The following is a 47,987-nucleotide window of genomic DNA, read 5'->3' on the forward strand; positions in this document are numbered from 1 at the left end:
AACTTTTCGACGAATCTGTATTTTATTCCAGCTTACAGCCCTGAGTTAAATCGAATCGAGATGGTATGGAAGCAGATGAAATATTATTGGCGAGATTTTCAAGTCATGGCAGCTGACAAAATAGAGCGATGGGTTGAGAAAGTATCAAACCTATTCGGAAAAGAATACATGTTTACTTTTTAATGGAGACTTAGAAATATCCCTATTAAAATAAAAGAGACATTTCTTTAAAAAAGAAATGTCTCTTTTAAAATTAAGTTACTTTTCTAGTGAAAAAAACTCCCCCAAAAATACCAGATAGTATTGCACTTGGAAAACTCCACCAGAAGGTCGCAAATACAAAAATAAATATACCACAACCAGTTATAATAGAACCAAAAACGATATCTTTATTAAATGGGATATGTATTAAACTTTGATAATACCAAGATGATAAAAAACTAAATAATACAGCTAATGAAAAGTAGAAAACCTTTTCAAAGTTTGTACTATTAATCATATCGACCCATAATTCCATATTATGCTCCTGCTACACGGCAGCCTTTTGCAGCTGAAGGTACAATACTGGTCCAAATCCATGCTGAAATTCCCCCTGAACCGTACCAAAAGAATACATGTTTACTTTTTAATGACAGCTTAATAAATTTGGCATCATCAGGTTGTGGTTGTCGTCCATTGTCTTTTAGCCATTTCATTAATTTTCTATATGGGGAACGTCTTTTCTCTATTTTTACAAGTGTACCAAACACGTCAAAAATAATGACTGAAGGCTCAATATGGCCTGCTTTTATAAATGATTCCATATTTTTACAACCAATTAAATTGAATTTCACTTTTTATTGAGATTACCATAAGAGCATTGCTATAAAAATTAAGGGAGATATTTGATATCTCCCTTTGATTATTTTATTCACTGAAATTTGCAAACATAATTTTAGGAAAATTTTTCATAAAGTGGCGCCTAACATGATTGAAGTCACTGAGATCATGTTGATTTTTTTCAAAATAATTCACCCAGGCTAAAGTGGCATCTTGGTCATTTAAATTGGGGTTAACATTCAGAAACAAAGCTAAATCAAACGTACGGTCAATATTAAACTCTTTGATTAGTGCAACAGCAGTTGAACGAACTTCCTCTGAAACAGAGAATTTTGGAGAAAAGTAGTTATTCATAGCTGAACTTCCTTAAAAAACTATATAATGAAATTTAGAACGGCTAATTTGGTTTTTAACAAAACAATATAACCTACTGCAGGTTAAATTAGCACGATGATAGTTGTTTATCAAGTTAAATTAACCTGCAGTAGGTTAATTTTTTAATTTAAAGGTTGTTATGATTAGATGTAGGTTGTCAAATTTAATGGGTGAGCGAAAAATTTTAAAGTTAAGTGAGGTAGCTCAAGCGACTGGTATTAATCGTAATACGCTAACAAGTCTTTACTATGATCGTGCAGTACGAATTGAACTTTCAGTCGCAAATACCTTATGTGAATATTTTAATTGTAATATGCAAGATTTATTTGAATACAGTGAAGACTCGTAAAGCAGGGAACCAAGTGATTCATAATTTATTGATAAATTTAAAAATAATATAGAGTCAGTAAAGTTTTATGTTAGTGATAGCTTAAATTTTGATTGATATATTTTTTTGCTAAAAATATAGCATAAACTCTACCTAGACAAAAAATTACAAGACATAAAATTAATGTTGACATTAATGGGATCAAAGGCTCCATTAAATTATGTTTCTGAAACATAATACCCGCAAAATTTGGTAAACGTCCCATAATGAAATAAAATCCACCAATTACTAAGGCAAAGATTACCCAACAAATCGCGATAGCATGTTTTTGATAGCGAAAAAATGTCTGATTACGGAATGATGAGATACATTGATTACAATAAGGAAACCTCTGATAGTCTTCATAAGAAAGCATCCCATCACCATTTTTACATGGTAATGAGTGATTAATTGTTAAATTGCCGCCACATACGTTGCCTGTATTTGAATGACCGACAGAAACAGAATTATTTGCCATAAGAATCCTAGCTATTTATTTAAGAGTTATATCTCTTCCTGCAACATTCCCAGTATTTGAGTCACCGACCGTAACAATATTACCCTTAGGTGGTTCTGGAGTATTTTGAGTTAATAACCCAGCCAAGATATGTCTTTGTACAGTTTCTGGTGCTTGCCGAAATAATTCAATCAGCACTTTTTCTTGTGTTGCCAGACTTAAAGACTCTCTTTTTCCTGTTAAAACGTAATTAATATCAAAGCCTAATTCCGTAAGTTTAGCAAGATACTCTGCATCTGGAGAGCGTTTGCCATTTTCATAATTAGACTGTGTAGGAATTGCTACACCAACAAATTCAGCTACATCTTTTGCTTTTAAATTCAACCTATTACGTTCTTCTGTTAAAAAAATCTTATTCATTTGAATAAATCCTGTTGATTTTAGTTAATCGAACGATTAATATTAATTTGTTAGCGATACTAACATAGTGTAACACGCTCGAGAAAATCATGAACTAACACGCAAGGGTAAACGATATGAAAGGAAAGCCATTCTTGGTTCGGCTACCGAATCCTGAAATTCGTGAGGCTTATCAACGATATTGTTCAGATCATTTAAGAAGTCTTGATGCACAGTCTTCAGTACTGATTATGAGAGAACTTAAAATCCAAGGCTATTTGAATGATTTGTCAAGTATAAATCAAAAAACGCTACAAAAGAGATAGATGCTGTGGGCTAAATTTTAAAAGTAATTATTTTCATTCGGCAAAAAGTATAAAAGCCCATGCGGGAACATGAGCTTTTATGAATGTCTTGATTGGCGTCCAGACACTTCGATTTTGATAGATAGGGGTATTTTTGTCAATCCTATATCAAGGTCACTTTTTGCCTGTTTTTTAATAAACAGAAGGCTCAAAATGAGCACTAAACTTAAAAATGGTCAGTCACGCTACCAATCGAAAGCCAAAGTTGTGAGCATCAAAAAATTTCAGTTATTGGCGTTGGTTAATGCAACCCGTTGTTTAAATGATGCAGCGTTTGAAAAACATGGTGATGCTTACCTTGAATTCCCTGTAATTGTTCAGGGAGATGGTAGCCCTTCTGACGTTTTTAATCTGTATTTGCTGAAAAAACTTGAGCAAACAATACAGTATGATTTTAAAACATTTGCATCTATTGCCAATCAGCTTGTTGATTTTCAGCGTTTTTTAGAAGATGAGCAACTGGACTGTTTGAAGTTTCACAAACTAAAACAGTCAAATGCGATTTTTAAATATCGTACTCGTTTGATTGAGCAGGCAAATGCAGGTCTAATTTCAGCTCGCTCTGCAAGTAATCGAATTAATGCAGTGGTGAACTTTTACCGATTTCTCGTTACAGAAGACTTAGTTGATCATCAGCGCTACGGTATACCGTTTAAAGACGTCTACAAATACATTGCGGTGGATAATGAGTTTGGTGCACGTCGAAAAATGGCAATTAAGTCACATGATCTTGCAATTCATGTTCCAGCCAAAGCGCCAAATTCTGAAGCAATTGTGGATGGTGGTGAGTTAAGTCCACTTACTGTTGAAGATCAAGCAGTTATATTAAAAGCATTACGGAAGTCATCACGTGAATATCAGTTGATGTTTTATCTTGCATTGTTTACAGGTGCTCGTTTACAAACGATTTGTACTTTACGAATCAAAAACTTAATTGGTTGTGAGCTTGATAGTCATGGCTTTATTCGTCTGCCAGTTGGGGCAGGTACAGGTGTGGACACTAAATTTCAAAAGCCAATGACATTGTTAATTCCAAATTGGTTAGCACAAGATCTTAAAATCTATATCAATAGTGAGAAAGCGCGTCTGCGTAGACAGAAATCAAATTATGGCGACTCGGATGAAAACTATGTGTTTCTCACCAAGCTTGGTACACCTTTCTACACCAGCAAAGCTGAACAGCAAGAACTGACTGAGCAGATCAAAGCATCTGACTCCTTTGAGACTCGACTGAAAATCTATGAAGGTGAAGCAGTACGCAGTTATTTAAAAATGGTGTTATTGCCTGAAATTCGTCTAATTGATCCACAATTTAAAAGTTTCAAATTCCATGACTTACGTGCCAGTTTTGGGATGAATCTGCTGGAAAGTCAGTTACAGCATCTACCTGAAGGGCATTCTGCTATGACTGCGGTTGAGTATGTGCAAGCTCGGATGGGACATCGCAACATCAGCACGACTTTACAGTATTTGAATTATAAATCCCGATTGCAATGGCGCAGTAAAATTCAGCATGAGTATGAATCAAGCTTAATGAAATACGTGATGTCTTCTGTCAATTTAGCAGGAGAATTGTCATGAATTTTAGACGCTCTCCGATTTTGGTGCATATCTCAGATATCAACAAACAAATTAATGAGCATGAGCGACTTGTTCTTGTCTGCAAAGATAAGACAGCTTCTTTTGCTTTTAAGACATTTGACATTGGAACTTTGTTTTATCGGAAAAGAGTATCTGGCGAGGCTTTGTCAGAACAACAGTTATCTGCATCTTTTGATGAAAAAAGACGTTATTTTTTGCAGTGTTTAACGGACTATTTGTTGCAAATGAGCGGATCAGATTTGTCAAAAGGACTATTTTATTACACCAGTAAACTTTTTTTAGATTGGGTGGATAGCCAAAAGAAAAATTTTGATTTATCAAATCAAGACAGTGTAATAGATGCGTATCGTCGTTACAGCAAATATTTAGTTGATCGCACTTTGCTTGCAGATACTGATGAAGAAAACCTAGCTGCACATACAGCAAAGCAATATCAGCGTAATGCTGCGAAGTTGATCGCATATGTATTTGACTGTCATGAAATTGATATTGTTAGTCAAGCGATGCAAGTACAGTCTCAGCGTTATGATGTGCCTGTTTTGCCAATCGCTAAAGAAGATCATCAAAAAACTTATGCAACTTTGTTGAATGTCTTTCTTGAAATTCATCGTATTGTTGTACAAGAAAATGACTTTCCTGCGCATTTTCAATCTATAGATGAAGAAGATTTTTATTTTTATTCAGGTTTTCATCATCAAACTGATAAACAACATATTCAGTTTGATGTACAGAGTTACTTAGCCAAATATAGCTCAATTCCGACATTGTCAAAAATGCTAGCTGATTTTGAGTTAGAAGAAGATAGTGAGCATCGAAAACGTGTACGTGAAAATCGCAATCAAGCGATTCGTAAACTTGAAGAACGTAATAAAGACAAGCGACACATAGAGCGTGAAAGACTTGCTTCATATGGTCTTTGCATCGGTATGTTGCTCTTTATCGCACAAACGGGGGCAAATTTAGACACGGCTCAACAGTTGCAACTGGATACGATGGAAATTCTACCAAGTACCCAAGGGCGCAGGTTTTCAGGAACAAAAAGCCGTGCAGGTGGCAAGACAGTCTACCCAGAATTTGGGGTTCAATTTGAACCTATTTTTAGGAAAATTCTGGAACTGCGTGAATGGTATATTCAAGATGAAGCATGTGATTTCGTCTTCCCATTACGCAATGAAATTCAACAGTTGGGACCTGTCAGCTACGGCAGATTACAATTAATGAAAAAGCTTTTTCAGCGCATTTTCCCAAGAATGCTCTGGCTTACGCCGCAACAGTGGCGTAAGCATAAAAGCAGTCAAACTGTTGAATTTAGCGCTGGTGATCTACTGCTTGAAGCTGAAGTCATGGGCCACTCACTAGATACCGCAAGAAATAATTATGCACGTACTTCATTTAAAGATGCAGCCCAACAAATTTCACAGTTTTTTAATGAGCTGCGAGAGGTTGCAGTCGCAAAAGCGCGAACAGTTGAACGTATTACAGTGCAAATGCTAGATGCAACTGTTGAAGCTCAAGCCTCACCTGTCGGTGCATGTGCCTCTATCCATCCACAGCCTGAAAAGGCTATTGGGTTTACTGAACAAGCCCCTACACCCAATTGTCAGCAATTTGAACACTGCCTTTTTTGTCAGCATTATGCAGTTCATGCCGATGATGAAGATGTACGTAAACTTTTGTCCTTAAAAAGTTTATTGGGCTACATCAAGCAAAAAGCCACAGATTTGATTAAATGGGAGTCGCAGTTTGGGGTGGTTCTACATCGGATTGATGAAGTACTCACAGAGTTATCAAATGCGTATGTCGATCTGCGTGAGCGTATTGTCGCTATCCAAGATGAGGTGGAAAGTGGTGATTTAGATGCCTATTGGCTAAATCATTTTGAGCTGTTAATTGATTTGGGGTGGGTCGCATGAGTTCATTCAATTTATATTTATATGCGCATGGTGTTGCTGAGAAGTTCTTACCTGACGAATACCGTCTTGAGAATCATCAGCTGTCTGTTCCCACAAGCTTTATTTTATCCCGTATGTCAAATGGTACAACACTGTCTCAATTTGGTGATGATGTTTGGGACTTTTCACCCTATTTACCAAAGTGTTACTGTAAATTAAATTTTAAGACATGGCTAGAGAATGCACGAGAGGATGATTTTCTATTTGCTCAAATACGTGCAGAAATGAAAAAAATCATCTTTGCGTTATTGTACGTTAAAACAGGCAATTCAATTATTAAAAGTATTGAGCAGCGCCATCTTGTGTTACGACAGTTTGCCGCTATTGCCTACAGCAATGGCTGTACATTGCAGCAGCTATTTAGCGATGTTGCTTATATGCCAAAAGTGAATGATGCCTATGTTGCTGTGAGCTATCAAAAGGCACTTCACATCAAGGCATTTTTAACCGATTGTTTTGCCATACAGCAGCAACATCCCCTCGTGATTCCTGCGTTTAGTACATATCAACCGATTGAGCATTTAACAAAAATTGCTGCTCAATTACGCTTGCGGTCGGGCAAAGTAGGCCCACAAACCAAAGTGGTTCCTTTACGGCTTTATATGGCCCTCATTAATGCTTTAACGGATAAATTGAACGAGTTTAATCAAAATGCAGCTGCTTTGCTGCAATGGTTCCAACGTATTCAGCAAGATAAAGCTTTTGCGCGTATGCCACGTGAGTTTAAAGATTATAAAAATGCAGTGAGTTTTGTTGATGCTCGTGATTTACTTGGTTTAACTCAATTGTTTGAAAATAATCAGATTCAAAAACATGCCAATCTCACTCGCTATATGACGTTGATTCAAGGCATGGCCAAGCTTTGGATTCACTTATTTACAGGGATGCGGGACAATGAAGTAAATCATCTGTCTTATGACTGTTACCAAACCGTTCAGAGCCATGAACATCTTGTGCATGTGGTTATGGGCTACACTTCCAAGTTGCATGGTGGCGGTAATAAATCCACCTATTGGATCACGTTTGAAGATATTCAAATTGGGGTACGTGCAGCGCAAAGTATCGGTGAAATTTATGCCCTGCTCAATCCACATTATGATTTGTCGAACCCTGCTGAATATCCACTTTTTCCAACGCTGTACTCGCAAAAGCATCGGCATAAAAATAATCAAAATATTAAAAACGAAACGGATTTTGTGTCACATTTTTCAGGTGCTCCGACCCGAACACAAGCCAATTTTAACCAGTATCTAGGCCGTATTTCCGTATCACTGGGTGATGGACTGAGAATCATTGAAAGTGATTTAGCTGAACTAGAAGCTTTCGATGCTTTTCGCAACTGGCGGGACGAAAAAGACTGTCAGATTGGCAAATATTGGAATATCTGTACTCATCAATTTCGGCGTTCTTTAGCGGTATATGGTGCACGTTCAGGTGTGATCGGTTTGGGAGCTTTGTCAGTTCAATATAAGCATTTAACTGAAGCGATGACGTTGTATTACCGTAGTAATGCGGTATTTGCACCGAATATTTTAGTGAGTGACAGTCAAAAAGAGTTTCTTCAAGAGTTGGAATATCAACGTTTGGTGCATTCTTATGCACAATTTGAAGATGGTGTAATTAATAGTGCTAGTCGTTTGCTCGGTGGTGCAGGAACCTATTTGCAGCTGCAAAAAGACCGCGAGCAATTACTCACAGTATTTTCGAATCGTGATGAAACCATCAAGCGTATGAAAAAAGGGGAAATTGCTTGCAAGACTAGCCTGTTTGGTGCTTGTACTAATCCTGATTCTTGCGAAAAAATTTCATTTACTGCGATTACGAGCTGTTTGAGTTGTGCCCATGCAGTATTTGATGCTGAGAGTGCGGAAAAGATGCAAAAAGCAGTCCAACGACTGCAACGAGCACGAGATACACAAGCACAAGGCAGTTTGCTATACGGGCAAATGGACAGCGACATTATGGCTTTAAATAAAACTATTCAAAAAATTAAAACAATCAATATTGAGGTTTAAAACATGAGTGCACACAATGAATATTATGCCGCTTTAGAGCGTCTAAAGGCTAATAAGCCAACAATTTTACCCAAAGGGTCTGCAATTAATAACGACACCGTAGCATTAGAAGCAGGACGTAAGCGTGGCTCGATTAAAAAGAGTCGCCATGCTGCATTGATTAAAGCAATTGAGCAAGCTGCGCAAGAAGCAGGGCAAAATGTGCTTTCGCCGACACAGCAAATTGAGCAGGCTAAAAGTAAGACCAAGGCGGTGAAAAGTGATTATGAGCAGCTTGAGGAAGATTATGAAAAACTGCTGGAAAAGTGCAATTCGCTGTTGTTGGAAAATTTTGAGTTAAAACAAAAAACGCATCTTTAAAGATGCGTTTTTAAAAATTTAATGATTATGATTAATCATCACCATCAGCACCATCAGCACCACCAGCAGTACCAGTTAAACCACATTTACCTGTAGCAACTGTACAAGATACACCTGTAGAATTACCTTTTTCGATACTTGCTGTGATTGTTTCAGCACCTGCTTCTGCTTCAGTAATTGTACATTTTCCAGCAATATTAAAGTTGGTTGCTAAAGGTTTTTCTGTTACTTCATCAGGATCATTTTCCCAAAGAATAAATTGACTTGTGTAATTTTTAGCAGATGTTAAACAAGACTGATCAACAGCACGTTTAGTATAGTTTTGGTAAGCAGGAATCGCGATAGCAGCCAAAATACCGATAATAGCGACCACAATCATGAGCTCGATCAGGGTGAAGCCCTGTTGATTTGATTTCATAACATTCTCCACAAATGTTTTGTTAATTTATTTATAAGCTTTGTAAGCTAATTTATAGTTTGCACAAAGTGTGCCAAAGCATAGTACCCAATAATTCTAAGTGAAATCAATAGATTGTTTAATGGATTCTGATAAGTGAAAAATCTCAAGGTAATTTTATGTAACTAATTGACAAATAGTGTCAGTTTTGTTGGTTTTACGAGAGGCCATGTTGTAAATGGTTTGTCGCTATAAACGCTAAATTATTAGCAGCTAAACAAGTAGACAACTATATTAGTTTAATCATGATTACTCGTGTGGGGATGAAAGCAATCTAAAATTGAAAAGTGCTGTTCTATGCGGAACGCTTCATACATGGGGGAGTGATAGAATGAAACGGCTAAAAGACTTCAAAGTAAACGAACGAATACCTCGTCCAGCTGTAAAAGTTTTGTCTATGCAATCTGGTGATGATGCAGCAATTCGACGTATTGCTTTGCACCATGCAAAACGTGTGATTCGTCAACATAAAGAAGAAATACAAAAGTTGGCTTATAAATGAGTCTGGATTTTTTTATTCCGTTTTTAGCTTATCAAAATTTTAAAATATCTCACGACCAGTCTGCTTTTATAAAATTCATCCTATCTCACTAAGTAAAAGCCATTTTCTGATATGGACAATTTGAAAAGTTTTGTCCTTTTAAAAGCATGTCCATATGGACAAGGTAGATAATTAGATAAAACAATATAATTCAATGGCTTGATATGTGTCCATATAAAGTGACTTATGGAATGTCAGCGATTAATGATCGTTGTTGCAATTATCGGTATTCTTGCTGCGATTGCAATTCCTGCTTATCAAACTTATACAGAGAAAGCAAATGATGCATCATGTCTTTCTGAAATGAAATCAATTGCTAGTTTGGTTATGGCAGAAAAAATTGCTGAAACTCCAGATATAAGTAACATCCCAACTACAGCTAAACATTGTGGAGCGATCACTGGTATTCCAACAACTGCTGAGACAGCTGTTTCAGTTGAAGAAATTTCTGCAACGCCACTTAAAGGTACTAGCAAAGTAGTTAAGTGTGATGTAAAAGACGACGCTTCTTGTGGTTTAGAATAAGTTTTCAAAAAACGCACCTTTAAAGGTGCGTTTTTTAAACTTAAAATTTTTCAACAACAGCAAACTTACTTTTTTCATTAATTTTTCATAATTCTCTTTTAACTGCTTATAAATACTTTTCACCGTCTTTATCTTATTTTTAGCCTGCTCAACTAGCTGTGTCTGCGAAAAAACATAAGGTCGTTGTTAATTGTGGAGTGCTGAGTAAAATTAAGAATGCTGTTTTATATGGAATGTTTTATATATGATGAAATTAGAAAGTAAAACGACTCAAAGATTTCAAAATAACTGAACGAATACCTCGCCCAACTGTAAAAGTTTTGCCTATGCAGTTTGGCGATGATGAAGCGATTCACCGTATTGTTCTGCATCATGCAAAACGTGTAATTCTTCAGCATAAAGAAGAAATACAGAAGTTAGCTTATAAGTAGTCAGGTTTTTTGTTCTGTCTGTATAGTTGTTAAAATGTGTCACAACCTTTCTGCTTTCATAAGCTTTATCTTGCATTGAGTAAAAGTCATTTTTTGAGATGGGCAGCATTCAAATGTTTTGAACATTAAAAGGTATGTCCATATAAAGTGGCTTATGGAGTAGGTCTATGTCCGTAGAAGTAAGCTATAAAAGTAAAAAAAACCCGCGCTTGCGGGTTTTTTTAAGATAACAATATTAAATCTGACTTTGGATATAATTTTCAGTACCAACAGACTCAACAAGGTCTAGCTGAGTCGTCGTCCAATCCAACCATTCTTCTTCTTTTTCTAAAATCTCTTGAACTAGATCTCGAGTGACATAATCTAACTGTTCTTCTGCCAGTTTAACCGCTACTTGAATGGCTTCGATGTTCTCTTTGACTTTACGTACATCGCAGTTTAAAACTTCAACGGTATGCTGACCGATATAGAGTTTACCGAGGTGCTGTAAATTTGGTAAACCTTCTAAAAATAGAATGCGTTCAATAATTTTATCAGCATGCTTCATTTGACGAATTGATTCTTTATATTCTGCAGAACCGAGTTGCTCAATGCCCCAATCGTTAAACATGCGTGAATGAAGAAAATATTGGTTAATTGCAGTTAAATGATGATAAAGCACCTGATTTAACTGATTAATTACATCACGATTGCCTTTCATGTCTGACTCCTTAACTGCAATAAAGCTCGAACTAAGCAATATAAATTCGATATGAGAATAGAAATATCTTAAACAACAAAGTACAAATTAGCGAGTATTTTATAGAACAGCAAATGAAAATCACAATCAAAACAAGGCGCTAATTTTCAGGGCTTTAATAAATAAAAACCCGCTTAGAGTCAGAAGCGGGGGAGGAGGAATGGTCGAAGACCATTGGTTTTATAATTATGATTGTTGAGGAAACTTTAAAGTTTAGTTTATGCAGCAATTGCGATCCGAGCTGCAATTTGCGCAACTTCATCACTGATGATCATACGTGCTTCAGGAGCACAGCGACCACAACAGGTGCCTAAATCAAGCATATCGCGAACTTCACGATAGCTTTCTGCACCATTGGCAATTGCATCTTTAATGTCTTGATCAGTAATACCACGGCACAAACAAACGTACATGAAATCAAACCAAGTGAATAAATGGGATAAGTAATATTATTGATAATTATTATCGTTTGTCAATAAAAATCATTTAAAAATGCTTTTAAGGTGATTGATTTTTTAAATAAAAAAATGTACTTAAGCGGAAATCCGAGTGATGCTCAGATTTCCTTATGAGGCTTCTGTTCTTTTAGTATGAGATATTTCGTGAAAGGCTTAATCGGTGTTTTTAACTTATTGATTAATAATAACCACGCCATCCATTTCAACTAGTGCACCTTTTGGTAGGCTAGCTACACCGAGTGCTGCGCGTGCAGGGTAGGGTTGAGCAAAGTATTCACCCATAATTTGGTTGACCAATTGGAAGTTAGAGAGGTCAGTGAGGAAAATATTCAGCTTAGCGATATCAGCTAGCGTACCACCTGCAGCTTCACATACCGCTTTTAAATTGTCAAATACACGGCGAATTTGAGCTTCAATGCCTTCTACCAGCTCCATGCTATATGGATCTAAGCCAATTTGACCTGATAAATACAAAGTGTCGCCTACTAAAATGGCTTGTGAATAAGTACCAATTGCAGCGGGTGCATTTTCAGTATGGATTACCTGGCGGGACATCTATTTCTCCTATTATCATCACAGACACATCACATGTAAATATGCGGTGTCAGGTTAGCTGGCAACTTTCGCAGGCTCAGCAATGGCAACAGGTTGTGCCAAACGACTGATGCGTGGGAAGCCAAAATGCATTCTTAAATTACGGATAATTTCGGCAATTTGTTTACGGTTATGTACAACAATATTCACATAGGTTTTTTCTTCATGTGAGCGGACAGTCTCTACCCCCACTTTCTCTTTACGGCATAGATAGATCAGTTCTGAAATTTGCTCATCATTTAACAGCATGTTTAAGCATAAATAGGCTGTAAAACTAATGTCTTCACTGTCTTCTGTAGTCCAGTGTAAAGGCATGATATTTTCAGGATGTAAATGTTGTTCATGCAATAAATTATGACAACGTGAACGGTGCACAATCAAACCACGACGTGATAAATGCCCTTGTATTGGATCACCTAAAACCGGGTTACAGCAGTGCGCATATTTGACGTCGACACCATCAGTGCCCAAGATTAAGCGTGCAGAGTTTGAAGTCTGAATGGTATCTTGAGCATATAAATGATTAGCAACCAATTGCGGTAATAAGTCACCCACGGCAATCTGTTCAAATAATTGTTCTTTATCATTTAAATGACGCCAATTCAGCACATTTTCCCAATCGGCTAATGTTAAATCACTCACAGAACGGTTAAAGAGCTTTAATGCACGATTTAAAGCTTGCTGACCAACTAAGCGTTGTTCGTCTTGGTCTTGGTCACGTAGGATGTTTTGTAATGCACGACGGGCTTTTTGGGTATTAATAAAGCTAAGCCAGTCAGGATTCGGTGTTGCAAGAACATCGGTGATGATTTCTACTACTTGACCACTCAGTAATGGTGTTGATAGGGGTTTGGTCTCACCATTAATTTTCGCACCAACGGCATGGTTGCCCAAAAATAAGCTTGCTGAATAAGCGAAATCAACCGCTGTGGCACCCTGAGGGAGTTCATGCAAATGACCATGTGGGGTATAAACCCAAATTTTCTCTTGATGTAGATAATCGAGTAATTCACTAAATGTGGTCTTGGCACATGCGCCATCGACTAACACGTTTAAATTTTGCATGGAGGCTTGGATCGCTGAGCGACAAGCTTGTGGTGCATTTTCACCGAGAACCACACCAAAGCGCGCCGCTTTGCGCATCAGCTCCGTTTGGATGGTCAGCGATAAAATGGTTTTTTCACCTTTTAAGCGCATCATCAGTGACTGGTTACCACCAGGGAGTGGGCGACGGATATGATCGGCGTAATTTAGAACTTTAAAGCTTTCTTTGAGGATATCAGCAAGTCGGTCACAGTCTGCAATGCTTTGTAAAATAATTTCAAAGGCATGACTATGGGTGAGCTCTTGCAGATCAATATCGTTTTTTACAAAGTGACGAAGTAATTCAATATTATTATTCTTCTTTTTAATTCGACCTGAAATATGGTGTTGTTCTAGTAAGGCGGTGAGGTTGTTTTCCCACTTGGTCTGGTATTCGCAGCGTTTCGGTTTGGTTTGTAATAAAGCTTCTTGAACATTGTTATACATATCTAAGTCGAGATTTTGATAACACAAATGTTCAAGGTTGTCGGCCATTTCATTCATACCGACAAGACGTGCCATAGGCACAAAAATTTCAAAGGTTTCTTGGGCAATACGAGCACGTTTGTCAGGGCGTAAAGCACCCAGTGTGGTCATATTGTGATAACGATCCGCCAGTTTAATAATAATGACACGTGGGTCTTGTAGGGTGGCTTGCAGAATTTTACGGAAGGATGCGGCTTTATTATATTCTTTATCACTAGAATGGCTGAGTTTGGTGACACCGTCGACGAGTTCAGCAACCGTCAGACCAAATTTTTCAGTAATATCTTGTTTGGTAAATTCGGTATCTTCGATGACATCATGCAGTAAAGCGGCCATTAAAGTTTCCGCATCAAGACGCATATGCGCCAAAATACAGCTCACCGCAATTGGGTGAAGGATGTAGGGTTCGCCACTTTTACGTGTAATACCATCATGGGCAATATCCGCATAGTCGCAAGCTTCAAGCACGCGTTCGACATCACTTACTGAAAGGTAAGCGTCGATTATCACATTTAACTGTTGCTTGGCTTGGCTGACCATTGGGCCTGGCATAGAACACCCTTTTACTACTGATTTACAAATGAAACGGTTAATACTTTAATGAAATGCATATTGCATGACTTGTCAATTTTTTAGTTTAAAAAAATGAAAATCTTTTTTGCTTGCTTTGCACTTCTTAAGCTTATGTTATAACTGTTCTGAGTAAAATATTAAAGAGAATCCATAAAAAAAGCCTAGTTAAAAACTAGGCTTTTAAGGTCAGGTTGATCTTATTGGAAAGAAAAACCGTCTAAGTTTAGGTTATTTGCAGAAAGTGCAAGGTCTAAACTTGAAGTTTGGTAGTCTTGTTCACGTTGTTTCAAAATGTCTTTAGAAACGTGACCCGCTGCGATTTCACGAAGAGCAACAACGGTTGGTTTGTCATTGTCCCACTCAACAGTAGGTTCGATACCTTGACGTGCCAATTGACGCGCGCGTTTGCTTGCCACTAGTACAAGCTCAAAGCGGTTGTCTACATGGTCTAAACAATCTTCAACGGTTACGCGTGCCATAAGAATTCTCGTTTGAATATAAAATTTTAACAGACTGTGCAGTATAAGGTGCTTTGTCTATAGACTCAAGTTTTAATCACTGTTCCGTAGGGGTGATTAATTTCTCAATCAGTTTTTCATGGCGCATAGCTTGTTGTTTTAAAACAAGACGATTGGCAATAATAACGGACTCTAAGTCATGCAGTGCTTTATTAAAGTCATCATTAATAATGATATAGTCAAAATTAACGTATTGCTGCATATCTTCTACGGCACAGCTAAGACGATGTTCAATGACTTCAACAGAGTCTGTGCCACGATTGGATAAACGTTGACGTAAATCGAACTGACTCGGAGGAAGAATAAAAATTTGTCTAGATTCAGGAAAAAGTTTACGAACCTGTTCAGCACCTTGCCAGTCAATTTCAAGTAAAACGTCATGACCTTTGGCCAATTGTTCTTTTACTGTGCGCTGTGCAGTACCGTAATAATTACCAAAAACTTCTGCATATTCAATGAAGCCGCCTTCATTTACCAAAGATAGAAAATCTTCTTTTTTAGCAAAATGGTAATGTACGCCGTCTAATTCGCCAGGACGCTGACCACGAGTGGTATGAGAAACAGAGACATGTAAATTGTTTACACGTTCAAGCAGGGCTTTAACGAGGGATGTTTTGCCCGTTCCCGAAGCAGCAGAAACGACAAACAAGAGACCCGACATGATATTTTTCCTGATATGATAAAATATCTTCTCTATTTTAGAGCAGACGCGCGCCAAACAAAATAGTCAGACGTCTATTGTTTACATTTATTTCAAGTGATACCCGTAAAATTGAGTGGGCATTGAGGATTCTATGGAAATTGTTTTAGCTAATCCACGCGGTTTCTGTGCAGGTGTTGATCGCGCCATCGCGATTGTGAACCGTGCACTGGAATGCTTTAACCCCCCAATATATGTGCGTCATGAAGTAGTACATAATAAATTTGTAGTGGACGACTTACGTCAACGCGGTGCGATATTTGTGGATGAACTGGATGAAGTACCTGATGACAATATTGTGATCTTCAGTGCGCATGGTGTATCTAAAGCGGTACAACAAGAAGCTGAACGCCGTGGGCTAAAAGTTTTTGATGCGACTTGCCCTTTGGTGACTAAGGTACATATAGAAGTGACCAAGTATGCCCGTGAAGGTGTGGAAGCAATTTTGATTGGTCATGAAGGTCACCCAGAAGTTGAAGGGACAATGGGTCAGTATGACACCAAAAATGGTGGTTCGATTTATTTGGTTGAAGATGAACAAGATGTTGCTGATCTAAAAGTGGTGCATCCTGAAAAAGTAGCGTTTGTAACTCAGACCACGCTTTCTATAGATGACACAGCAAAAGTGATTGATGCCCTACGTCAGAAGTTCCCTGAAATTCAGGGGCCGCGCAAAGATGATATTTGTTATGCCACTCAAAACCGCCAAGATGCCGTACGTGATCTGGCTGAGCAATGTGATGTTGTATTGGTTGTGGGTTCGCCGAACTCTTCGAATTCGAACCGATTACGTGAATTGGCAGAACGGATGGGTAAGCATGCGTATTTAGTGGACAATGCAGATCAGTTGCAGCAAGAATGGTTTAATGAGCACACAAAAATTGGTGTAACTGCAGGAGCATCGGCACCTGAAATTTTAATTAAACAAGTAATTCAACGCTTACAAGATTGGGGAGCAAAAGCGCCGCAAGAATTGGATGGTCGTGAAGAAAATATTACATTTAGTTTGCCAAAAGAGTTACGTATTCCTGTAACTCAGGCATAAAGTGTTAATGACTTAACATTCTGAATTTTTTTAAGAATTGACAGATAATTGCTTTTTGGCAATTATCTGTTTTTTTATGCCTTTTATCCTTATTTGTGTTTGTTTTGTAATTTAATTAGATATTATTTTTAATAGGGTAAAGTTTGGCGCGCCTTGGGGGGAGTATGCAGAAAAATAAAGGATTTACGTTAATTGAGCTGATTGTGACTTTAGCAATTGTTGCAATTGTTGCAATGATTGCTGCTCCTAATATGGCGGATTCAATAGATAGAAGACAGATAGAGCGAACGACAACTGATTTTGAAAAGGCGCTTACACAAGCAAGATCAGATGCAGTTTTAAGTCGTAAACAAATCACGATTCATCTTAATGCTTCAGGACAAGATACGCCAACAGATCGTTATTGGATGATTCCAGAAGACGTTGATTTAGCATTTAACGCAGGTAGTTGTGCTAGTGGAAATTGGAGCGTTTCAACCATTTCCCCATTAACAACAATTGTATTTTTACCACAAGGCAATGTAGCAACTTTACCAACGAATTTGGAAATAAAATTATCACGTGATCAAGTAGATCGTTTTATTTATTTAACAAGTTTTGGTCGTGTAGCGTCCAATAAAATATCAGCTTTTGCAGGGAGCTGTGAATAATGAAAAATATACATGAGAAAGGCATAGGTTTAGTTGAAGTCATTGTTGCACTATTACTTTTATCTATAGGTGTGCTTGGTTTTTCAATGCTGCAAATTAGGGCAATGGAAGCTTCATTAGATGCTTCAAAGCGGATCCAAGCAATGAATTTAGCACGTGATTTATCTGAGCGAATGAGAGCAAATAAGCAAGGATTAACTAAATTTACTGTGGGCGCAGATGATAGTGAAAAGATTGTGGATGCTTATACGAATGCATTGACAGGTAAATACTATATAACAAGTTATTCTCCACAATGTACAAATACATCGAAATGTAGTAGTGCTGAATTTGCTCAAGAAGATGTGAATCAAATTTTATTTAGAGCGAATACTTTAGGGATGAAGGTAGCTGTAAATGATTGTCCTGGTGATGAAAGTAATAGGAATTGTGTATTTGTCGCTTGGGGCGAGACTAATCCAGTAGATGGCTCTGCAGAAACTAGCTGTACACAGAATGGTAGCTTTTTGTCTAGTTCAAAATGTATCGTTTTGGAGGCTTATTAATGAAAAACTCTAAAGGTTTTACTTTAATTGAGTTAATGGTCTCCTTAGTTATAGGTTTAATAGTTGTTGGGGCAGCAATGCAGCTGTTTCTAACAGGAAGTATTAACTACAGTTTACAAAAAAACTTGGCTGAGCTCCAAGATAATGGAAACTTTGGCCTAAATTTTATTATTAAAGATATAAAGTTGGCGAATTTAGATGCTGATTTATCTGTCATAAATGACCGTAATAAATATAGCGGTATTGTTCTAACAAGTTTAAAAAGTTACTCCTCTTTGACACCTGAAGAATTAAAAGTTCAGTCAGCAAATCTACCTTTAACGTTAACGAATGCAACTGTAAATATCGCTAATTTATCTTTGGCTGATGTAGGGCCAAGCAATGTTGGTGATGGAAGTGATCAATTGGTAATACAGTATAAAGTCTTTGATCCTAATGGTTTTGATTGTGAAGGTGGTAGTTTTACTCAAGAAGAAATTGAGGAAGGAACGTTTGTAGTTCAGCGCTATTACTTGAGACCTGATGGAAAATCTTCTGATTTAGCTTTGGTCTGTGATGCGGGTCGTTATAAAACATTAGTGGCGACAGACAGTTTGCCTGCTGGAATTAGTGGTTTAGGGGAAAACAGCCAAATCATTATGCGACGTGTTGATTATTTTCATGTACTTCTTGGCGTGAAGCAAAATAATTCAGATGAGTTTAGTTACATGACAATTGACCAATATATGGGGGCGAATAATGTTTTAACTAAAGACGGATCCCCTCGACCACGGATCATGTCTATACAGTTAGGTGCTTTAGTGCGTGGTTTTGATTCAATTTCTGGCAATGATGCTCTACCTACAGCATTTCGAGTTTTAAATAAACAAGTGACATTAAATGATGCGAGTTCAAAAGAAAAATTTGCTCGAGAAGTTGTGAGTCAAACTGTAGCTTTAAGAAATGGCTATGGTCTCATGGAGGACCTATAAATGAAGCAATATCAAAAAGGGGCAACACTCATAGTTGTACTGTTCGTGCTTATTTTTATGGTTTTAATTGGGACGCTTGCTGTTAAACAAAGTTTGGTAGGATTGAATGTTGCAACAAATAGCCAAGTACAAAGTTTAATGCGTCAAACAGCCGATGCAGTTTTTTTCTCACTTGAACGTGATAATCAAAATTCAGCAATTTTTCAAAAAAACTTAAGTTCATTGGGGTTATTTGGAATGGTGAAGTCTGATGCTTTTTTAAATAAAGAATTGGTGTTTTGTTATCGCCCGAAGACTCAGAAACAAGTTTTTAATATTCAGAATGCCAGTATTGTTTATCCGACAGGGGCTGATGATATTAATAATTCTGAACTTGGTTCGAAAGGTTTTTGTAAATATACGTCTAATGACTACAGTAGTGGTCGAGACTTTATGATTTCGCAAGTGGCTGTGAAGAAAAGTAGTTTATCAACAGATGTTCCTTTTAAGTTTTACCCTCTAGGAACCGACGCATCTACAGTACAACTTGATCAAGTCCAACCGGTACAGATTATCGTAACAACGATTATTCCAGGGGCAGCGAGTGGTTCAGGATCAGGTTGGGCAAGTTTTGATACACAAATCAATAACTGTTTTAAAAATCATATTAATGACAAGTCGACTAAATATCCAGGTCAAACGACGGTAGCGGAGTGCTTTAGTGATCTTGGTGTGCCTTATAGCCAACAGGTCATGGATTATGCCGTCATTAGTTATGCGTCGAAAAATTAAGGAATTGGGAGATTGAAATGAATATGAAATATAAAAAACTGGTTATCGCTATCCAATCTGCAATGATGACATCGCTTATTTGTTCGGCGCTTCCAAGTCATGCAAGTGATATTGAGCTTTACAAAGGGCCGCAGGCATCACAGACCACATTAATGTTTATGATGGATGTGTCGGGAAGTATGGATACTAAAGATGATGGTGTAACAACTAGACTTGATCATTTAAAGAATGGAATGAAAGCTCTGTTGTTAGGTACTTCGACGACTGAAGCATTACCAGATCGCTTAGTTGTTGGTTTATCAGAATTTAGTTCGATTGATGCCACAGGGAAATTGGCGCGAATAAAACTAGAGGCACGTCCATTAAATGAAATGACAACAATTCCAAATGCACAAGTTTTTAGAGAGGTTCAGAAGCAGACAGGTAATTCAGAACAAAGTTATACAAAGGTGACTCGAAAAGGGGAGTATAGAGATAGAAATTCAGGAAATTGGTCTACTCTAGTTGAACAACAATTTTCTATTAGTGAGGGTAGTGTTTCGACATCAAATTTAATTGCTACCGGAACAAAGCAATTTGAAGAGTGTATAGATTGGAATACTAATAAGACTTGTAAGGATAATGGATGGGTTGCGACAACTAAACGCTTAAATGATTTTGGTACAGTTACTTCGAATACTGTGAATGGTAATACGTCATATTCATGGGCTTCATCCAATGATGGTGTAGGTACACCTATTTCGAATAACAGCACTACATACCCTCTTACATTTAGTGAATGTATCGAAACGGGGTGGTTTGGTCGTTGTAATAAAATCCGTTATTACCAAAAATTAGTTTACACATCCTACAGTGGGAAAAAATTAGGGACTGTTACTCAAACTGAATATAAAGTCTATTCAGGTACCGCTGAAGATACGCATCGTAAAAAAATGATTCGGGCTGTTAATGCACTGAGTTCGGGAGGAGGGACACCCACAGCTTATGCATTTGCTGAAGTTGCAGCTTATTTAATGGGGGAAACAACATTAGGGCAGAATGGTTCAGGTTTTGTGGCCAATGTTAATAATATTAGTGGTTCTAGTGCATACACAAAACCAACGGCACTTAATAGTCAAGGTATTCGTGAAAATACAATTGATAGAACTAAACAATGTAATACACAAGGTATTTACTTTTTAACAGATGGTTTGCCAACGTATTACGATTACACATATAATGATACTCAATATTTGCAAAGTACAATGCAATCATTTATGAAAAAATCATTAGGAACTAAGGGGGATAACTTCTTATGTACTAATGATAGTACTTTAGGTAAATACACTTCAGGTAGTTATAGTTATGACTCAAAAAGTAACGGCGGGTCAAGAATGCTCCATCCGAATGGATGGAATTGTATCGGTGCTTATACAAAAGCTTTGCTTAATCCAGATTTAAATCCTGTAGGTGCAAAAATCAAAACAGCGGTAGTGGGTTTTGGTAATGATTTTAGTAGTGGTAACGGTGGTGATATTAAAGATGCAAAAAATTGGGGAAATCTCGGGGAAGGGGGATGGTATAGTGGCACAAATGATGCTGCTGTAGTTGGTAGTGTCTTGGAATTTCTAAAAAAACTTCAAAAATACATCCCTCCAGTAACGACAGGTTCTGTCACAATTCCTGTAGATAACTTAGACACGCAAAATATTCAACCTTGGGGGTATTTCCCACAGTTTGATCCACAACCAGATTCGAAAGTAAATACTTGGATTGGTAACCTTAAAAAATACGAAGTAAAAAATAACGTATTGTTAGATCGTGATGGTAAAAATATTATTGACTCTACAACACAAATTAGTGTTGATGACCCTAATGATTTCTGGTCAGATAATTCAATTAAGAAAACCATTACCAAAATTAAAAGAGTGGGTACGGCGGATATCGAGGAAGATATTGAGGTTCGGGTTGGCGGTGCACTGAGTCAATTTAAATTAGGTGTGGTTGATAGTAACGAACGAAAAATTTTTACTGACCGCAAAATTGATGCTCAAGGTGTGGGTTCAACAATTGCTAATGGCGCTAATTTAGTTCAAGTGAAGACGGCTGATTTAAAAACGTTAAATGCTTCAAATAATTTTTCTAAAGATCCACAACGTGGCTATATCGCAGCGTTATTTGGTTACGATGTTGGTGCTACGATGGCAAAAACATTGGAAACTGATACGAGTACAGCAACTCAGACCAACTTTGCAAATTATTTAACTCAAAGTAATGCAACCTTACGTCAAATGGGTGCTGTCATGCATTCAAAACCTGTGCTGATTACTCAGTCGGGTACGACAACTTACAATGATGAAACTGGTGATTTAACCTATACAGATCGTGATGATTTAATTGTTTTTGGCACTACGCAAGGTCTACTACATATTGTTCGCGCAGGGAAAACCAGAACAGATTCTAATGCAGGTAAAGAAGTCTTTACATTTATGCCAAACGAGATGGTTGAAAACCAATCACAAGGTTTCTTAAATCAAACACAGCAAGGTACTACTTTAAATTACGGCATAGATGGTCAATGGACTGCCTATACAGAATATGTCACAAAAAGTACAAGTACGGCTTATGAACCTGAAGTTACTGTAAAAGGCGGTAAACAGTGGTTGTACGGTGGATTGAGAATGGGTGGTAGAAGTTATTATGCTCTCGATTTATCAGATGTTACATCGGGCGGTGGTACACCTAAATTAAAATTTAAAATTGAACCAGAAACATCAACTGATTCTGCAATACGATATATGGGACAAAGCTGGTCTAAGCCAACGTTAACATGGGTAAACTGGCAAGGTGAACGTAAACTTGTCATGCTCGTTGGTGGTGGTTATGACAAAGATATGTACGAAAGTAATATTAATTACAGCCCATCATCAAGTATTGATAAAGGTGCAGGCGTGTATATGTTTGACGCGGATGACGGTTCATTGCTTTGGTGGTCTAGCGCGAATGTGGGATCAAATTCTACACAAAATAATGCAACGTATGCCGAAAACATGAAACGTAGTGTTGTCAGTCAAATTAAAGCTATCGATCGCAATAATGATGGTTTAGCAGATCATCTTTATTTTGGTGATCTTGGTGGGCAAGTATGGCGTGTAGATTTGAATGCTTCTAGTAAGGCAGGCGATACAGAAAACTTTGCGAAGCGAGCAGTCCGTATTTTAGATATGTCAACAGCGGCTAAAGTTCCACGTTTTTATTCAACGCCAACATTTACAATTCACAATTCTGTTAATGGTTATTTTGGTGTCTTGACTATTGGGTCTGGTAACTTAAGTTTCCCTATGTCTGCTGAGAATCAAAATGATGCACTATATGTTGTTTACGACAAAGATGTGACTAAGCGTAATTTATCAGTTTTAAAAGCTAGTGAATTAAGCACAGTCGATGTATCAACAACGGGGCAAGGTGGAAAATTACTTGTCGCGAATGCAAACGGCAATACCGGAGTACCACTATCAAATGGTGGGTGGTATTACACTTTACCTTCAAAAAATCGTATTTTGAATGATAACGTTGCCATTGATAATGATCTCTACATTAGTGTTTTTAATTCGAATATTGATATTTCTGATGTAGATTGCGTTGGTGGTGTACGAGGAAAAAGTATTGCACAGCAATATTGTCTTCCATTTGGCCAGTGTTTGAAAAAAAATCCGTCAGGAAATAGTGAACCAGAAGATCGTCCAGATGATATTGAACTTGGTCGAGGTAATATTGGTATTAGTTTTGGTGGTATCGACAAAAAACGTGGATTAGTTCTAAATTTACCGACAGATAAAACATTAAAATCATATCAAGGTAAAACGAAGTTTATATCTCAACGTTGGTATGAGCGTTAAGAGGGTGTGTCTATGAAAGCAGAGAGTGGATTCACACTAATTGAACTTATGGTTGTGGTGGTAATCCTTGCGATTATTGCCGCAATCGCAATACCAAGTTATCAAAGCTATATTCGTAAAAGCACTGAAACTAAAGTTCAACAAGAAATTTTAAAAGTTTCTGAACAGCTTGAAAATTATCGGGCTCGAAATTTTAATTATCGAAATTTCACAGCGACATCAGTAGAGATGCCTGATGGATATATTTTAAATATATATGATATGGACGATACATCAAAAAGTTTAACTGCAGGAGTTCAAGGAAGGGGCTGGTATATTAAAGTTGTACCTCCTGTTGATCCGAAGAACTATTATTTCTTGATGGGGAGTAATGGGCTAAAGTGTAAATCACATTTAGCGAGTGATGTTGATTTTCAATGTGAGCCGTGGGATGAATCTAATAAAAGCGGTGGTCAATTATGGTAAATAATCATGGTTTTACGTTAATTGAATTATTAATTGTTGTTGCGATCATTGGTATATTGGCAGCTATAGCATATCCATCCTATACACAATACGTTGTAAAATCGAATCGGGTTGATGTGCAAACTGAAATGGTGCGAGTTGCGTCAGTTCTACAACGTTATAAGATGCTTAATTCGACGTATTTAAAAGCTGGACAACCGATAACTTTGACTGACTTAGGGGTTTCAGCAGATTATCCAAGTTCGGCAAAAAAGTTATATGAATTAGAGATTTCAAATGTGACAGCAGGTACATGGACTTTGAAGGCTGTTCCTGAAGGTTTGCAGGATGGCAATGGAGAAGTGGTACTCAATCATAATAGCCAAAAATGCTGGACTAAAGGCTCGTCGTGTATTCCATCCGCCACCTCTAACTGGGACGGCAAATAACCTCAAATTCAAAATTGTGGATAAACACTTTTTGATCTTTCATTCAGGGCAAATTTCACGTAAAATATTGCCCTCTATGAAAGGGGTTTGAAATGTATCGATGGTCGGTACAGGGATAATCCGTAAAAACTATAAGGTTCTATCATGGTTGTTATTCGTCTTGCACGCGGTGGTGCTAAAAAACGTCCGTTCTATCAAATCATTGTGACTGATAGCCGTAATGCACGTGACGGTCGTTTCATCGAACGTATCGGTTTCTTCAACCCTACAGCTCAAGGTAAAGCAGAAAAACTTCGTTTAGATGCTGACCGTTTTGCTCACTGGGTTTCACAAGGTGCTCAACCTTCAGAACGTGTTGCTTCTTTAGCTGCTGAAGCTAAGAAAGCTGCAGCTACTGCTTAATTAGTAGTAGGTTACCCATGACACCAACACAGAATGTTCCCGAAGATCGTATTCAGATTGGACAGCTACGTTCAGCATATGGATTAAATGGGTGGCTCTGGGTCTATTCCAATACAGAACCTATGAGCAATATTTTTGACTACCTTCCTTGGTACATTGAGACCAAAGCAGGTTGGCAAACAGTAGATGTAAAACGTTGGAAACCACATGGCAAAGGCTTAGTTGTTTCGCTAAAAGGTGTGAGTGATCGTACCGCGGCAGATAACTTGGTTGGCGCAAATATCTGGATCTCAAAATCGCAACTGCCTCAAGCAGGCGTGGACGAGTACTACTGGTCAGATTTGAAGGGCTTAACAGTGTTAGGTCTTGGAGAAGATGAGCAAGAAGTCAACCTCGGTCAAATCCACGAATTGTTTGAAACAGGTGCTAACGACGTGATGGTAGTTCGCGCTACTGCTGACAGCGTCGATAGCGAAGAGCGAATGATTCCATGGCATAAAGATGTGGTACAGCGTGTTGATCTCGAAGCTGGTCGTATCTACGTAAATTGGGGCGTAGATTATTAATCCTTTAAGGATTGACGCAGCAGGAAAATAGAGGAGTCTGCGATGTTTTTTGCAGTCATTACGCTTTTTCCTGAAATGTTTGAAGCGATTACAGCCTACGGTATTAGCGGGCGCGCAGCAAAACGTGACATTGTGCAAGTTCATTGTATCAATCCACGCGAATTTGCTGAGGGCAACTACAAAAGAGTGGATGAACGTCCATTTGGTGGTGGTCCAGGTATGGTGATGATGGCTGAGCCATTAGCGAAAGCAATTCATCGTGCCAAAGAGCTTGCCCAGCAAGCGGGTGCTGTTCATGTCCCTGTGGTGTATATGTCGCCGCAAGGAAAGACCTTAAATGAACATGCGGTACAAGATTTCGTCAAATATGATGGATTGATTGTATTGTGTGGTCGTTATGAAGGTGTGGATGAGCGTTTGATCCAACAATATGTTGATCAGGAATGGTCAATAGGCGATTACGTTTTATCTGGTGGTGAACTCCCTGCGATGGTTTTATTGGATAGTGTGATTCGGAGACTTCCGGGTGCAATGTCTGATGAACAATCACATGTGCAAGACTCATTTGTGGATGGTCTTTTAGATTGCCCACAATATACCAAGCCAGACCATTTTGAAGGTTTAGATGTTCCTGAAGTATTAAAATCAGGACATCATGCCAATATTGAGAAATGGCGGTTTTTGCAGCGATATCAACGCACTTTAGAACGCCGACCTGAGTTGGTTGAAAAAGTTGAATTGACCAAGCAGCAAAAGAAATGGCTAAAAGATTCCAAGGTTTAATTTTTTAAATCTTATATTAGGCTCTTTATGCATTGAAGCGGTCAAGCATAAAGGGAAAGTCAATCGGGTCTATGCGCTTTAGCCTCTAGCCCCAGCGATGATTAGACCTCTTCTAACTCGCATAATCGGAGATACCCCATGAGCGGTAAACATCCTTTAGTACAAGCTGTTGAAAATGCACAGTTGAAACAAGACATCCCTGCTTTTGCTCCTGGTGACACAGTAGTTGTTCAAGTTAAAGTAAAAGAAGGTGAGCGTGAACGTCTTCAGGCATTTGAAGGTGTTGTAATTGCTAAGAAAAATCGTGGTTTGAACTCTGCGTTCACAGTACGTAAAATTTCTAGCGGTTTCGGTGTTGAGCGTGTATTCCAAACTCACTCACCAATCGTTGCTGGTATCGAAGTGAAACGTCGAGGTGACGTTCGTCGTGCTAAACTTTACTACCTACGTGAATTGTCTGGTAAAGCTGCACGTATTCGTGAAAAATTACCAGCTCGTAAAGCAAAATAATTTGTTTTACAACGCTGTAAAAAAATGCGCCTTTAGGCGCATTTTTTTATGCGAGAAAGAAAATTATAAACCTTGAGATTTTAGGCGGTTTGCATGTTGACGATAGACATCGACAGGATCTGGTGCGAACAACGCTTTGAGACCAAGCACTTGGTTGACTTCATCTAAATGGTTCCAGTTGTAGTTGTCACGAATGGTTTTACCAAATTTGGCACTACAGCGTGATACGAGGCCATCATTGTCTTTTCCGCCATCGATCAGTAATGCGGTCACTTTTAGGGCTGAGTCTAAATCTAAAATATTGGTGATTTGGCCCACACCTGTAAATGAATAGTTATAAATGCCTTTTTCCACGCTATTGCCATCAGCACAATTGGATTTAGGCAAGCCCAGAGGGAATGCGGCATTGTACTTTGCAGAACCCGCTAGCGTTAAACTTGAACCACCTGCCAATGCATCATGAGGGTAAGTCTTTGGATCTAGACCTTGCGCCCAAACGATGGCTTTAGAGACAAAATTCACAGCTCCAACCAAGGGTGCTTCCACAGCGGTGCCTTCAGCTTTTAAAATTAAGTCTGCAACAGGGGAGCCTTGATGAGGTCCTGCAACACTGGTTAATGAAGCCACGACATCTGGGCGAACACCGGCAACATAACGAATCGTTGGTCCACCATGGCTATGTCCAATTAAATTCACTTTATCTGCACCAGTGAGTGCTCGGATTTCAAGAACTTGTTGTAGAAGCTGTTCGCCACGTACTTCGGTGGAGTTAAACGGCGATACGCGCGTTGCCCAGACATTTGCACCATTGCGGGCAAGATCAGGCAGGATTTGATACCAATAGTCGAGTCCAAATGAGTCCGTACCGACGGTAATGAAACCACCCATACCATGGTTAAATACGATTGGATATTTGGTCTTTGCATAGCTAGAACTAGCTTTGGCGGTGACTTGGGTTGCTTGCGATGCAGATACATTACCGATGAATGTAGCTGCAATTAAACCTGCTAAAAATGGTCCGTATTTCATGAGCGATCCTCAATGTATTATTGTTTTATGACAATATTTATTGTCACTTCTAATAAAGCAATAAAGATCACCTGTTGCAAATTGAAAAAGATTAACTGCGCCGCTAAATGTAACAAAATAAAAGATCAAGAACTTCAGATTGATAAAAGTAAATAAGAGGGCCGTAGCCCCCTTATTGCATTTAAACTTCAACGATAAGAATTAAAGTCCTTGCAGTTTTAAACGGTTTGCATGTTGACGGTACAGCGCCACAGGATCTTGTGCAAATAGACCTGTTAAGCCGAACATCATATTGGCTAAATCGGTATGGTTAAGTTTGTAACTGTCATTAATGACTTTACCGATATAAGCACTACAACGTGCAACCATACCGTCATTGTCTTTATTGCCGTAAGACAATGGTCCGAGTTGCATCAGGATCGTATCGATATCAAGTAGATTTGTGGTTTGTGCAACACCGGTCCATGAATAGTACTGAATGCCTTTGCTGTCGACTTGCTTTAAGTTTTTGCTGCAATTTTCTGAAGATGCCAAAACACCGTCAGCTACAGCAGATTTTGCAACCGTACTGTTAAATGCAGCAGAACCTGTTTGTGATAATGATTTCATAGAAGCATCGAAATCAATTTCAAGCTCAGGTTTTGCCTGACCTAAAGCAATCAGTGGGCCGACAATATAGTCACCTAAAATATTGAAGGCAGTGCGAGAAAGTGAGTTGCCTTGAATATCATCCGCTACTTTAGAGCCGTGATAGGTTCCTGCAACACCTGTAATAGACGCAATGTACTGTGGTTTTGTTTGAGCAACATACAATACAGTTGGGCCGCCATGAGAGTGACCGATTAAGTTAAGTTTTGGCTTCCCTGTAATAGCCAAAACATCTTCAACTTGTGCAATTAACTGCTCACCACGATGTGCTGTGGTATTTGCAGGAGATAATTGCGCTGCGAATACGGTTGAGCCATTTCGTGCCATATCTGGCAAGATTTGGTACCAATAATCCAGTCCAATGGTGTCGGTACCGATACGTGACCAACCGAGCCAACCATGCACCATTAAAATTGGATATTTGGTTTTTGCGTAGTCAGATTTTGCTGTTTCCTTCATCTGGAGGACGCTAGGCGCAGCTTGAGTGCTTGCCGATATACTCATCGCTAAGCCTGCAACTGCAGCTACAGAGGCCATCTTGGCCGTGTTTACTAAAGATCGCATAAATGTTCCTTGATCTGATGTTGTTTTTATTACTTTTTAATCATGAAAATACTCTCTGTTTTTAAGCAACATCTTTGTGACTGGCTAGGCCATATCTTTGATTTTAGAGAGTTTGAATAGACAAAGATGCCTTGTCATTTTTTCATGCTCGGTTTGAAATTCCATGTCATTTTAGGACATGGACGGCGTTGAGGTGACAAGTATATTTATATACATTCGTCTTTTATTTTTGCTATTTATTTTAGTTGTTATGATTTAATAACTTATTGAATTAGCTTGTTTAATACTTACAAATAAAAACATTGTAAACAAAAAAGGACGCTTAAAGGCATCCTTTTTAGTGCTGAAAGGGAACCAACTTTTGAGGTTACAGTCCCTGTAATTTTAAACGATTGGCATGTTGGCGGTAGAGCGCAACTGGGTCAGGTGAAAATAGGCTGCGTAGGCCAAAGACCATATTCACTTCATCTAAGTGGTTGTGATTGTAGTCGTCACGGATCACTTGTCCGATGTGGGTGCTACAGCGTCCAACCAAACCGTCATTGTCACGATTTCCATAGGCCAAAGGGGCAAGCTGACTAATCACTGTATCTAATACATCTAATACATTCGTGGCTTGCGCTGTACCCGTCCATGAGTAGTAATACACGCCATTGTCGACTTTGGCACCCGACTGATTGCAGTTCGCCGCTAGTGCTGCGGTTGGAAATTTTGCATTAAATTCAGCCGAACCTTTTTCACTGATTGCGGTAAGTGATGCATCAACACTGTTAGGTAGACTCGAGTTGCCTTCAGCCCAAGTAATAATCGGTGCTAAGAGTTGATCGCCGAGTACCCCAAAGACTGAATTAATGGTTTTATTCGCTTGGATCTTATCTGCGACTAGAGAGCCGCGATAAGTGCCTGCAACCCCAGTTACCGAAGCTACATACTCAGGTTTGATCGCTGCAATATAGCGAGTCGTCGGTCCACCATGTGAATGACCAATGAGGTTCACTTTAGGTTGCCCGGTCAGGGCAAGGACTTCTTCGACTTGAGAGAGTAATTGCTCACCCCGAACTTCTGTCGACTCAAGTGGAGAAACTTGGGCAGCAAAGGTATTGGCCCCATTGCGGGCTAAATCCGGCAAAATTTGATAAAAATAATCCATGCCAAAGCTGTCAAAACCAATGCGGGTAAACCCAAACATACCATGGGTAAACACAATCGGATATTTGGTCTTGGCATAGCTTGCCGAGCTGTTGGCGGTGACATGTTGGAGTCCTGCCGCCGCTTGGGATTGTGTGCTGGCAATCACTGCTGATGCAGCGATGATTGCGCATAAAAGAGCTTGTGGTTTTTTCATCATTTCATCCTGAAATTGAAGTTGTTTTTAAATTGTTGTTTGCAGTTATTCTGCGAAAGGTAATTTTCCACCTTGATCATGTACAGATTCAAAGGTACTGACGCGGAGCTGATCTTCCTTCGATTTAAAATGTTGATTACGGAGTTGCTGCACCGCTTGTTGTTTAGCACTGTCACTCATATTGCTTTTCACAATGCTGTCACGCTCTGTGAGGTATTGATTTACGCTAGATTTCCAAGAGCTGCGCTGGCTGTCTAGATTTTCAAGGCGCTGAGTGGCTTCTGGGCCAACTAAATTTAACCGCATTTGATGGATTTCTTCGCTTGAACCACCACGGGCTTTAATGTCCGCTGTGAGTTTGCGTAAATCTTCAAGTTTATTGATTTGTTCCAGATTTTCTTTCCAGTCTTCTGGGAGTTCATCAAACAGGGCTTTTAGTTTTTTGGCTTTTTCAGACTCAGACAGTTTTTTGTCATTCACCACTTCCATACGTTTCAGCGTGTATTCGTGATAGGTATTTTCCTTGCCAAATAAACCTTCAATTTCATAATCAGAAAAGAACTGTTTTCTTAAATTCTGGGTGCTGCTATAGATCGAGCGATAATATTGAGGTGATTCTTTGTCGTCACTCGGTGGCTGTAAATGACCTAATTGTTCACGATATTTCATATAGCGATCCCACAAATCATAAATTTGGGACAGCGCCGGTTCTTTATGACCTTGTGCAATGTAGGCTTTAAAATCCTTTTTGATTTGATCGATCGACTTTTCACCATATTGAGTGATGAAATATTCAAAACAATTCCGTGTTTGTTCGTTCACGATCAGGTGGTTTGAACCATCCATACTGATTTGACAGTTAACTTCCGTGTCTTGTTGACTTGGACTGAGCAGTGAAGAACCGCTTGTGGCTTGTGCTGTAGCATTTTCGCCCTGAGCTAAAGGCGTATTTTGTTGTTGAATCGATTGATCTGAAGGATCATTTTGTGATGTTTTTGGCGCAAGCCAATACATGAATGCGGCTGCCGCAATAACCACAATGGCTAAAATCAGCCAGAGTTTATTTTTTTGCATATCCCAATGCACCTTTATTCCGTTTTAATTGTTTTATGAGTTCTAAATGTGAACTCAATATGACATAAAAGAATGATAAAAACATAGAAAAGTTGTAAACGCTTAGCATGGATTGATACCATGGCGCAGTTCTCTTTTTGCCCTATTTTAGTCATGAAAAAAGCTTCTCCTAAGATTCAGCGTCGTCCAGTACATGGTGTATTTTTATTAAATAAGCCTTTGGGCATTAGCTCGAATGCTGCATTACAAAAAGTGCGTTGGTTGTATCGAGCACAAAAAGCAGGACATACAGGTGCGCTAGATCCATTAGCCTCAGGTTTATTACCGATTTGTTTGGGTGAAGCGACTAAGTTTTCACATTTCTTGCTCGACTCGACCAAGCGTTATCAAACCACGGTCTTTTTAGGACACAGCACCACGACGGGTGATGTGGAGGGTGAGGTACTGATGGAACAAGCCGTACCTGTTTTGACGGAAGCCACGATTCAGCAGGTGTTGGCACAGTTCGTGGGAGATATTCAACAAACTCCACCGATGTATTCTGCGCTGAAAAAAGAAGGTCGCCCGCTGTACGAGTTGGCGCGTAAAGGCATAGAAATTGAGCGTGAAGCACGTCCAATTTCGATTTATGCCATCGAGTTATTATCATTTAGTGAGAATAGTATTACACTCGACATCACCTGTTCCAAAGGCACATATATTCGTGTTTTAGGCGAAGATATTGCCAAAGCATTGGGTACTTTTGGACATTTGACCTATCTACACCGTACGCAAACAGGGCATTTTGATCTCAATCCAACTTACACTATTGAATATTTAGAGAGTCTGACCGAAGCTGAGCGTGAAGCATTATTGCTGCCGGTGTATTCGCCTGTCGATCATTTCTGCAAAGTGCAAGCGCCGGAAGGTCGAGCTGAATATTTTAGTCGTGGAATGGAAAGTAATATTGAGCATGCTGCGGAAGCGCAGGTTTTGGTATTTGATGGGGAACGTTGCTTAGGTCTAGCGGAAATTACCGATCGTAAGCGCTTAGTACCAAAACGTGTATTAATTCTTGAATAGTCATTAACGCCACTGAAGCCAAATTATGGAAATTGAAATCATCTTAAGCCTGCTATTTTTTGCATTTTTTGCTGGTGCAATTGATGCAGCTGTTGGCGGTGGCGGACTGATTCAAATTCCTGCCATTATGAATGCCATGCCGCACTTATCTCCAGCGACCGTATTTGGCACCAATAAGTTGTCTTCGATCTTTGGTACGGCTTCGGCGTCCTATTCTTTTTTACGCCAAGTCAAACTCCGTTGGAAATTACTTGCGGTCATTGCGAGCTGTGCATTTGTTGCCTCCTTTGTGGGAGCAGCCTGTGTATCAATGATTCCAAAAGAAGTCTTACGTCCTTTCGTTTTGGTCATGTTGATCGTGATAGCGATTTATACCTTTGCCAAAAAACAATTTGGTCAGGTGCATGTACGCCAAGAACTGACTCCTAAAATCCTCGGTTTTGCCGCTATTGGTAGTCTGGTGATTGGCTTTTATGACGGCATCTTTGGACCGGGTACGGGCAGTTTCTTTATTTTCTTTTTTATTCGTTATCTACAAGCAGACTTTTTACATGCCTCTGCTTTGTCAAAAGTCGCCAACTTAACCACCAACCTTGCAGCACTGAGTTTTTTTGCGCCCACTGGCCATGTGTTATTTGCTATAGGCTTAATGATGGCTGTAGCAAATATTTTAGGCTCGATCGTTGGTGTACGTGCGGCAATTAAATACGGTAGTGGCTTTATTCGAATTCTATTTTTGATTTTGGTGAGTATTTTGATTGTACGGCTAGGGTATCAAACCTTTACGGGACAAGCTTAAAACAAAACTTAACAGAGCTGCGCTGTATTCTGATGCTGATATGTTTAGTATAAAAATGAAGCACTTTATTTTGCTGAATGAAAAAATACTCAGCTATCGCTAAGCATCAGAGGGCATCATCAGAATGAATATTTTTGAAGCTTTACGTCAAAGTCATGAACAACAAAGAGCGCTTGCAGAACAATTAGTACAAACTTCTGGCGATAGTCCAGAACGTCGGGATTTGTTTGACCGACTTAAAAATGAATTATTCGCGCATGCTGTCGGGGAAGACCGATATTTTTATATTCCTTTAATGATGACCGATTCGGGGCTAAATATTACCCGTCATGCCTTGGCTGAACATCATGAAATGGACGAACTTTTAGAGCAGTTGACTGAGACTGAATTTAGCAATCCGGGCTGGCTGGCCATTGCCAAAAAACTTTCAGAAACAGTGCATCATCATTTACAGGAAGAGGAACACGGTTTCTTTCAACAAGCCGGTAAAATATTGGATGATAAGCAAAAAGAAGCCTTGGCCAAACAATATTTAGCCGAGTATAAAAAATATAAAAAAGCGGATAAAGACAGTCTGACCGGTTAAGTCCTGTATAGAATCTAGACTTTTTCGAACCTTGTATTTAAAAGCTTAGATGTAAGAGCGCTTAGACAATTTGTTGAAAAATGGCGGCAATCCCGCCATTTTTATTTAACTATTTTGCCTTTAAAAATTTAGCTGGCTGTTTCCGATTTAGAGGAACGCATCGTCACCCCGACTGAGGCGAGCATAATGCACACCAGTGCGATCCATTGCCACATGCCGATACGTTCTCCCAATAAAACCATACCCGTAATAGCTGCCAGAGCAGGTGAGATACTCGACAATGTGCCATAACTCAGCTTGCTTAGAATCTTCAAGGCTTTGAGGTCTAGGGCATAGGGAATCGCTGTGGCTAAAATGGCAATCAATAGTGCTTTAGGCCAATATTGTGTATCCAATAAAGCTGCTGCGTTGTTATAGAGGCCGATGGGTAATAAGGTCAATGCCGATAAACTAATGGCAATGGTCAGTGCATGCATGCCAATATTTTGGTGTACCACTTTTTGCCCGAAATAAATATAAAAGGCCCAACAGAGTCCGGCAGCCAAGGCACACGCCGCACCAATCAGTGAGAAATTACCACTCTGGGCTTGTCCCCAAGGCACCATCAACGCAATCCCTAAGATCGCCAAAAACACCCAAATATAGTCACTACGATTTTTAATCGACAGCAATGCCAAACCTAGAGGCCCAATAAACTCCAGTCCTACAGCAATGCCTTGAGGGAGTTTGCCCAGTGACATATAGAACAAGACATTCATGAGGCACAGGGCTGCGCTATAGCAGAGTAAATCACGCCATTTTAAAAATGACAGCCGTTTTAAAATGTGCCAAGAGCGGAACATCAAACAAATAATAATCGAGGCAAAACACAGCCTTAAAATGGTCACGCTCAGTGGGTCTAGTACCAAAAACAGTTGTTTGGCAAAGGAAGCACTGATCTGATAGGAGATCATGGAGAGCACCATGAAAACAACAGCAAGAAGTTGTGAATTTGGCATGCGGCACACAGTTGTTGGGCGGCGTTGAGCCCTATTTTTGAATCAGTACAGTATAGCGGTTAATGCTGACAGTTGAGTGAATTTTAACATTTGATCAAATCATGATGGGTTCTAAATTTAATATTCTAAGGTTCGGCGGATGTAAGAGCAGGACTGAGCACATCATGATTCAATTTGAATTCAAAAAATTGAGTCTGAGATTCATGCAGTTCATCCATTGTCAGTGGGAACATATTTTGAATTTAAATGACTTTGGCTTTTTGCGTGGTATAGGTACACCCAATCGAGGCACAGATGATGACAGCAAGGGCTAACCACTGGGTCCAAAGTAATTGTTCATTTAAGAAAACAAAACCAGAGAGTGCTGCAATTGCAGGTTCTAGGCTCATAAGCGTTCCGAAACTGAGTGCCGTTAAATTGCGGAGCGCAATCATTTCTAAGCTAAAGGGGATGGCACTGGCTAAGGTGGCTAAAGCAAGAAAATAAAAGAGGCTCATCGGTTCAAAGGCATGTGCAGGAATCCCTACAAATAATGCAATTGGCATGAGCATACACATGCCGACAAACATACCTAAACAAACCGTATGGTTGCCTGAAACGCCAGAGGGTTTCTGACCTGCCACAATATAGAGTGCCCAACAGGCACCTGCGCCAAGGGCGAGGGCAATGCCAACAGGATCAAGTCGTTGTGCAGCTTGGTCAAAAGGAAAAAGTAGGATAAGGCCTAAAATAGCCAGTCCGACCCAAATAAAGTCAAATTTTCGGCGTGCAGCAAATAGTGCGACACTGAGCGGGCCCATAAATTCAAAAGAGACGGCAATGCCGAGCGGGAGACGATCAATCGACAAGTAAAATAATACATTCATCCCTGCTAAGGCACAGCCATAGCTCAGAATAGACGACCATTTCACTTGTTTAAAATTGATCTGCCAAACTTTAAAAATAATCGCCAAGATCAAAGCGCCCAGCATTAAACGCATGGCCGAAACGGTCAGTATGGGAAATTGACCGAAAAGATATTTGGCAAAGGAACCGCTGCTTTGCATGCTGATCATGGCAATAAGCAAGATCAGCGGTGCTTGGACAGCCGGTGCAACTTTAAAATTTGGCATAGACTAAATTTGTTTCGATGACTCGAATAGCGGGAGATTGGCAAAAGCCAGATTTTAAAAGTCTACTACAATAAAAAAACCACAGCCCGAAGGCTGTGGCTTCAGTGTCTAATTAATTTAGAACAATACGCGAACGCGGATGGTACCTTCCACTTCGTGAAGAGTATCCAAAGCTTCTTTAGATGCAGTTGCATCAACGTCCATCACAAGATAGCCCACATCGCCTTTAGTCATTAATGACTGACCAGAGATGTTGATACCGTGTTCAGCAAACAAGTTGTTGATTTTTGAAAGAACGCCTGGCACGTTTTTGTGGATATGAAGTAAACGGTGTTTGCCTTCAGTCAACGGTAACGCGATTTCTGGGAAGTTCACTGCAGATAAAGTCATACCTTTATCAGAGTAAGCAACGAATTTTTCAGCAACTTCAAGACCGATGTTCGCTTGCGCTTCCATCGTAGAACCACCAACGTGAGGGGTTAAAATCACGTTGTCTAGGCCACGAAGTGGAGAAACGAATTCTTCACCGTTTGCTTTAGGTTCTTTAGGGAATACGTCTACAGCCGCACCAGCAATATGACCAGATTTGATTGCATCAGCAAGATCTTCAATGATGACACATGTACCACGTGCAGCATTGAGGAAGATTGCGCCTTCTTTCATTTGAGCAAATTGGTCTTTGCCGAAGAAGTTGCGAGTTGATGGAACGTCTGGAACGTGTAGAGATACGACGTCTGCATTGGCAAGAAGTTCACCCATAGAACCGACTTGACGTGCATTACCCATTGGAAGTTTAGTTACGGCATCGTAATAAATTACGTGCATACCTAAACTTTCAGCAAGTACAGAAAGTTGCGAGCCAATCGAACCGTAACCAACAATACCTAAAGTTTTACCACGAGTTTCAAATGAACCAACTGCAGACTTGTTCCAACCACCACGGTGAGTTGAAGCAGATTTTGCAGGAACACCACGAAGTAATAGAATCGCTTCAGCAAGTACTAGTTCAGCAACTGAACGCGTATTTGAGTATGGTGCGTTAAATACTGGAATACCGCGAATCATTGCAGCATTTAAGTTCACTTGGTTTGTACCGATACAGAAACAACCCACAGCAATCAGTTTGTTCGCCGCTTCAAAAACTTCTTCAGTTAATTGAGTACGTGAACGAATACCAATGAAGTGAGCATCTTTAACCGCTTCTTTCAACGCTTCACCCTCAAGCGCAGTTTTACGGTAGTCAATGTTGGTGTATCCGGCAGCATTTAGAGTGTCGATTGCGTTTTGGTGAACGCCTTCTAACAACAAGAAACGAATTTTATCTTTAGGTAGAGAAAGATGTTGGCTCATTACGGCTCCGCTACAAAGGCCAAATTTAGTGCGCATATAATAGCATAGGAAATTAGCCGATATACATTTCCTTTATGACCCAAGACGTTGCTATTTTGGCAAATGATGTGTCAGAACAGGTCGAAAATGGTCGAATTAACCTTGTAATATTCAACAAAACATTGCAAAAACAGCTTTTTCTATCGGTTTTGTCAAAAAAAGCCAGTTATAGCTTATAATAATGCGACTCAAGCTAATCAGTACGATTCCGCTACTGATTGAATGCCCCCAGTTTCAGGCTTCTTCTTAAAATATGCATTGCCGCAGTTTTAACTGAAGATGATCTGGACCTTTAAAAAAACTTGTTTACTTCTTGCAAGGTCTGAAAACGATGAATGCTCCAGTCGCTTTAACCCCAGAGTTATTGACCCAATTGACCGCTATTGTTGGCGAAAGCCGAATTAAAACCGATGCGGATAGTCTCCAAAATTGGGGTCGTGACCATACTAAGCACTTCGATCCAAACCCGTCGGTCGTTGTTTTCCCGTCAAGCACTGAACAAGTTCAACAAATTGTCAAACTCGCAAACCAATTTAATGTAGCGATTACCCCAAGTGGCGGTCGTACCGGTTTATCTGCGGGTGCGGTAGCAGCCAACGGTGAAATCGTGGTGAGCATGGACAAGATGAACCAAATTTTGGAATTCTTCCCCGCTGACCGTATGGTTCGTGTACAAGCAGGTGTGGTAACTGAACAACTGCAAAACTATGCTGAAGAACAGGGCATGTACTACCCAGTAGATTTTGCATCTTCAGGTTCGTCACAAATTGGTGGCAACATCGGGACCAATGCCGGTGGTATTAAAGTCATCAAATACGGTATGACTCGTAACTGGGTGTTGGGTATGACTGTAGTGACTGGTAAAGGTGACATCCTGCGTTTGAACAAAGGCATGATCAAAAACGCGACAGGTTATGCGCTACAACACTTATTTATTGGTGGTGAAGGCACTTTAGGTTTAGTAACTGAAGCTGAAATTAAGCTCGAACGTCAACCACACGATCTACAAGTATTGGTTCTGGGTGTACCTGATTTTGATGCAATCATGCCGGTATTGCATGCTTTCCAAAAGAAAATCGACCTGACTGCATTTGAGTTCTTTGGTGAACTTGCAATGCAAAAAGTATTGGACAATGGTCATGTTCAACGTCCGTTTGAAACGCCATGTCCGTTCTATGTATTACTTGAGTTTGAAGCACCATTTGAACCGATTATGGACGCGGCAATGGAAATCTTTGAACATTGCATGGAACAAGGTTGGGTACTGGATGGCGTGATGAGCCAAAGCCTAGACCAAGTACATAGCTTATGGCGTTTACGTGAAGACATTTCAGAGTCGATTGCACCATTTACCCCATACAAAAATGATATTTCAGTACTGATTACGCATGTACCTGCATTTATTAAAGAAATTGATGCAATTGTGGCAGAGAACTACCCAGACTTTGAAATTTGCTGGTTCGGTCATATTGGTGACGGTAACTTGCACTTAAATATTTTGAAACCTGCGGATTTGTCTAAAGATGAATTCTTTGCAAAATGCCAAGTCGTGAACAAATATGTATTTGAAACTGTGAAAAAATATGACGGTTCAATTTCGGCAGAACACGGTGTAGGCATGACCAAAAAGCCTTACCTTGACTACACCCGTTCAGCAGAAGAAATCGAATATATGAAAGCTTTGAAAAAAGTATTCGATCCAAATGCGATTATGAACCCGGGTAAATTATTCGATCTTTAATTTTTAAAGACGTACTAGAATGCATCTTCGGATGCGTTTTTTTATGCCTTATTTTAACTCCGATTTTTTAAACAGCTTAATATACATCTATTTTGTCATGTTGATTTACCAAATGGAGCGAAAAGCCCCCCCATCGTTCATGTTGGGGATATAAGCGACCACCGTTAGGTGTTAATGTGATGATTGTTGTTTAATATATTGCTTAATAATCTCCAATGGCGCACCACCACAACTTGAAGCAAAGTAACTTGGCGACCATAAAGAGCCACCCCATAATTTGCTTTTAATTTCAGGAAATTCTTTCCTTAAGTGGCGACTTGAAACACCCTTTAAGCTATTCACTAAATTTGAAACAGCAACTTTGGGTGGATAATTGATTAATAAGTGAACGTGATCGTCTTCGCCATTAAATTCGGTTAATTCAGCTTCAAAGTCCAAACAGACTTTTTTAAACATCCTTTTCATTGAATCAAGCATTGATTTTGTAAAAACGTCTTTTCTATATTTAGTCACAAATACCAAGTGAACGTGCATATTAAAAACACAGTGGCGACCTGATCTTATTTCTTGATTTACCATGATAGACCAATTAAAATATAAAGCATGAAAACACTTAAATTACGCATAAAAGACAAACATTGCAAGGTGCTAGACCAATTGGCATCTGAGGTGAACTTTGTTTGGAATTATGTGAATGATTTAGGGTTTAAACATTTAAAGAGAAAGGGTGAATTTCTTTCATCCTATGACATTGATAAGTACACCAAAGGCGCATCTAAAGAGTGTGGATTACACAGCCAAACCATTCAGGCGATTTCTGCTGAACTCGTTACCCGAAGAAAGCAGTTTAAAAAAGCCAAGCTTAAATGGCGTGTCAGCAATAAGAAATCAGCAAGAAGATCACTTGGATGGATACCGTTTAAGAAAGTAGCGATCAAATACGCTGATGGATATGTTCAATATGGCAAACAACAATTTAAGCTATGGGATAGCTATGGCTTAAGTAAATACTGTATTAAAACAGGCTCATTTGTTGAAGATAGTCGTGGGCGTTGGTATGTGTGCCTTGTAGTGGATTCACTGAAACAAGAAAAACCGACAGCCACCAAAGCCATAGGCATTGATCTAGGCTTAAAGGACGTTGCAACCTGTTCAGATGGTACCGTGATTTCAAATCCTAAATTCTATCGAAAATATGAACAGAAACTAGGAATTGCTCAACGAGCAAACAACAAGAAGCGTGTACGTGCATTACATGCAAAAATTGCAAATAGTCGTAAAGACCATTTGCATAAGGCAAGCAGCATGCTTGTTAAGGAAAATGCATTGATTGTTGTTGGTGATCTCAGTGCTAAGAAACTCGTAAAAACTAAAATGGCGAAATCTGTTTTAGACACAGGATTTTCGGCACTAAAAACAATGCTCAAGTATAAATGCGAGAACGCAGGCGTATTGTTTGAGGAAGTCAATGAGAGTTTCACCTCCCAAATCTGTTCGTGCTGCGGTGAGATCACCGCAAGTAGTCCGACAGGTAGGATAGATTTGCGAATAAGAGAATGGCAGTGCAGTAATAAAAAATGTCTCAGTCTAAATGATCGGGACATTAATGCTGCAAAGAACATTCTTGCGCTTGGGCATAAGCGTCTAGCTGTAGGAATCACCTCCGTTTAAGGGAGGTGAGGATGTCAAATTGCTTAAATAGTGTTTTCTGTAAAAAATCTGCATGATAATGTGGTAAATCATAATTTTGAGTTGGGCTTATGAATCGTTTAATGGTTGTTTCTGCATTGTGTGTGGGGATGTTAGCGGGTTGTGCGACAACGCAGAAAATTGTGTCTAAAGTGGGTTCTTCTGCTACACCACTCGATCAGGTGTTAAAAGAACGTCCCGATTTGAGTAAAGAGCTGTCGACTGTGGAAATTCGTCAGTACTTTAACCGTGTGGAATCACCAAATGCAGGACAGGTGAAAGTGACTGAAACGGGTTTGATGGATGATTCAGTGAAATCGATTCGTACCATTTATAGTTTTAGATTTGTGGATGGGGAGTGGAATCGCGTAAATACGCAGAAGGAATATCAGTGCCAACGTGGTAAAAATACCAAGACTTTCCAAGCGACGAAGTGTCCTTAAACTGTAAAAAGATACGGTCTAAATTTTTTATAAAATATTCAGTATGGCGAGGTCCTTTCATTTAAAATTCGATGATTGGAGCTGGTATCTACTTTTGTTTCGGTAAAATGAGAAGTGTGCTTCGTAAGGAAACCAACTTGCGGAGCAACCTCCTTACCGCAAAACTCGTCAAATACCTTCTTCTATTGAGTAGGTCGCAGAAACGTTACATGTTGAAGTGTGTCCTGACTCGGACAGTTGCGAATGAGTTTCCGTGTATCTTAATTTTCATCCACGTCAATGACTCAGGTTCACCCGTGGGGGATTTTGCCCCTGTCACCTCCGTATTTTTCCCATTATGAATTGGGCAATACCGTGTCGCCTTTTTTATTGTTCGACCATTTAGGGATTAGGTTTCTGAAACCAACCCAACTGAAAAAAGGTGTGCTTGAACACCCACATCGTGGATTTGAAGCAGAATCGTTTTCTGTGTGCACTAGCCAAAACACCTGATGCTGAATAAAGCCAAAAAATACACATACAGTTAGAGAAAACGCTGCTAAACTAGATGAACTTACTCGGTACGTACGATCTGCTGTTTAAGTTCTGATGAATTTCTTATTGGCGTCTTGTGAATACGGCGCAAACCTTGCAAATTTCCTGCACTCTCCAAATTTTATATTTTAATATTTTACAGTGTTTGTCATTGAGCTGACGCGTCTTTCCACGAATATAGACTATGCCTGATTCCGACACATTTTTATATGTAGATAACAATGCAAAACGTACATACTGCAAAGTTAAGCCGTGCCACGTTGATGTTTCCTTTGGCATTGGTGTTATTTGAATTTTCAGTCTATATCGGTAACGATTTAGTCCAGCCAGCTATGCTTGCCATTACCCAAGAATTTGGGGTGAGTAGTGCGTGGGCACCTTCTTCCATGTCGTTTTATTTACTTGGTGGCGCGTGTGTCGCGGCTATTTTAGGGCCTTTGTCTGACCGCCTCGGCCGTAAAGTCGTACTGCTCGGTGGTGTGGCTTTTTTCACACTGTGTTGTTTGGCGATTTTACTGACCGACACTATTGAAAGCTTTTTAACCCTGCGCTTTTTACAAGGCTTTGGATTATCCGTAATTTCTGCTGTGGGCTATGCCGCCATTCAGGAAACTTTTGAAGAGCGTGACGCCATTAAAGTCATGGCATTGATGGCCAATATTTCCTTACTTGCACCCTTGATGGGGCCAGTACTTGGTGCCTTTATGATTGATCATGTGTCATGGCATTGGGGTTTTATTGGCATTGCTTTTCTGTCCTTTCTGAGTGGGTTTGGTTTAAAAGCCAAAATGCCGACGCAGCAGATCAGTATTCCGAAACAGCCGATTGGTTATATTTTTGATGACTTTAAACAGGTATTGAAAAATAAACGCTTTTTGGCCCTGACTTTTGGACTGCCGATGGTGGCAATGCCATTGATGCTCTGGATTGCACTGTCACCAGTGATCTTGGTGGAGGAATTAGGGCTCAGTAGCATGCAATATGGTTTGGCACAATTCCCCGTATTGGGCGGTTTGATTATTGGGAACTTGGTGTTGATTAAAATTATCGACAAATTGCCTTTAGGTCAATCGGTCATGATTGGTTTACCGTTGATGCTGTTGGGAACAGGCTTGGTAGTGCTTGGCATGTTCACACCGACTTATTTTTTAACGTTACTGATTATAGGAATGACTTTGGTCAGTTTTGGTGAAGGCATTAGTTTCTCCGTATTATACCGTTTTGCCTTGATGTCATCTGAGGTATCGAAGGGCACTGTGGCAGCAGCCGTTTCAGTTTTAATGATGATTTCATTCTTCGCGGTGATCGAGTTGGTGCGGGTGCTGTATGAAGGCTTTGGCTTATGGGCGTATAGCTTGACCGGCGTTGGCTTAATTTTACTGTGGTTTAGTTTCCCACGGTTTTTTGTTAAAAAGATTATGCAGCAGCGTAAAGCTAGGGGTGAGTTTTAAAAGTAGGCTAAACGGTAGTTCGCTATTATCTACCCATAAATCAGCGATAAAAAAAGCCCGACAATGTGTTTGATCAAGTGGTTGGGCTTTTTAAATTGTACGATTAATTTTGTGTAGTAAGTTGTTCAGACTGCTTTAATTTACGATCAAAAATAAAAGGACCAAAAGGCAAAATAGAAGCAATCAGGCCCATTAAAAACACACTAAGGGACCATTTTTGTTTTTCACAGACCACAAACAGCACCGCCAAGAATGCAATAAAGAGCACACCATGACCCATGCCGACGTATTTCACCAAAATTGGATTGTCCATCAGGTATTTCATGGGCATAGCAATAAACAATAATAATAGAAATGAAATGCCTTCTAATAGGCCCACAATACGTAAGGTCTTGATATTCATGTACAGTTTACATTCAAAGTCATTTAAGCCTTGAGTGTACCTGAAATAATGGGCCAAACCTAATATTTATTAAACAGATAAAATCCTTAAGTTGATGTATTTTAATAAATTAATTCTGAGTGATGGGCTTGGTTTAATTCAATATATGCTAAAGCCATTATTGAGTTTCGGCTTTTCATAATTAGCGTTTGAGCAATATCTATTTCGGTAGTGTGTTTTTGTGGACAATGACATGCTGAGGATATTTTGGAAAGTAGACTGAATTTTTTCAATAAACTGCTTATTTTAGGTAAGAGAAAAGCGGACTTAAAGTCCGCTTGTTCAAATCTATATGCAAAGTTGATTATTGAATCACACCACAGGCAATACGGTCACCGCCACCGCCTAGAGGTTTAGGGTCGTCAGAGTAATTATCACCACCGGCATGGACCATGATGGCTAAGCCTTGTACATCCGCCAATTTCAAGCGTGGTGCAATTAAATTCACTTTTGCTGTGCCATCCGTTTGAACTTGAAGGATCGGTAAGTCACCCATGTGACCGGTTAACGGTGTACCGTGGTGAGGTGCAGCTTTAGGGTTAAAGTGACCACCCGCAGCGAGTGCAGCACCCACTTTTCCATCTTTTTCAGCTGGGGCACAAGAACCTTTTTCATGAATATGGAAACCGTGTGGACCCGGAGGAAGCTGGGTTAAATTGGTATGAATAACCAAGCCAGCAGGGCTATCAACCAAGTTAATTTGACCGATGCTTTGACCAATACCTTGAGCAGTCACGGCATTGACCGTCACGGTTTTTGCATTCAGACCTGTTGAAGTCGAGGTACTCGCACAGCCTGTAAACATCAGGGCACTGACCGCAGCAAGCGCACCGAATTTAAATAGTGAAGACATGTTTGGCATCCTGTCTGTTTTTATGGAGTCTCAACCATTGAAACAGATGCGAATACAGGATGACAGATAATTTAAGTATTTGATTGTAATATTTGTTTAATGAATTCAAGCCTGAATTAAGGTTGTTCAGGCTTATCATCTATATTGTCTAAGTTATGTGCCAACGTTGCTTTGGGCATCATGACGGCTTCAATTTGGGTTTCATGCAACCATTCACGCCAAATGGCTAACAATACAGCCAAGATCACTGGCCCGATAAATAAACCAACAAGACCGAAACTGGCGATCCCACCCAAAACACCAAACATGATTAATAAGAATGGAATCTGCGTTGCCCCTGAAATCACTAAAGGACGAATCACGTTATCGGCTGTACTCACCACACAAACACCCCAAGCCATGACGCCAATGGCTTCAATGGTTTGACCTTGTGAAAATAACCACAACGATACAGCGGTATATGAAATCGGTGGGCCAAAAGGAATCAGTGCCAACATGAAGGTAATGATGGTTAATAACATTGGGTTAGGCACATCGGCGACAAAATAGCTAACACCGGCAAGTAAAGCTTGGGCAATGGCGGTAAGACCGATGCCATACACTACGGCACGTGTAGTATCCGAAATAGTGGCAAGATAATGATGAATACGTGGCCCGATCACCATTTCGAGGGCTTTACTGACCTGACTTAAAATGGTTTGACCATCACGATAGAAGAAAAATAAAGACATCACGGCAAAACACAGCTTAAAGATATTTTTACTGACTTCGCCGACCAGAACTTTACCGTAGTTCAAATGCCCCTGAATCCAAATTTGTACCGATTGAATAATACTGTTCGGGTCATTGTTCAGTTCATGCAGGGTACGACTGACTTCTTTACCAATAAACGGCAGTTGGCGAATAAAATCAGGCACATTGACATGACCAGAGAAAACTTGCTTTTGTAATTCAAAATACAAGTTACGGCCTTCATGTTGTAACAAGAAGATTGCAAAAATCACCGGCAGACCCACCACGAGTACCACCAGTAAGATCATCAGCGCCGCACTTAGATTTGCACGATTGCCACAAAAACGATGTACTGATTGATACAGCGGCCATGTCATATAAGCAATAATCGCAGCCCAAACGACGGGCACAATAAAGTATTTGAGTACGCTAAAGCTCAAAAAAATCAGGATAAAAAATAATCCGAACAATAAGACTTTTTGTAATGTAGGTGCGAACGTTGGCAATGCGTGCTCTGATTTTTTCATCATGTTGTGTTCAATCTTAACCGAAAAAAAAGCTCCCGAAAACGAGAGCTTGTTAACTTATGGTGAATATCTTTCAGGCTAGATCCTTGCAAGATTGGCCTTTATATCAGCGAAATGTGGAATGATGGGTTAAAACCACTCGGCTTCGTCTTCAATAATGGCATTGAGCACAGGTTGCCATTGTTGTTGCATACCGAGGTACAATTTTTGCGTTTTGTCAAAAACTGAAAGACCTTGCATGGCAAGTTGACCATAAGCGGTACGTTCAGAAATCCAAGCAACGGGCTGTTGTTCAACTTTATTGAAAAAATCTTGAATTTCTTTGGAATGAGCAGAATTGTGTTTTACACGATTGGCAAGCAATAAGATTTGGACTTTACCTTTACGAATCCGTTTAATTTCTTGCAAATGCTTTAAAAAACGACGGGTCGAGTCGATGTCAAAGAAAGATGGTTGTAGCGGGGTAATGATGGCATGGGCTTCACTGACCAACTGATCTGCATGTTCACCCGATAACGCACCCGGTGCATCGATAATTAGATATTCAATCCCTTTTGGTACATCACCAATCGACTTTTCATGACGCCAATCTAGGCTCTGAATTGGGGCGGCAGTCTCTGGGCGCTGTTTGAGCCATTGACGTGCAGACTTTTGATTGTCAGCATCTGCCAAGGCCACTTTATAACCTTTTTGCGCAAGTGCAGAGGCTAAACTGATTGCTGTGATGGTTTTGCCACAACCACCTTTTTGATTGGCAATTAATATCGTTTTCATCGACCTAAATAGATTTTATTCTGCTCATCCCTAGCATATCATTGTTTAATGCGGGGAATATGACAAAGAACCAAAGTCTAAGTTTTTTCTATACGTTTCGCTGTAATATATTAAAAAGATTAGGAATTTTAAATGTCTGTCTGGATGGCCATGCTCATTGGCGCGTGTATTGGGATTGTACTGACCACCTTAATATTAAGTGGCAGTCGCAATGGAAGGATTAAGGCAGAATACGAGCAATATATTGCAGAACTAGAATTGGAACATCAGCAGGCATTGGCCCATGCACAAAAACGCAGTGTAAATACCAGTCGTGCTGTTTTAAAAGGCAAAATGGCTGAACAAATGGCGCCGATCATGCCTGAATTTCAGTATTTACCTAGCGATGCAAAGTTTCTCGGTGACCCGATCGATTATGTGGTTTTTGATGGTTACACTGATTTTCGTGATGGTGATGGACTCGCTGAAGACATTGAAGTGGTGCTGATTGATATTAAAAGTGGTGGGGCACGTTTGACCAAAGGGCAACAAGCGATTGCTCAAGCCATTGCTGAAGGGCGAGTGCGTTTTGAAACCATCCGAATTGATTTTGAGCATATTTAAGCTCGCTTGATTCAGGCTCAGAACCGTCGAAAAGTAATAAGGACAGAATATCCACATGGAAAAACTCTTAGCGACTGCAGCCGTTTTTGCGCTCATGCTGTGGATATGGTCTGAATATTTTCGTGCCATTCCACATTTAGAGCAAACTGGTGTGCTGAAAAATTTTCAGGTCACACCGACTCAGGCATTTTCCGGTGAATATTTGCTGTTGGATAAACGCTACTACAGTGCGAGTAGTCGTACTTTACATCCGGCAGCACCGACCGTGGTGGGTGGCTTTCAAGACTTGGCCTATGTCAGCAATATTGATCTGCTACTGAGTTCAGGCGCAAATGATTTCCAGTCTTTAAAATATCATCTTGAATGGTCGCAGCAGAACCGATGTTTTAGCGTACAAGCGAAAAATGTACCCTCGACACAAGTTGAACAGCTCAAGTCTGAATTGCAAAATGTCAGTGTGATTGCTCAATCCGAAGACGTTACAAATCGTATTCGCCGTTTAAAATCAGGGGATCGTGTGGAGATTTTGGGTGCATGGGTGGATGTGCATTCCATCAAAACAGGGAAGTCGTATCACACCTATAATGTGTTGAATAAAAAGCCCTGTCATATCCTAAAAATTAATGCCATTCGATTAGGGTCTGTTGACATTTGTTGATTAAAAAAATAGCGAGATAGTAAAATTAAATCGCCAAACCCAATTTTACACTCGCTATGCCTCGAACAATGCTAAATGATCAACACTGGTCCAAGTTACTTGCT

53 protein-coding genes and 3 pseudogenes are annotated in these 47,987 nt (G+C 39.6%); 31 read left to right on the forward strand and 25 right to left on the reverse strand.

Annotation, left to right across the window (positions count from 1 at the left end):
* The coding region (locus FTT85_RS10830) for a transposase (RefSeq protein WP_180183535.1) at positions 1-183 on the forward strand (183 nt) is incomplete at its 5' end.
* Between the two features lie 70 nt (positions 184-253).
* On the opposite strand, the gene FTT85_RS10835 is transcribed toward FTT85_RS10830, so the two are convergent.
* The 3 genes and pseudogenes from FTT85_RS10835 to FTT85_RS10845 all read right to left on the reverse strand — a co-directional run bounded on the left by FTT85_RS10835 (position 254) and on the right by FTT85_RS10845 (position 1,173).
* On the reverse strand, positions 254-517 hold the full coding sequence (locus FTT85_RS10835; protein ID WP_004871190.1) for a hypothetical protein: 264 nt from the start codon (positions 515-517) through the stop codon (positions 254-256).
* Between the two features lie 121 nt (positions 518-638).
* Positions 639-803: pseudogene (locus tag FTT85_RS10840) on the reverse strand (HAD family hydrolase); the annotation flags it as partial.
* 103 nt (positions 804-906) lie between these two features.
* The gene (locus FTT85_RS10845) at positions 907-1,173 is read right to left on the reverse strand and encodes a hypothetical protein (protein WP_004281168.1); all 267 of its coding nucleotides are present in this window, start codon (positions 1,171-1,173) and stop codon (positions 907-909) included.
* Positions 1,174-1,333: 160 nt separating this feature from the next.
* On the opposite strand from FTT85_RS10845, the gene FTT85_RS10850 reads away from it, so the two are divergent.
* Positions 1,334-1,543: a helix-turn-helix transcriptional regulator gene (locus FTT85_RS10850; protein ID WP_080592090.1), complete on the forward strand. Its 210-nt coding sequence runs from the start codon at positions 1,334-1,336 to the stop codon at positions 1,541-1,543.
* A 70-nt stretch (positions 1,544-1,613) separates the two neighbouring features.
* Here FTT85_RS10850 and FTT85_RS10855 read toward each other — a convergent pair whose 3' ends face one another.
* Together FTT85_RS10855 and FTT85_RS10860 are read right to left on the reverse strand one after the other, a co-directional pair.
* On the reverse strand, positions 1,614-2,039 hold the full coding sequence (locus FTT85_RS10855; protein WP_180183536.1) for a hypothetical protein: 426 nt from the start codon (positions 2,037-2,039) through the stop codon (positions 1,614-1,616).
* A gap of 15 nt (positions 2,040-2,054) precedes the next feature.
* Positions 2,055-2,438, reverse strand: a complete 384-nt coding sequence (locus FTT85_RS10860) for a helix-turn-helix domain-containing protein (RefSeq protein WP_017400549.1) — start codon at positions 2,436-2,438, stop codon at positions 2,055-2,057.
* 116 nt (positions 2,439-2,554) lie between these two features.
* Here FTT85_RS10860 and FTT85_RS10865 point away from each other — a divergent pair, with 116 nt between their 5' ends.
* The 5 genes from FTT85_RS10865 to FTT85_RS10885 all read left to right on the forward strand — a co-directional run bounded on the left by FTT85_RS10865 (position 2,555) and on the right by FTT85_RS10885 (position 8,711).
* Positions 2,555-2,743 (forward strand): hypothetical protein, encoded by a 189-nt coding sequence (locus FTT85_RS10865; RefSeq protein ID WP_080592089.1) that lies wholly within the window; start codon positions 2,555-2,557, stop codon positions 2,741-2,743.
* A 192-nt stretch (positions 2,744-2,935) separates the two neighbouring features.
* A complete protein-coding gene (locus FTT85_RS10870; protein ID WP_180183537.1) occupies positions 2,936-4,363 on the forward strand; it encodes a site-specific integrase in 1,428 nt (475 codons plus the stop codon).
* Entirely contained in the window at positions 4,360-6,297 is a 1,938-nt protein-coding gene (locus tag FTT85_RS10875; RefSeq protein WP_180183538.1) for a hypothetical protein, read from the forward strand. The genes FTT85_RS10870 and FTT85_RS10875 overlap by 4 nt, the downstream gene beginning before the upstream one ends.
* A complete protein-coding gene (locus FTT85_RS10880; RefSeq protein ID WP_180183539.1) occupies positions 6,294-8,351 on the forward strand; it encodes a hypothetical protein in 2,058 nt (685 codons plus the stop codon). Before FTT85_RS10875 ends, FTT85_RS10880 begins: the two co-directional genes overlap by 4 nt.
* A 3-nt stretch (positions 8,352-8,354) precedes the next feature.
* Positions 8,355-8,711: a hypothetical protein gene (locus tag FTT85_RS10885; protein ID WP_180183540.1), complete on the forward strand. Its 357-nt coding sequence runs from the start codon at positions 8,355-8,357 to the stop codon at positions 8,709-8,711.
* Between the two features lie 313 nt (positions 8,712-9,024).
* Here FTT85_RS10885 and FTT85_RS18935 read toward each other — a convergent pair.
* Positions 9,025-9,129: pseudogene (locus FTT85_RS18935) on the reverse strand (prepilin-type N-terminal cleavage/methylation domain-containing protein); the annotation flags it as partial.
* Between the two features lie 370 nt (positions 9,130-9,499).
* On the opposite strand from FTT85_RS18935, the gene FTT85_RS10895 reads away from it, so the two are divergent.
* Positions 9,500-9,670: a hypothetical protein gene (locus tag FTT85_RS10895; RefSeq protein ID WP_180183541.1), complete on the forward strand. Its 171-nt coding sequence runs from the start codon at positions 9,500-9,502 to the stop codon at positions 9,668-9,670.
* Between the two features lie 243 nt (positions 9,671-9,913).
* Entirely contained in the window at positions 9,914-10,234 is a 321-nt protein-coding gene (locus tag FTT85_RS10900; protein WP_180183534.1) for a prepilin-type cleavage/methylation domain-containing protein, read from the forward strand.
* Positions 10,235-10,558: 324 nt separating this feature from the next.
* On the opposite strand, the gene FTT85_RS18560 is transcribed toward FTT85_RS10900, so the two are convergent.
* The 7 genes from FTT85_RS18560 to gmk all read right to left on the reverse strand — a co-directional run bounded on the left by FTT85_RS18560 (position 10,559) and on the right by gmk (position 15,777).
* Positions 10,559-10,741, reverse strand: a complete 183-nt coding sequence (locus tag FTT85_RS18560; RefSeq protein WP_218955464.1) for a hypothetical protein — start codon at positions 10,739-10,741, stop codon at positions 10,559-10,561.
* A 159-nt stretch (positions 10,742-10,900) separates the two neighbouring features.
* Positions 10,901-11,365 (reverse strand): bacterioferritin, encoded by a 465-nt coding sequence (bfr, locus tag FTT85_RS10905; RefSeq protein WP_180183542.1) that lies wholly within the window; start codon positions 11,363-11,365, stop codon positions 10,901-10,903.
* Positions 11,366-11,622: 257 nt separating this feature from the next.
* Entirely contained in the window at positions 11,623-11,817 is a 195-nt protein-coding gene (locus FTT85_RS10910; protein WP_078192519.1) for a bacterioferritin-associated ferredoxin, read from the reverse strand.
* Between the two features lie 216 nt (positions 11,818-12,033).
* Positions 12,034-12,417, reverse strand: coding sequence for a RidA family protein (locus FTT85_RS10915; protein WP_078189365.1), 384 nt, complete (start codon positions 12,415-12,417; stop codon positions 12,034-12,036).
* A gap of 54 nt (positions 12,418-12,471) precedes the next feature.
* Positions 12,472-14,577: a bifunctional (p)ppGpp synthetase/guanosine-3',5'-bis(diphosphate) 3'-pyrophosphohydrolase gene (locus tag FTT85_RS10920; protein WP_180183543.1), complete on the reverse strand. Its 2,106-nt coding sequence runs from the start codon at positions 14,575-14,577 to the stop codon at positions 12,472-12,474.
* Between the two features lie 218 nt (positions 14,578-14,795).
* The gene (rpoZ, locus tag FTT85_RS10925; protein ID WP_067762989.1) at positions 14,796-15,077 is read right to left on the reverse strand and encodes a DNA-directed RNA polymerase subunit omega; all 282 of its coding nucleotides are present in this window, start codon (positions 15,075-15,077) and stop codon (positions 14,796-14,798) included.
* Positions 15,078-15,153: 76 nt separating this feature from the next.
* Positions 15,154-15,777 (reverse strand): guanylate kinase, encoded by a 624-nt coding sequence (gmk, locus tag FTT85_RS10930; protein WP_078192517.1) that lies wholly within the window; start codon positions 15,775-15,777, stop codon positions 15,154-15,156.
* 133 nt (positions 15,778-15,910) lie between these two features.
* On the opposite strand from gmk, the gene ispH reads away from it, so the two are divergent.
* The 12 genes from ispH to rplS all read left to right on the forward strand — a co-directional run bounded on the left by ispH (position 15,911) and on the right by rplS (position 26,830).
* Complete coding sequence (gene ispH / locus FTT85_RS10935) at positions 15,911-16,861, forward strand: 4-hydroxy-3-methylbut-2-enyl diphosphate reductase (protein ID WP_180084571.1); 951 nt, start codon at positions 15,911-15,913, stop codon at positions 16,859-16,861.
* Positions 16,862-17,025: 164 nt separating this feature from the next.
* Positions 17,026-17,511 (forward strand): GspH/FimT family pseudopilin, encoded by a 486-nt coding sequence (locus FTT85_RS10940; RefSeq protein WP_180183544.1) that lies wholly within the window; start codon positions 17,026-17,028, stop codon positions 17,509-17,511.
* Positions 17,511-18,056 (forward strand): type IV pilus modification protein PilV, encoded by a 546-nt coding sequence (gene pilV / locus FTT85_RS10945; RefSeq protein ID WP_180183545.1) that lies wholly within the window; start codon positions 17,511-17,513, stop codon positions 18,054-18,056. Before FTT85_RS10940 ends, pilV begins: the two co-directional genes overlap by 1 nt.
* Positions 18,056-19,027: a PilW family protein gene (locus FTT85_RS10950; RefSeq protein WP_180183546.1), complete on the forward strand. Its 972-nt coding sequence runs from the start codon at positions 18,056-18,058 to the stop codon at positions 19,025-19,027. Before pilV ends, FTT85_RS10950 begins: the two co-directional genes overlap by 1 nt.
* Positions 19,028-19,798: a pilus assembly protein gene (locus FTT85_RS10955; RefSeq protein ID WP_180183547.1), complete on the forward strand. Its 771-nt coding sequence runs from the start codon at positions 19,028-19,030 to the stop codon at positions 19,796-19,798.
* A 17-nt stretch (positions 19,799-19,815) separates the two neighbouring features.
* On the forward strand, positions 19,816-23,676 hold the full coding sequence (locus FTT85_RS10960) for a PilC/PilY family type IV pilus protein (protein WP_180183548.1): 3,861 nt from the start codon (positions 19,816-19,818) through the stop codon (positions 23,674-23,676).
* 12 nt (positions 23,677-23,688) lie between these two features.
* Positions 23,689-24,141 carry a type IV pilin protein gene (locus FTT85_RS10965; protein WP_180183549.1) on the forward strand — a complete coding sequence of 151 codons (453 nt, stop codon included), beginning with the start codon at positions 23,689-23,691 and terminating at the stop codon, positions 24,139-24,141.
* On the forward strand, positions 24,135-24,569 hold the full coding sequence (locus FTT85_RS10970; RefSeq protein WP_180183550.1) for a type IV pilin protein: 435 nt from the start codon (positions 24,135-24,137) through the stop codon (positions 24,567-24,569). The genes FTT85_RS10965 and FTT85_RS10970 overlap by 7 nt, the downstream gene beginning before the upstream one ends.
* Positions 24,570-24,713: 144 nt before the next feature.
* The gene (gene rpsP / locus FTT85_RS10975) at positions 24,714-24,971 is read left to right on the forward strand and encodes a 30S ribosomal protein S16 (RefSeq protein WP_078189354.1); all 258 of its coding nucleotides are present in this window, start codon (positions 24,714-24,716) and stop codon (positions 24,969-24,971) included.
* A 17-nt stretch (positions 24,972-24,988) separates the two neighbouring features.
* Entirely contained in the window at positions 24,989-25,537 is a 549-nt protein-coding gene (gene rimM, locus FTT85_RS10980) for a ribosome maturation factor RimM (protein ID WP_078189353.1), read from the forward strand.
* A gap of 42 nt (positions 25,538-25,579) precedes the next feature.
* Complete coding sequence (gene trmD / locus FTT85_RS10985) at positions 25,580-26,320, forward strand: tRNA (guanosine(37)-N1)-methyltransferase TrmD (RefSeq protein WP_168378164.1); 741 nt, start codon at positions 25,580-25,582, stop codon at positions 26,318-26,320.
* A 138-nt stretch (positions 26,321-26,458) separates the two neighbouring features.
* Positions 26,459-26,830 carry a 50S ribosomal protein L19 gene (gene rplS / locus FTT85_RS10990; RefSeq protein WP_078189351.1) on the forward strand — a complete coding sequence of 124 codons (372 nt, stop codon included), beginning with the start codon at positions 26,459-26,461 and terminating at the stop codon, positions 26,828-26,830.
* Positions 26,831-26,893: 63 nt separating this feature from the next.
* On the opposite strand, the gene FTT85_RS10995 is transcribed toward rplS, so the two are convergent.
* From FTT85_RS10995 to FTT85_RS11010, 4 genes are all read right to left on the reverse strand, one after another.
* On the reverse strand, positions 26,894-27,859 hold the full coding sequence (locus tag FTT85_RS10995; protein ID WP_078189349.1) for a triacylglycerol lipase: 966 nt from the start codon (positions 27,857-27,859) through the stop codon (positions 26,894-26,896).
* Between the two features lie 201 nt (positions 27,860-28,060).
* Positions 28,061-29,071: a triacylglycerol lipase gene (locus FTT85_RS11000; RefSeq protein WP_180183551.1), complete on the reverse strand. Its 1,011-nt coding sequence runs from the start codon at positions 29,069-29,071 to the stop codon at positions 28,061-28,063.
* Between the two features lie 367 nt (positions 29,072-29,438).
* Complete coding sequence (locus tag FTT85_RS11005; RefSeq protein ID WP_373886886.1) at positions 29,439-30,419, reverse strand: esterase/lipase family protein; 981 nt, start codon at positions 30,417-30,419, stop codon at positions 29,439-29,441.
* Positions 30,420-30,461: 42 nt separating this feature from the next.
* Complete coding sequence (locus FTT85_RS11010; protein WP_180183553.1) at positions 30,462-31,490, reverse strand: lipase secretion chaperone; 1,029 nt, start codon at positions 31,488-31,490, stop codon at positions 30,462-30,464.
* 153 nt (positions 31,491-31,643) lie between these two features.
* Between FTT85_RS11010 and truB the strand changes: the two genes are divergently transcribed.
* The 3 genes from truB to FTT85_RS11025 all read left to right on the forward strand — a co-directional run bounded on the left by truB (position 31,644) and on the right by FTT85_RS11025 (position 33,937).
* Positions 31,644-32,552 carry a tRNA pseudouridine(55) synthase TruB gene (gene truB, locus FTT85_RS11015; RefSeq protein ID WP_180183555.1) on the forward strand — a complete coding sequence of 303 codons (909 nt, stop codon included), beginning with the start codon at positions 31,644-31,646 and terminating at the stop codon, positions 32,550-32,552.
* Positions 32,553-32,577: 25 nt separating this feature from the next.
* A complete protein-coding gene (locus FTT85_RS11020; RefSeq protein ID WP_111884173.1) occupies positions 32,578-33,351 on the forward strand; it encodes a TSUP family transporter in 774 nt (257 codons plus the stop codon).
* 124 nt (positions 33,352-33,475) lie between these two features.
* A complete protein-coding gene (locus FTT85_RS11025) occupies positions 33,476-33,937 on the forward strand; it encodes a hemerythrin domain-containing protein (protein WP_168378156.1) in 462 nt (153 codons plus the stop codon).
* Between the two features lie 128 nt (positions 33,938-34,065).
* Here FTT85_RS11025 and FTT85_RS11030 read toward each other — a convergent pair whose 3' ends face one another.
* The 3 genes from FTT85_RS11030 to serA all read right to left on the reverse strand — a co-directional run bounded on the left by FTT85_RS11030 (position 34,066) and on the right by serA (position 37,397).
* Positions 34,066-34,935, reverse strand: a complete 870-nt coding sequence (locus FTT85_RS11030) for a DMT family transporter (RefSeq protein WP_180026082.1) — start codon at positions 34,933-34,935, stop codon at positions 34,066-34,068.
* Positions 34,936-35,177: 242 nt separating this feature from the next.
* Entirely contained in the window at positions 35,178-36,047 is an 870-nt protein-coding gene (locus tag FTT85_RS11035; protein WP_180026081.1) for an EamA family transporter, read from the reverse strand.
* 117 nt (positions 36,048-36,164) lie between these two features.
* Entirely contained in the window at positions 36,165-37,397 is a 1,233-nt protein-coding gene (gene serA / locus FTT85_RS11040) for a phosphoglycerate dehydrogenase (protein ID WP_078192852.1), read from the reverse strand.
* A 370-nt stretch (positions 37,398-37,767) separates the two neighbouring features.
* On the opposite strand from serA, the gene FTT85_RS11045 reads away from it, so the two are divergent.
* On the forward strand, positions 37,768-39,177 hold the full coding sequence (locus tag FTT85_RS11045) for an FAD-binding oxidoreductase (RefSeq protein WP_180039425.1): 1,410 nt from the start codon (positions 37,768-37,770) through the stop codon (positions 39,175-39,177).
* Positions 39,178-39,348: 171 nt separating this feature from the next.
* Here FTT85_RS11045 and tnpA read toward each other — a convergent pair whose 3' ends face one another.
* Positions 39,349-39,756: an IS200/IS605 family transposase gene (gene tnpA / locus FTT85_RS11050; protein ID WP_180039427.1), complete on the reverse strand. Its 408-nt coding sequence runs from the start codon at positions 39,754-39,756 to the stop codon at positions 39,349-39,351.
* Positions 39,757-39,780: 24 nt separating this feature from the next.
* Between tnpA and FTT85_RS11055 the strand changes: the two genes are divergently transcribed.
* The 4 genes and pseudogenes from FTT85_RS11055 (at position 39,781) to FTT85_RS11065 (ending at position 43,294) form a co-directional block, all read left to right on the forward strand.
* Complete coding sequence (locus tag FTT85_RS11055; protein WP_180039429.1) at positions 39,781-40,848, forward strand: RNA-guided endonuclease TnpB family protein; 1,068 nt, start codon at positions 39,781-39,783, stop codon at positions 40,846-40,848.
* 89 nt (positions 40,849-40,937) lie between these two features.
* The gene (locus tag FTT85_RS11060) at positions 40,938-41,309 is read left to right on the forward strand and encodes a hypothetical protein (protein WP_180039431.1); all 372 of its coding nucleotides are present in this window, start codon (positions 40,938-40,940) and stop codon (positions 41,307-41,309) included.
* A gap of 209 nt (positions 41,310-41,518) precedes the next feature.
* Positions 41,519-41,774, forward strand: a pseudogene (locus tag FTT85_RS18730) (hypothetical protein); the annotation flags it as partial.
* 290 nt (positions 41,775-42,064) lie between these two features.
* Positions 42,065-43,294: an MFS transporter gene (locus FTT85_RS11065; protein WP_180039433.1), complete on the forward strand. Its 1,230-nt coding sequence runs from the start codon at positions 42,065-42,067 to the stop codon at positions 43,292-43,294.
* A 103-nt stretch (positions 43,295-43,397) separates the two neighbouring features.
* On the opposite strand, the gene FTT85_RS11070 is transcribed toward FTT85_RS11065, so the two are convergent.
* The 4 genes from FTT85_RS11070 to FTT85_RS11085 form a co-directional block, all read right to left on the reverse strand.
* Entirely contained in the window at positions 43,398-43,697 is a 300-nt protein-coding gene (locus FTT85_RS11070) for a DUF3817 domain-containing protein (RefSeq protein WP_180039435.1), read from the reverse strand.
* A 343-nt stretch (positions 43,698-44,040) separates the two neighbouring features.
* The gene (gene sodC, locus FTT85_RS11075) at positions 44,041-44,589 is read right to left on the reverse strand and encodes a superoxide dismutase family protein (RefSeq protein ID WP_180003399.1); all 549 of its coding nucleotides are present in this window, start codon (positions 44,587-44,589) and stop codon (positions 44,041-44,043) included.
* Positions 44,590-44,705: 116 nt separating this feature from the next.
* The gene (locus FTT85_RS11080; protein ID WP_180026123.1) at positions 44,706-45,827 is read right to left on the reverse strand and encodes an AI-2E family transporter; all 1,122 of its coding nucleotides are present in this window, start codon (positions 45,825-45,827) and stop codon (positions 44,706-44,708) included.
* A 150-nt stretch (positions 45,828-45,977) separates the two neighbouring features.
* Complete coding sequence (locus FTT85_RS11085) at positions 45,978-46,622, reverse strand: ParA family protein (protein WP_180039437.1); 645 nt, start codon at positions 46,620-46,622, stop codon at positions 45,978-45,980.
* Positions 46,623-46,754: 132 nt separating this feature from the next.
* Between FTT85_RS11085 and FTT85_RS11090 the strand changes: the two genes are divergently transcribed.
* Both FTT85_RS11090 and FTT85_RS11095 read left to right on the forward strand, forming a co-directional pair.
* Positions 46,755-47,225: a Holliday junction resolvase-like protein gene (locus FTT85_RS11090; RefSeq protein WP_078192492.1), complete on the forward strand. Its 471-nt coding sequence runs from the start codon at positions 46,755-46,757 to the stop codon at positions 47,223-47,225.
* A 55-nt stretch (positions 47,226-47,280) separates the two neighbouring features.
* A complete protein-coding gene (locus tag FTT85_RS11095; RefSeq protein WP_180183554.1) occupies positions 47,281-47,883 on the forward strand; it encodes a hypothetical protein in 603 nt (200 codons plus the stop codon).
* Positions 47,884-47,987 lie beyond the last annotated feature (104 nt).

Source organism: Acinetobacter sp. YH01020 (assembly GCF_013420275.1).
GTDB classification, from domain to species: Bacteria; Pseudomonadota; Gammaproteobacteria; order Pseudomonadales; family Moraxellaceae; genus Acinetobacter; species Acinetobacter amyesii.

Coding starts and splice junctions, on each gene's coding strand:
- FTT85_RS10875 (WP_180183538.1), top strand. CDS start 4,360: ATGAATTTTAGACGCTCTCCGATTTTGGTGCATATCTCAGATATCAAC.
- rimM (WP_078189353.1), top strand. CDS start 24,989: ATGACACCAACACAGAATGTTCCCGAAGATCGTATTCAGATTGGACAG.
- FTT85_RS10880 (WP_180183539.1), top strand. CDS start 6,294: ATGAGTTCATTCAATTTATATTTATATGCGCATGGTGTTGCTGAGAAG.
- pilV (WP_180183545.1), top strand. CDS start 17,511: ATGAAAAATATACATGAGAAAGGCATAGGTTTAGTTGAAGTCATTGTT.
- rpoZ (WP_067762989.1), bottom strand. CDS start 15,077: ATGGCACGCGTAACCGTTGAAGATTGTTTAGACCATGTAGACAACCGC.
- FTT85_RS10895 (WP_180183541.1), top strand. CDS start 9,500: ATGAAACGGCTAAAAGACTTCAAAGTAAACGAACGAATACCTCGTCCA.
- FTT85_RS10900 (WP_180183534.1), top strand. CDS start 9,914: ATGATCGTTGTTGCAATTATCGGTATTCTTGCTGCGATTGCAATTCCT.
- FTT85_RS10850 (WP_080592090.1), top strand. CDS start 1,334: ATGATTAGATGTAGGTTGTCAAATTTAATGGGTGAGCGAAAAATTTTA.
- FTT85_RS11035 (WP_180026081.1), bottom strand. CDS start 36,047: ATGCCAAATTTTAAAGTTGCACCGGCTGTCCAAGCACCGCTGATCTTG.
- FTT85_RS10955 (WP_180183547.1), top strand. CDS start 19,028: ATGAAGCAATATCAAAAAGGGGCAACACTCATAGTTGTACTGTTCGTG.
- FTT85_RS11045 (WP_180039425.1), top strand. CDS start 37,768: ATGAATGCTCCAGTCGCTTTAACCCCAGAGTTATTGACCCAATTGACC.
- FTT85_RS10965 (WP_180183549.1), top strand. CDS start 23,689: ATGAAAGCAGAGAGTGGATTCACACTAATTGAACTTATGGTTGTGGTG.
- FTT85_RS11055 (WP_180039429.1), top strand. CDS start 39,781: ATGAAAACACTTAAATTACGCATAAAAGACAAACATTGCAAGGTGCTA.
- FTT85_RS10835 (WP_004871190.1), bottom strand. CDS start 517: ATGGAATTATGGGTCGATATGATTAATAGTACAAACTTTGAAAAGGTT.
- FTT85_RS10915 (WP_078189365.1), bottom strand. CDS start 12,417: ATGTCCCGCCAGGTAATCCATACTGAAAATGCACCCGCTGCAATTGGT.
- rpsP (WP_078189354.1), top strand. CDS start 24,714: ATGGTTGTTATTCGTCTTGCACGCGGTGGTGCTAAAAAACGTCCGTTC.
- FTT85_RS11085 (WP_180039437.1), bottom strand. CDS start 46,622: ATGAAAACGATATTAATTGCCAATCAAAAAGGTGGTTGTGGCAAAACC.
- sodC (WP_180003399.1), bottom strand. CDS start 44,589: ATGTCTTCACTATTTAAATTCGGTGCGCTTGCTGCGGTCAGTGCCCTG.
- ispH (WP_180084571.1), top strand. CDS start 15,911: ATGGAAATTGTTTTAGCTAATCCACGCGGTTTCTGTGCAGGTGTTGAT.
- FTT85_RS11060 (WP_180039431.1), top strand. CDS start 40,938: ATGAATCGTTTAATGGTTGTTTCTGCATTGTGTGTGGGGATGTTAGCG.
- tnpA (WP_180039427.1), bottom strand. CDS start 39,756: ATGGTAAATCAAGAAATAAGATCAGGTCGCCACTGTGTTTTTAATATG.
- FTT85_RS11095 (WP_180183554.1), top strand. CDS start 47,281: ATGGAAAAACTCTTAGCGACTGCAGCCGTTTTTGCGCTCATGCTGTGG.
- serA (WP_078192852.1), bottom strand. CDS start 37,397: ATGAGCCAACATCTTTCTCTACCTAAAGATAAAATTCGTTTCTTGTTG.
- FTT85_RS10940 (WP_180183544.1), top strand. CDS start 17,026: ATGCAGAAAAATAAAGGATTTACGTTAATTGAGCTGATTGTGACTTTA.
- FTT85_RS10960 (WP_180183548.1), top strand. CDS start 19,816: ATGAATATGAAATATAAAAAACTGGTTATCGCTATCCAATCTGCAATG.
- FTT85_RS11025 (WP_168378156.1), top strand. CDS start 33,476: ATGAATATTTTTGAAGCTTTACGTCAAAGTCATGAACAACAAAGAGCG.
- FTT85_RS10920 (WP_180183543.1), bottom strand. CDS start 14,577: ATGCCAGGCCCAATGGTCAGCCAAGCCAAGCAACAGTTAAATGTGATA.
- rplS (WP_078189351.1), top strand. CDS start 26,459: ATGAGCGGTAAACATCCTTTAGTACAAGCTGTTGAAAATGCACAGTTG.
- bfr (WP_180183542.1), bottom strand. CDS start 11,365: ATGAAAGGCAATCGTGATGTAATTAATCAGTTAAATCAGGTGCTTTAT.
- FTT85_RS11000 (WP_180183551.1), bottom strand. CDS start 29,071: ATGCGATCTTTAGTAAACACGGCCAAGATGGCCTCTGTAGCTGCAGTT.
- FTT85_RS10855 (WP_180183536.1), bottom strand. CDS start 2,039: ATGGCAAATAATTCTGTTTCTGTCGGTCATTCAAATACAGGCAACGTA.
- FTT85_RS10910 (WP_078192519.1), bottom strand. CDS start 11,817: ATGTACGTTTGTTTGTGCCGTGGTATTACTGATCAAGACATTAAAGAT.
- FTT85_RS10860 (WP_017400549.1), bottom strand. CDS start 2,438: ATGAATAAGATTTTTTTAACAGAAGAACGTAATAGGTTGAATTTAAAA.
- trmD (WP_168378164.1), top strand. CDS start 25,580: ATGTTTTTTGCAGTCATTACGCTTTTTCCTGAAATGTTTGAAGCGATT.
- FTT85_RS18560 (WP_218955464.1), bottom strand. CDS start 10,741: ATGCAAGATAAAGCTTATGAAAGCAGAAAGGTTGTGACACATTTTAAC.
- FTT85_RS10950 (WP_180183546.1), top strand. CDS start 18,056: ATGAAAAACTCTAAAGGTTTTACTTTAATTGAGTTAATGGTCTCCTTA.
- FTT85_RS10870 (WP_180183537.1), top strand. CDS start 2,936: ATGAGCACTAAACTTAAAAATGGTCAGTCACGCTACCAATCGAAAGCC.
- FTT85_RS10845 (WP_004281168.1), bottom strand. CDS start 1,173: ATGAATAACTACTTTTCTCCAAAATTCTCTGTTTCAGAGGAAGTTCGT.
- FTT85_RS11020 (WP_111884173.1), top strand. CDS start 32,578: ATGGAAATTGAAATCATCTTAAGCCTGCTATTTTTTGCATTTTTTGCT.
- FTT85_RS11070 (WP_180039435.1), bottom strand. CDS start 43,697: ATGAATATCAAGACCTTACGTATTGTGGGCCTATTAGAAGGCATTTCA.
- FTT85_RS11065 (WP_180039433.1), top strand. CDS start 42,065: ATGCAAAACGTACATACTGCAAAGTTAAGCCGTGCCACGTTGATGTTT.
- FTT85_RS11010 (WP_180183553.1), bottom strand. CDS start 31,490: ATGCAAAAAAATAAACTCTGGCTGATTTTAGCCATTGTGGTTATTGCG.
- FTT85_RS10995 (WP_078189349.1), bottom strand. CDS start 27,859: ATGAAATACGGACCATTTTTAGCAGGTTTAATTGCAGCTACATTCATC.
- FTT85_RS11090 (WP_078192492.1), top strand. CDS start 46,755: ATGTCTGTCTGGATGGCCATGCTCATTGGCGCGTGTATTGGGATTGTA.
- FTT85_RS10865 (WP_080592089.1), top strand. CDS start 2,555: ATGAAAGGAAAGCCATTCTTGGTTCGGCTACCGAATCCTGAAATTCGT.
- gmk (WP_078192517.1), bottom strand. CDS start 15,777: ATGTCGGGTCTCTTGTTTGTCGTTTCTGCTGCTTCGGGAACGGGCAAA.
- truB (WP_180183555.1), top strand. CDS start 31,644: ATGAAAAAAGCTTCTCCTAAGATTCAGCGTCGTCCAGTACATGGTGTA.
- FTT85_RS11030 (WP_180026082.1), bottom strand. CDS start 34,935: ATGCCAAATTCACAACTTCTTGCTGTTGTTTTCATGGTGCTCTCCATG.
- FTT85_RS10970 (WP_180183550.1), top strand. CDS start 24,135: ATGGTAAATAATCATGGTTTTACGTTAATTGAATTATTAATTGTTGTT.
- FTT85_RS11005 (WP_373886886.1), bottom strand. CDS start 30,419: ATGATGAAAAAACCACAAGCTCTTTTATGCGCAATCATCGCTGCATCA.
- FTT85_RS10885 (WP_180183540.1), top strand. CDS start 8,355: ATGAGTGCACACAATGAATATTATGCCGCTTTAGAGCGTCTAAAGGCT.